The sequence below is a fragment of the Streptomyces sp. NPDC050548 genome (assembly GCF_044457385.1).
Taxonomy (GTDB): Bacteria; Actinomycetota; Actinomycetes; order Streptomycetales; family Streptomycetaceae; genus Streptomyces.
On the sequence record NZ_JBITGV010000017.1, the window covers coordinates 171,904 to 225,592 of the forward strand.

Sequence of the window (53,689 nt, forward strand, 5' to 3'; positions counted from 1 at the left end):
TGGTGCGCGGGCCGCTCACGCCGCCGCGCTGAACACGGGCGCCGCCGGCAGCGGTTGTACCGGAATCGCGACGGTGGCCGGTGCGGTCCGGTCGGCGAAGACGAACAGGCGCAGGACCAGGAAGCGGCCGATGCCGGCGAGGGCCGAGGCGCCGAGGTAGACGATCTGTTCGGTGAGCATGGTGGGGGAGGCCTGGACGGTGTGGAGGACGAGGATCGCGGCGGACGTGGCCGCGTAGGCCGCCGTCGCGGAACCCGCCGACTGCCAGTGCTCGCGCAGCCCGGGACGGCGTCCCGTGCCGAAGGTGAACAGGGCGTGCAGTTCGGTGCAGAGGACGGTCGACGCGACCGTGATCAGCGCGTTCGCCGCGGCCCAGGGCATCAGCGCGGCGAGCAGCGGCACCGCCAGGCTGGACAGCACCCCGACCCCGCCCCCGCACACCACGAACCGGACGAAGGATGCGAACGGGCCGGGAGCGGTTGTCATGGGATTTCCCTCCGTACGGCGGCCGTTCGACCTGCGCCGGTCCTTCTGACCGGCTGAGATCAACGATGCCGTCGTACGGCTGCGGGCACGATGAAGCACTCTCCCGAACCGTTGGTGGAGCCCGCTACACCAACGGGGTCGGGCTTACCCCCCGCTCCGACTTCCTGTCCTGCTCCCCGTGACTCTCCGTCACTCCCCGTCCTTCTCCCTGTCCCGCGCGCGGAGTTCCTCGATATAGCCCTGCGCCAGCGTCGACACCGCTGCCGGTACCGAGGCCACGCGGACGCGGCGGCGGTCGGTGGGGTCGGGGACGCGGGTGATGAAACCGGCGCGTTCCAGACGGTTGAGGATCCCGGTCACCGCGCCCGTCGTGACATGGGCGTGCTCCGCCAGGTCGCCTGCCGTGCCGTCGCCGTCCTGGTCACCTGGGCGCTCCACCTCAACGGCTGGGGCAAGCCGCCCGGGCGGCGGGACCGGGCGCAGTGGGGGATGCGGGTGCGGGACCCGTGGGCGAGGGCCGGGCACGCCGGGTGTGTCGGATGCCGGCTGGCGGGGCGGGGACGGCCGGCGGAGGGGCGTACGGAGGGGCACGCGGAGGAGTCCCGGCAGCCCGTTCCGGTCGGCGAAACCGCAGGCTGAGGCCGTTGTCAGTGGCGCCCTCTAATCTCGTGAGCGATGGCACAGACATCACAGGCACCACGGACGTGGAAGTGCTCGGGACTCCGATGGACGGCAGGCGGTCCCGAGTTGAGGTGGGACGGCGGGCGCGGGAGCCCGCTGCCCCGCGGGAAGCGGGTGGCCTTCGAGGTCGCGGAAGGGGGCGGGCGGACATGCGTGGGAGCACGGGGGCACACCTGCCCGCTGCGTGCGGCCGTGCCGGAGCGGAGCACGGGTGCGCGGTGCGAGGAGTGCGCGCGGCTGGACCGGGCGCACTCGGTGGCCGCGGACACCATCGCGGACGACCCGCGGCCGTACCACGTATATCTGGCCTGGTTCGGCCCCGGCCTGCTCAAGGTCGGCATCACCGCCGAAGAACGCGGCTCCGCGCGACTCCTTGAGCAGGGCGCCGTCTGCTTCAGCTGGCTGGGCCTCGGCCCACTGATGGCGGCACGGCGTTCGGAGGAGCTGCTGCGCGCCGCACTCCGGGTACCGGACCGGATTCCCTACGGCGAGAAGCGCGCCGTCCGCTCCGCGCTGCCGGGCTCGGCGGCGGAGCGCGCGGCCGAGATCGCCGAGCTGCACGCCCGGGCCCTCGCGCTGCGCGAATGGCCGGAGTCGCTCCACCGCGAGCCGTACCGACCGGTGGACCACGTCGACGCGTTCGGCCTCACGGACCTCCCGGCCGCAGTCGGCGAGGTGAGCGGGCTGGTCGCGGGCGGGGTGGTGAGCGGCGAGGTGCTCGCGGCGGCGGGACCGGATCTCCATCTCGCCACCGGGCGCGGCGTGGTCGTGCTGGACACACGGCTGATGACGGGGTGGGAGCTGATCCCGGCCGGGGGTGAGACGGTTGAATTCACCGTGCCGGTAAGGGAGTTCAAGAAGCCGGTGGTCGATCTCCAGGACGGGTTGTGGTGATGGGGTGATCGGCGTCCGAGCGAGTTCCCGCGCCGCCGCCGCCCTGCCGACATCGCGGAGCCGAGAGGCCTCGGTCGTCACCGAGGCCCCTCGTGCCCGTCGGCCGTTGGGTCACCCGGTCCAGGGTCCGGCGTCCCGGATGCTCTTGACGCTGCCGTAGTCCTTGAAGCTGTCCTTCGTGCCGGCCAGGTACGGAGCGGTGTATTCGCCACCGCCGTGGGTCCAGGTGATGTCGATCCACTCGGTCCGGTCGCACGTGTTGTGGAAGTACACGGTGGTGGTGACGTCGCCGTCGGCCCACGACCAGTTGAAGCAGCCGGCCGTGCCCGTGTGCTTGCTCATGGGTTGCATGTCGACTGCCGACGCCGGCGTCGCCGTGCCGCCGATCGCGATGAGCGCGGCGGCGCCTGCCAGTGCCACACCGAGCTTGCTGCGCATGGGGATCGAACCTCCTGGGCGGGGCCGCGGGACAGCCTGTCTCCGCGGCGGTTGATGAGGGGCGGGGAGGCTGCCGAGTGGGTGGTCGATCTCCGTGGGCGACAAACTTGCCAGGAACCTGCCAAATCTACCGCCGACTGTGCACCACATTTTTTTCGTCTCTCCCCGTTTCGTGCTGATCTCTGGAGTCTGTCCGGCAGGGTGGTCAGCCCTGTTCAATGCGTATGACGACTCTGATCATCAGGCCCGAGTCTCGTAGCGCGGCCGAAAGCCTGTCAATCCGGTTTCGATCAAGGTTGTGGCAAGCCGGTCCACAGGTTCGCCCCGACCGTGCGGGCGGTCCGAGGACGCCGGGCAGGGTGAAGGGCGAGCACGGCGACGGGTTCGGGAAAGGGGCGTGACCGACGTGGAGAGCGAGTTCATGACCGAGGCAGAGTCGGTGCGGAGGTTCTGGCGACGGCTCGGGCTCCCCGGTCTCGTCGACGTGCACACCCACTTCATGCCCGAGCGGGTGCTGCGCAAGGTCTGGGGATACTTCGACGCGCTCGGGCCCTCGACCGGCGGAGCGCTGGAGTGGCCGATCACCTACCGGAAGGAGGAGGACGAACGGGTCGCGCTGATAAGGGAGTTCGGAGTACGCGCTTTCACCGCCATGCTCTACCCGCACAAGCCCGGCATGGCCCGCTGGCTCAACGGCTGGGCCGTCGACTTCGCCGCCCGCACCCCCGACTGTCTGCACACCTCGACTCTCTTCCCGGAAGCGGGAGTTGAGGACTACGTCCGGGAGGCGCTGGACTCCGGCGCGCGGGTCTTCAAGGCGCATGTGCAGGTCGGGGCGTACGACCCGGCCGACGAACTCCTCGATCCCGCCTGGGGGTTGCTCGCCGAGTCCGGGACACCGGTCGTGATCCACTGCGGATCGGGACCCGCCCCCGGCAAGCACACCGGACCCGAGCCGATCGGCCGGGTGCTGGCCGGACATCCGCGGCTGCGGCTGGTCGTCGCGCACATGGGGATGACGGAGTACGAGGACTTCCTCGACCTCGCCGAGCGGTACGAGGAGGTGCGGCTGGACACGACGATGGCGTTCACGGACTTCAGCGAACGCCTCGCCCCCTTCCCGCCCCGCGCTCTCCCCCGGCTGGCCACCCTGGGAAACCGCGTTCTACTCGGCAGCGACTTCCCGAACATCCCGTATCCGTACCTGCACCAGCTGCACGCCCTGGAGCGACTGGGCCTCGGGGACGACTGGCTGCGGGCCGTGTGCCACGACAACGGGGCGGAGCTGTTCGGGCTGGGCGCCGCACTGTGAGGGAGAGAAGGAGGTTGGGGGGATACAGCGGAGACCGAGGCGGCACGGGCGGAACGCACAGGTCCGCCGGAACGGTGTGCGGGACGGGATAAGTCCCGGGCAAGAGATTCCAAGGTGTTCCCTGAGAGGCCCCTGTGTGTTTCTCAGGAAAATCACAGACTCTAGAAAGCGTGCTCTAAGAGGACCACGACAACGTGTCCACCATGACCACGACCTCGCCCCAGGGGCGCACCGAACTGCTGAGGCCGGACGGGAGCCCCGTCCGAGTGCTTGTGGTGGACGACGAGCTGTCGATCACCGAGCTGCTGTCCATGGCCCTTCGTTATGAAGGCTGGCAGATCCGCAGCGCGGGTGACGGGACCGGCGCGATCCAGACCGCGCGCGAGTTCCGGCCCGACGCCGTCGTCCTCGACATGATGCTGCCCGACATGGACGGTCTGACCGTCCTGGGCCGGCTGCGCCGTGAGCTGCCGGACGTTCCGGTGCTGTTCCTCACCGCGAAGGACGCGGTGGAGGACAGGATCGCGGGTCTCACCGCCGGCGGCGACGACTACGTCACCAAGCCCTTCAGCCTCGAAGAGGTCGTGGCCCGGCTGCGCGGGCTGATCCGCCGCTCCGGTGCGGCGGACCGCCGTTCGGACTCCGTGCTGGTCGTGGGTGACCTCACCCTCGACGAGGACAGCCACGAGGTGTCGCGGGCCGGTGAGGGCATCCACCTCACCGCCACCGAGTTTGAGCTGTTGCGCTTCCTGATGCGTAATCCCCGTCGTGTACTCAGCAAGGCACAGATCCTCGACCGTGTGTGGTCGTACGACTTCGGTGGGCAGGCCAATGTGGTCGAGCTCTACATCTCGTACCTCCGCCGGAAGATCGACGCGGGACGTGAGCCGATGATCCACACTCGACGCGGTGCCGGTTACCTGATCAAGCCCGCGGCCTCATGAGCGGGCGACGACGGCCGCGTGCGCAGAAGAAGCGAGCGGGTAAGCCGCGCACCCTGCGGACCCGGCTCGTCGTCGCGTCCGTGACGCTGATCGCGGTGGTGTGTGCGGTGATCGGTACGGTGACGACGATCGCCCTGCAGGATCACCTGTACACGCAGCTCGACGGCAAGGTGGACGACGCGGCCAGGCGTGCGGTCGGCAATCGCCTGGACGGCAAGCCGGGCGAAACGCCGGGTGGCAAGACGGGCGACGCGCCGCCGAAGGACACCACGCCCGCGAGCGCCAAGGCCGCCAAGTTCGCCAACCAGCCCCCGACGCAGCCCGACACCATCGCCGCGTACGTGCAGAAGGGCAAGATAGTCAGCGCCGCCATCGCCGAGCAGAAGCGCGATAGCAACGGCGCCTTCGGCGGCATGACCGCCGGCACCCTCAACACCGCGCAGAAGGCGGCCATCGCCTCCGTGGCGAAGGACCACAGGAATCACTCGGTGGACATCCCGGGCCTCGGGGAGTACCGCGTCCAGTACGCCACGAACGAGGACAGCGGCGACGCGTTCTACATCGCCCTGCCGACCGCCGAGGTCACCAACACCATCAGCACCCTGATCCTCGTCGAGGTCAGCGTCACCGCCGCGGGCCTCGTGGCCGCGGCCATCGCCGGCTACGTCCTCGTAGGTGTCGCCACCCGCCCCCTCCGCCGCGTCGCCGCGACCGCCACCCGCGTATCCGAACTGCCCCTGCACACGGGCGAGGTGACCCTGAACGAACGGGTCCCCGAGTCCGAGACCGACCCGCACACCGAGGTCGGCCAGGTCGGTGCCGCGCTCAACCGGATGCTCGACCATGTGCACGGCGCCCTGCACGCGAGACAGCAGAGCGAGATGCGGGTACGGCAGTTCGTCGCGGACGCCAGTCATGAGCTGCGGACGCCCCTCGCCTCCATCCGGGGCTATGCGGAGCTGACCCGTCGCGGGCGCGAACAGACCGGCCCGGACACCAAGCACGCCCTCGGGAGAATCGAGTCCGAGGCGGGCCGTATGACCCTCCTCGTCGAGGATCTGCTGCTGCTCGCCCGGCTCGACGCGGGCAGACCGCTCCAGTTCGACCAGACCGACCTGATCCCGCTCGTCGTGGACACCATCAGCGACTCGCGCGCGGCCGGCATGGGCCACAACTGGCGGCTCGACCTGCCCGACGAACCGGCCCTCGTGTCGGCGGACGCGGCCCGTATCCAACAGGTCCTCGTGAACCTGCTCGGCAACGCCCGCAAGCACACCCCGCCCGGTACGACGATCACCGCACGCGTGCAGCGGCGCGGGCCGTGGATGTGCGTGGACGTCGAGGACAACGGCCAGGGCATCCCGCCGGATTTGCTGCCGCACGTCTTCGAACGGTTCGCGCGCGGCGACTCGGCGCGTTCCCGCTCCACCGGGTCGACCGGTCTGGGCCTCGCCATCGTGCAGGCGGTCGCGACCGCGCACGGCGGTGCCGTCACCGTGGACAGCGTTCCCGGACGCACTGTGTTCACCGTGCATCTGCCCGCGCTTGCACCGGCTGTGCCCATGCCCGCCCCCGAAACGAATTGGCAATCGCACTCACAGGCACAGCACAGTGCCACCACATGGGTGCAACAGGGCGCTTGAGGAGAGTCGGTTCATGCGAACCGACTCTTCTCCCGGCACCCTGCCGGCGCGGGAGCACCTCCCGGCCGGAGACGCCGGTACGCCTGTCCTGGACGTAGTGATCCCCGTCTACAACGAGGAGAAGGACCTCCAGCCATGTGTGCTCAGACTGCACGAGCACCTCAAGCGCACGTTCCCGTACGCGTTCCGCATCACCATCGCGGACAACGCGTCGATCGACACCACTCCTCAGGTGGCGGCGCGGCTGGAGTCGGAAATACCCGAGGTGAAGTCCTTCCGCCTGGAGCAGAAGGGGCGCGGTCGAGCACTGCGCACCGTCTGGTCCGCCTCGGACGCCCCGATCCTCGCCTACATGGACGTCGATCTCTCCACCGACCTCAACGCGCTGCTCCCCCTGGTGGCGCCGCTGATCTCGGGTCACTCCGACCTGGCGATCGGTTCCCGGCTGGCCCGCTCGTCGCGTGTCGTGCGTGGCGCCAAGCGCGAGTTCATCAGCCGGACCTACAACCTGATCCTGCGCGGCTCGCTGCAGGCCCGTTTCTCGGACGCCCAGTGCGGGTTCAAGGCGATCCGGCGTGATGTGGCCCAGGCGCTGCTGCCGCTCGTCGAGGACACCGGCTGGTTCTTCGACACCGAGATGCTGGTGCTGGCCGAACGGGCCGGACTGCGCATCCACGAGGTGCCGGTCGACTGGGTCGACGACCCGAACTCGACCGTCCACATCGTGAAGACGGCGACCGAGGACCTGAAGGGAGTGTGGCGCGTGGGCAAGGCCCTGGCCTCCGGTTCGCTGCCGCTCGACCGTGTCACGCGCCCCTTCGGCGACGACCCGCGCGACCGTGACATCAAGGACGTGCCCAAGGGCCTGGCCCGCCAGCTCGTCGGATTCTGTGTCGTGGGCGGTCTCTCCACCCTCTTCTACCTGGTGCTCTACAGCGCCTTCCGGCAGTTCTGCGGCTCGCAGATCGCCAACGCGCTCGCGCTGCTGGTCTCGGCGGTCGCCAACACGGCCGCCAACCGCAGACTGACCTTCGGGGTCCGCGGCCGGGGCGGCGCCGTCCGCCACCAGGCCCAGGGCCTGGTCGTCTTCGCCATCGGCCTCGCGCTGACCAGCGGCTCCCTCGCGGCGCTGAACGCGGCCAGCAGCAACCCGGGGCACTCCACCGAACTCGCGGTCCTGGTGGCCGCCAACCTCGCCGCGACCGTCCTGCGCTTCCTGCTCTTCCGCGCCTGGGTCTTCCCGGACCACGGCGACAGCACCGACGAGTCGACGCTCGTGGCCCTCAACTCCCCTTCGTCGCCCACCTATTCGACGGCGGGGACGGCCCCCCAGCACACGCAGCACACTCAGCACGCACAGCACCACGGTGCCTACGGCCCGTTGCCCCACCGGCAGCCCCAGCCCCAGCAGGGAGCGCCGTACGACACCACCACCCAGTTCCGCGCCGGTGAAGCCGCGGACGGCACCTGGAGGGACGCGACGATGCAGTTGCAGCCGGTGCGTCCCCACGACACCGATCCGAGGGACCCCCGATGACCACCGAAACCGATCAGACGACCTATCCGGGAGGAGGCGGCCCCTCGTCCTGGGGGGCGCCGACCGGTGACACCGGTGCCAGAGACACGGCCGTGCACGAACCGGTGGCGCCCTCGGACCCCCTGGCCCCCCAGGCCGGTGAGCCCAAGCAGCCGCTCGGGCGCCGCCTGTGGCGCGGCCGGCCCGAGGACCCGCGCTGGGTGCGCCCCGCCTTCTGGGGCATGCTCCTGGCGACCGGCCTGCTCTACCTCTACAACCTGAGCGCGTCCGGCTACTCCAACTCCTTCTACTCGGCGGCGGTCCAGGCCGGCAGCAAGAGCTGGAAGGCGATGCTGTTCGGCTCGCTGGACGCGGGCAACGCGATCACCGTCGACAAGCCCTCGGCGTTCCTGTGGCCGATGGAGATCTCGGTCCGCATCTTCGGCCTCAACTCGTGGGCGATCCTGGTCCCCGAGGTCCTCATGGGCGTCGGCACGGTCGCCGTCGTCTACGCGGCGGTCCGCCGCCGGCACAGCCCCGAGGCCGGTCTGATCGCGGGCGCCGTGCTGGCGCTCACCCCGGTCGCCGCGCTGATGTTCCGCTTCAACAACCCCGACGCGGCACTGGCGTTGCTGATGTCGGTGGCCTGCTACCTCGTCGTCCGGGCCCTGGAGGACGGCCGTACGAAGTGGCTGGTGTGGGCCGGAGTCGCGATCGGCTTCGCGTTCCTGTCGAAGACGCTCCAGGCCTTCCTGATCCTGCCGCCGCTGGCCATCGTCTACGCGGTGTGCGCGCCGGTGAGCGTGAAGAAGAGGTTCGCCCAACTGGGCCTGGCCACCGGCGCGTTGGTCGTCGCGGCCGGCTGGTGGGTCGCGCTCGTCGAGCTGTGGCCGGCCTCCTCGCGCCCCTACATCGGCGGCTCGCAGAACAACAGCTTCCTTGAACTGACCTTCGGCTACAACGGGTTCGGCCGCCTCAGCGGCGACGAGACCGGTAGTGTCGGAGGCGGCGGTGGCGGCACCGGCACCGGTATGTGGGGTGCCACCGGCTGGAACCGCATGTTCAACTCCGAGATCGGCAGCCAGATCTCCTGGCTGCTGCCCGCCGCGCTGATCCTCCTGGTCGCGGGCCTGGTGGCCACGCGCAAGCTCAACCGCACGTCGGTCAGGCGCAGTTCGCTCCTGGTCTGGGGCGGCTCGCTGGTGACGACGCTGCTCGTCTTCAGCTACATGGCGGGCATCTTCCACCAGTACTACACGGTCGCCCTCGCCCCCTACATCGCGGCCGTGATCGGCATCGGCGCGGGTTCCCTCTGGGAGCGGCGCGGCGAGATCTGGGCGTCGATCACCCTCGCGGCGGCGGTAGTTGCCGCAGGCGTGTGGGGTTACGTCCTCCTCAACCGCACCCCCGACTACCTGCCCTGGCTCAAGTGGCTGGTCCTCCTCGGCTCCCTCGCCGGCGCGCTCGGCCTGATCTTCGTCGCGAAGATCGGCCGCCAACTCGCCCTCGCGGCGGTCGGTTTGAGCATCGTGGCGGGCCTGGCCGGCCCGGCGGCGTACACCATGTCGACGGTCAACTCGGCGCACACCGGCTCCATCCCGACAGCCGGTCCGGCCGGCGCGAGCATGATGGGCGGCGGCGGTCCCGGCGGCGGCCGAGGCGGCTTCGGCGGCGGCAACCGCACCGGCGGCACGGGCACGATGCCCGGCCAGCAGGGCGGCGGCACCACCCAGAACCAGGGCGGCGGCTTCCCGGGCGGCGGCACGGGCACGATGCCCGGCGGCGGTACCGGTACGGCACCCGGCGGCGGTACGGGCACCACGCCCGGCGGCGGCACCCAGAACCAGGGCGGCGGCTTCGGCGGCCAGACCGGCGACGGTGGTGGCATGGGCGGCGGTGGCGTCGGCGGCCTGCTCAACGGCGCGACGGTCACCTCGGCGGCCAAGAAGCTGCTCCAGACGGACGCGAGCAAGTACACCTGGGTCGCCGCGTCCATCGGCTCCCAGAACGCAGCGAGCTACCAGCTCGCCACCGGCGACCCGGTGATGGCGATCGGCGGCTTCAACGGCACCGACCCGTCGCCGACGCTGGCCCAGTTCCAGAAGTACGTGGCGGACGGCAAGATCCACTACTTCATCTCGGGCGGCACCGGCATGGGCGGCAGCAGCACCGGCAGCTCCTCGCAGATCACCTCGTGGGTCGAGAAGAACTACAAGAAGGTGACGGTCGGTTCGGCCACCTTCTACGACCTGACGCAGAAGACGAGCAGCTGACGGTTCGGGGCTGAGCAGGGGCGGTGACCACACGGTCACCGCCCCTCCTTCATATCTCCGTTGTACGCCGTACAGGAACTGTTCTACGGTGTATGGCATGTCGACCTCCCCAGCCCTCCAGGGCCACTCCCAGCGCTGGATCGTCCTCGGAGTCATCTGTCTCGCGCAGCTCACCGTGCTGCTCGACAACACCGTCCTGAACGTCGCGATCCCCTCGCTCACCCGCGAACTCGACGCGAGCACCGCGGACATCCAGTGGATGATCAACGCGTACTCGCTCGTACAGTCGGGGCTCCTGCTGACCGCGGGCAGCGCGGCAGACCGCTACGGCCGTAAGAAAATGCTGATCACGGGACTCGTGCTGTTCGGCGTCGGCTCGCTGATCGCCGGACTGGCCGACTCCACAGGGCAGTTGATCGTCGCGCGGGCCGGGATGGGGGTCGGCGGGGCGCTGCTCATCACCACCACCCTCGCCGTCGTGATGCAGATCTTCACCCCCGAGGAACAGCCGAAGGCGATCGGCATCTGGGCCGCCGTCAACGCCCTCGGCTTCGCGACCGGCCCGCTCATCGGCGGCTTCATGCTCAACCACTTCTGGTGGGGCGCGATCTTCATGATCAACCTCCCGGTAGCCGCACTGGCGTTGGCCGCGGCGGTGGCCCTGGTCCCCGAGTCCAAGAGTCCGCGCGGCGACCGCCCCGACCTCCTCGGCGCCCTGCTCTCCACGGTCGGCATGGCCGCGCTGGTCTACGCGATCATCTCCGGCCCCGCGCACGGCTGGACGTCGGACCGGGTGCTGCTCACGGCGGTGGTGGCGCTCGTGGTCCTCGCCGCGTTCGCGTACTGGGAGAACCGTGTCCCGTACCCCATGCTCGACCTCGACTTCTTCCGCGACCGCCGCTTCACGGGCGCGGTCACCGGAGTCGTGCTCATCACCTTCGGCATGGCCGGCTCCCTCTTCCTCCTCACCCAGCACCTCCAATTCGTCCTCGGCTACGGCCCGTTGGAGGCCGGCGTGCGGACGGCGCCGCTCGCTCTGGCGATCGTCGCGCTCAACTTCTCGGGGCTGGCGGCGAAGTGGACGGCGAAACTCGGCGCTCCGCAGGCCATCGCGCTGGGCATGGTGCTGATGTCTGCGGGGCTGGCGTCGATCGCGGTGGTCGCGTCCGGTGGGTACGCGGGGACGCTGGCGGGGCTGTTGCTGATCGGGGTGGGGGCGGCGCTCGCGAATCCGGCGATGGCTCATGCGATCATGAGTGCGATTCCGCCGGAGAAGGCGGGGGTCGGTGCGGGCGTGAACGGAACGCTGGGGGAGTTCGGGAACGGGTTGGGCGTTGCCGTTCTCGGGGCGGTGCTGAGTTCGCGGTTCGCGGCGGGCTCCTTGCCGGAGGGGCTGGCCGGGGCTTCTTCCGCCGAGGAGAGGAGAAGGGTGACCGATTCCTTCTCTTCCGCGCTGGAGGTCAGTCAGTTGGTGGGGGCGGTCGCTGTCTTGACCGGGGGCTTGCTTGCGGCTGCGTTGTTGTGGCGGGCGGAGCGGGCAGACTCGGGGGTGGTGGTCGCCCGGTAGCTCGGGTGGCGGGGTGTGTTGGCGGCTGCGGGTGCGTTGTGGCTGGTCGCGCCCACGCGGCGGAGCCGCAAATGTCACAGCCTCGCGCCCCTGGATACTGGCCTGGAACTGAAATGCTGAGGTAGGTGCGTCATGGCCAAGACAAGCCCGTCGTCCGGGCGTTCCGCGCGTAGCAGTGTCTGGCTGGAGACCCGGACGCGCCGGAGTGGACGTGGGGGCGGACAGCCCTCCGGTCTTGATCGTGACCGCATCACCCTCGCCACCGTACGACTCCTCGACGCCGAAGGACTCGCCAAGTTCTCCATGCGGCGGCTGGCCACCGAGCTGAACGTGACGGCGATGTCCGTCTACTGGTACGTCGACACGAAGGACGATCTTCTCGAACTCGCCCTGGACGCCGTCTTCGGTGAGCTGTCACTGCCCGATCCGGAGGCCGACGGCGCGGACTGGCGGGACCAACTCCGCATGCTGGCAACGGCGTACCGGGGCCTGCTGGTACGGCACCCGTGGCTGTCGCCGCTCGCCGGGACGTATCTCAACATCGGACCGAACAACCTGTCCTTCTCCCGAGTCGTGCAGCGCGTGATCCGGCGCACGGGACTGCCGGACCACGGGCTGACGGGCGCCATCTCGGCCGTCTTCCAGTTCGTCTACGGCTACGGCACGATCGAGGGCCACTTCTTCGCCCGGGTCGCCGACGCCGGCATGACCCCCGACGACTACTTCCGGGACGTCATGACGACGTTCGACGGGGCCCCGACGACCGCCGAGATCGTCGAGGAGTCCAAGAAACTCATGGCGGCCCGGGGCGGCGACACGGTCGCGGAGATGATGGAACGGGACTTCACCTTCGCCCTGGACCTGCTGGTGGCGGGCATCGAGGCGATGGTGAAGCGGGGTTGAGCACGGGCAGACCCTTTCAACCCGGGCCGGCACCATCAGCCCGTCCGGCGTTTGAGGACGAGGCCCCTTCAGGGCCGATGGGGGTCTGGGGGCGGAGCCCCCAGCACCACCTCAGCTCTCGACGAGCCGCGCCGGAAAACCGCCGGTGGCGACCGGCCCCCACCGCTCCGGCGTGACCCGGATGATCGACTTGCCCTGCTTCAGCATCGCCGCGCGGTACTCGTCCCAGTCCGGGTGCTCGCCCGCGATGTTGCGGTAGTACTCGACGAGCGGCTCCACGGACTCCGGGGGGTCGATGACCTCGGCCGTGCCGTCGATCTGGACCCACGGGTCGTTCCACTCGTCGCTCAGGACGACGAGGCTGACCCGCGGGTCCCGCTTGGCGTTGCGGGTCTTGGCGCGCTCGGGGTAGGTGGAGACGACGATCCGCCCGGAGTCGTCGACCCCGCAGGTCAGCGGCGAGGCCTGGGGGCTGCCGTCGGCCCGCCGGGTCAGCAGCAGGGCGCGGTGGCGGGGTCGTACGAAGTCGAGCAACTCGTCCAGGGAGACGGTGGTGTTGGTCGCGATGTTCGGTGCCATACCGCCACCCTAGGCGCACGGCACCGCGTCACGCCTGAGGCAGCGACTCCCCTTGCACCGCCTGGATGTCCAGTTCGACCTTGAGGGTCGTGCCGATCGCGGCGATGCCCGCCTGGACGACCTGGTTGTAGTTCATCGCGAAGTCCTCGCGGCGCAGTTCCGTGGTCGCGCGGAACGCGGCCCGCGTGCCGCCCCAGGGGTCGGCGCCGGTGCCGAGGTAGGCGAGGTCGAGGTCGACGGGGCGTACGACACCGTGGAGGGTGAGTTCGCCGTGCACCGTCCAGCGGTCGGAACCCGCCGGGGACAGGCCCGTGGAGCGGTAGGTGATCTCCGGGTAGCGGTCCACGTCCAGGAAGTCCGCGGACCGCAAGTGCGTGTCCCGCATGCCGTTGCCCGTGTCGATGGACGTGGCCCGGATGACCGCCTCCACGCGGGACTTGGCGATGTCGTCGGGCGCGATCTCGACCGTCGCCGCGAAGTCGGTGAAACGGCCGCGCACGCTGGAGATGCCCAGGTGCTGGGCGACCGCGCCGACCGTGGAGTGCGCGGGGTCGACGGTCCAGGGGCCGGGCGGCGGGAGTTCGGTGCCGCCCTGGCGGGCCAGGGTGACCGTGCCGACCTCGGCCCGGCCTCCCCCAGAGGGGGGACCCCCAGCGGTGACGATCGCGGTGGCGGCGGCGGGCGCGTAGCCGACGGCGGTCACGATCACCGTGTACGGCCCGGGGGCCATGGGGTTCGGGTCCCGCACCGCCCCCTCCGCGTCCGCCTCGGCCCGCAGCACCTGCGCGCCGGTCGGGTCGGTCACCGTGACGACCGCGTGCGACACGGCCCATCCGTCGCGGGTACGGATCTTCGCGGTCAGTCCCATGTGTCTTGCAACTCCTCGCCGTACAGCCCTGCAAAGGGGGCCGGTCCGCGCAACGCGCCTCCGCTCGGGACGCGTTGCGCGGACCGGGGTATCAACTACTCGCCGGGGTGGGCGAGTTCGATGTCGTGGCCGTCGGTTCCGCGGCCGTTCAGGGTGACGGCGGTGGCGACCGGCGGGTAGCCCGTCGCGATCACCGTGTACTCGCCGCCGCTCAGGTCGGTGAAGGCGTACGCCCCGTCCGAACCGGTGGTGGCGGTGCCGACCACGTTGCCCGCCGCGTCCACGAGGGTCACCCGGGCGTCGGCCAGCGGGCCGTGCGGGGCGCGGACCACGCCGAGGACCTGGGCGCCGGAGTCGAGGTCGATCTCGACCCGGGTGACGCCGGTGCCACCGACCTCGACGGGCAGCGCGCGCGGCCGGTACCCGTCGGCGTTCACCGCGACGGTCACCGCCCCCGGCACCAGCTCGGCGAACGCGAACTCGCCCTGCTCACCGGTGGTTCCGGTGGACAGCAGATCTCCGCGCACATCGGTCACGATCACCATCGCGTCCTTGACCGGCTGACCCGAATCGGCCGCCCGGACAAGGCCGTTGAGGCCGCTGGTACCGCTGAGGAGAACGTCGTAGGAGACCGGGTCGCTGCCGTTGACGACGACCGTGGAGGCCTGCGGCTGGAAGCCGTCGGCGGAGGCGATCAGGACGTACGAGCCGACGCTCGGCGCGTCCAGCGCGTAGGAGCCGTCCGCCTGGGTGACCGAGCGGCCCAACTGGCGTCCCCCGAGGGAGATCAGGGTGACGGCGGCCTGCGGGACGGGCGCGCTCTCGGCGCCGCGGACGAAGCCGCGGACGGGAATTCCACCGGACGCGGGGACGGACATGGCTGTGGTCACGGGTGCGGTCTCCTCCTGCGTCTCGGAAGTGGCGGCCCAGCTGGGGATCTTCTCCTCGGCCGGCGCGGGAATCTCGGCCGCGTCCAGCACGCCCACGGCCTCCTCGGCGGCCTGCGCAAGCCCGCCCGTCGTCCGCAGCGGGACCTCCTTGATGAACATCACGACGACGAACGCGATGAGGGCGAACGGGGCCGCGTAGAGGAACACGTCGGCGATGCCGTGGCCGTAGGCGCTCTCCAGCCAGGTGCGGACCGTGCTCGGGAGGGCGTCCATGTCGGGGAGGGCGCTGCTGCCGACGGCCTTCGCGGCGGCGGCCTGCGACTGCGGGTCGAGCGAGGCGACGGTGTCCTTGGCGTAGTGCGTGATCCGGCCCGACATGACCGAGCCGAGCACACCGACGCCGACCGCGCCGCCGAGCGAGCGGAAGAAGCTCACCGTGGAGGAGGCGGCGCCGAGATCCTTCGGGGTGACCTGGTTCTGCGTGGAGAGGACCAGGTTCTGCATCATCGTGCCGACCCCGATGCCCAACATGGCCATGTAGATGGACAGTTCCCAGTACGGGGTGTCGTAGCGCATCAGACCGAGCAGGCCCAGGCCCGCGGTGAGGAAGAGGCCGCCGGCCACCAGCCAGCCCTTCCAGCGGCCGGTCCTGGTGATGAAGCGGCCGGAGACCATCGACGCGACGAACAGGCCGCCGATCATCGGGATCGTCATGACACCGGACATCGTCGGGGACTTGTCGCGGGCGAGCTGGAAGTACTGGGAGAAGAAGACCGTGCCGGAGTACATGCCGACGCCGACGAACAGCGAGGCCAGCGAGGCGAGGGACACCGTGCGGTTGCGGAACAGGCGCAGCGGGATGATCGGCTCGCTCGCCCGGGTCTCGGTGAACACGAACAGCAGCGCCAGCACGAACGTGCCGCCCACCATCGTGTACGTCTGCCACGACAGCCAGTCGTACTTGTCGTCGGCGAAGGTCACCCAGACCAGCAGCAGCGAGGCCGCGGCGGTGATGAAGAAGGCGCCGGCCCAGTCGACCTTGACCTTCCGCTTGGTGACCGGGAGGTTCAGCGTCTTCTGCAGGACGATCAGCGCGATCAGCGCGAAGGGGATGCCGACGAACAGGCAGTAGCGCCAGCCGAGCCACGAGGTGTCGGTGATCACCCCGCCGAGCAGCGGACCGCCGACGGTCGCGACGGCGAAGGTGGCGCCGGTGTAGCCGGAGTACCGGCCGCGCTCGCGCGGGGCGATCATCGCCGCCATCACGACCTGGACGAGGGCGGACAGGCCGCCGGCGCCGAGGCCCTGGATGACACGGGCGCCGATCAGCATCGCCGGGTTCTGCGCGAGGCCGGCGACGACCGAGCCGATGATGTAGATGACCAGGGATATCTGGACCAGGGCCTTCTTGCTGACCAGGTCCGCCATCTTGCCCCACAGCGGCACCGAGGCCGTCATGGAGAGCAGGGCCGCGGTGACGACCCAGGTGTAGGCCTCCTGGCCGCCGCCCAGGCTGCCGATGATGGTCGGCAGAGCGTTGGTGACGATCGTCGAGGAGATGATCGCGGCGAACAGACCGAGCAGCAGCCCGGAGAGCGCCTCCATGATCTGCCGGTGCGTCATCGGAGAGCCGTCGGGGGCCGCGGGGGATCCCCCTCCGTGCTTGGCGTGAGCCCGCACACCGGCTGGTGTGGTCGTTGCCATGGGCTTCCTTTTCTTCCGTGCTTATGCGGGTGTACGGGTGGTGTGTTCGAGTTCGGGGTGGGGGGAGTGGGGGGAACGGGGGGTTTCGACGGGAGGGGGCTGGGCCGTGTGCGTACTACGGCAGTCGCCGAAGTCGGCGCGGAGCCGGGCCATCAGCCGGATCAGCTGTCCGACCTCGTCGTCGCTCCAGCCGCTCAGCCGGTCGGCGAGCAACTGGGCGGTGCGCCGGGACAGTTCGTCGAGCCGGACCTGGCCACTGGGGGTGAGGCGCAGGATGCGGGAGCGCTTGTCCGAGGGGTCGGCGGACCGTTCGATCCAGCCGCGGTCGGCGACGTGCGCGACATGACGGCTGGTCACGGACATGTCGACGGCGAGCAGCTCGGCGAGCCTGCTCATGCGCATGGCGCCGTGCCGGCCGAGCAGGGTCAGTACGGCCGCGGAGCCGCTGGGGCAGTCGGACGGCAGGATCCGTCCCAGCTCCCTGCGTACGGCGCCGAAGGCACTGAACTGACGCATCAGCTCCTCGTACTGCGTCCGCTCGGCCATCACACCTCCCCTGCCCTCCATGGTCACGTTCGTTGCTTGGGGCAACCATAAGAGAGGTTGGTTGCTACAGGCAAATAAAACGGGATGGGTGTGGCATAAAAAGTTGGCAAAGGCAAGCATTTCTGACCGTAAACCCACAGGTGGGAACGGCTGCGCGAAGCCCCGCACTTGGGTGTCCCCCGGGGATTCGCTAGTGTCTCGGCCCATGGCAAACAACACCCAGGGCCCCGAGGGCAACTACGACCCCGCCGGCAGCACCCAGATGTTCCGTGCCTTCGTCGACGAGACCCCCCAGGGCGGCCGCCAGCAGCAGGCCGCCGCTCCCGCCGGACCGCGTATCGGCCTGATCGTCGGCGTCGTCGTCGCCGTGCTGGTCGTGGCGGCGGTGGTGTACCTGGCGATGATGTAGCGCCGACCGCGCGATTCAGGCGGCTACCGGGCCGGCTCCACGGGGTACCGGTAGACCGTCGACTCCCGCGCCCGGAAGCCCAGCCGCTCGTACAGGCGGTTGGCGGCGGTGCGGTCGGGGCGTGAGGTGAGATCAACGGTGCGGGCGCCGGACTCCCGGGCGATCCGCAGCGCTTCGTCGGTCAGCAGGGCGGCGATTCCGTGGCCTCGGGCCGCGGTGTCGCTCCGCTGGGGGAAGCCGTCATCTGTCGTTGGTTGGCTGCGGCGCCGTTGTGGCTGGGCGCGCAGTTCCCCGCGCCCCTTTGGGGCGCTTCCTTGCGCCACTTCACAGAGACGTCCCGTGTCTCGATGTGCATCCTCAGCGGAACGCGTCGACGCACGCGGCCGGGGTCTTGTCCTTGTGCGCGCCAGCCTGTTGATGTGCGTCCCGAACGTCACCGTGTCCGAACACACCGCCGTACCCCCGGAGTTGCCGCCCGCGTAGGCGGGCGGTGTGGGGCAGACGACGGCCGCCGACGCACCCAGCGGGGCGCCTCGGCGGCCAGTTGTCCGTGTGGGACGACGCGTCGGGTCGTGGAGAGTGGCTGACGCTTCGTCACGTAGGAACCCTTGGCGGCGGGTTCAAGGGGGGTTCAGTCGGAGATCAGGCCCTCGCGCAGGGTGGACAGGGTGCGGGTGAGGAGGCGGGAGACGTGCATCTGGGAGATGCCGACCTCCTCGCCGATCTGTGACTGGGTCATGTTGGCGAAGAAGCGCAGCATGATGATCCGGCGCTCGCGGGGCGGGAGTTTGGCCAGGAGGGGCTTCAACGACTCTCGGTACTCCACGCCCTCCAGGGCCGTGTCCTCGTAGCCGAGGCGGTCCGCGAGGGAGCCCTCGCCGCCGTCGTCCTCGGGGGCCGGGGAGTCGAGCGAGGAGGCCGTGTAGGCGTTGCCGACCGCGAGGCCGTCGACGACGTCCTCCTCGGACACGCCCAGGACCGCGGCGAGTTCGGGGACCGTCGGCGACCGGTCCAGCTTCTGGGAGAGCTCGTCGCTGGCCTTGGTGAGGGCCAGCCGCAGCTCCTGGAGGCGACGCGGGACGCGCACCGACCACGACGTGTCGCGGAAGAAGCGCTTGATCTCGCCCACGACGGTCGGCATCGCGAACGTCGGGAACTCCACCCCGCGTTCGCAGTCGAACCGGTCGATCGCCTTGATCAGGCCGATCGTGCCGACCTGGACGATGTCCTCCATCGGCTCGTTGCGGGAGCGGAAACGCGCGGCGGCGTAACGCACCAGCGGGAGATTGAGCTCGATGAGGGTGTCCCTGACGTAACCGCGCTCGGGGCTGTTCTCGTCGAGTGCGGCGAGCCGCAGGAAGAGGGAGCGGGACAGGGTGCGGGTGTCGATGGCTCCCGTGGTCGGGAGGGCCGGGGCCGGTACGGCGGGTACGGCCTCCAGGACCGTAACGGCGTCGAGTGCGGGCTCAGCCTCGCTCTTGGTGAGCGTGAGCACCTTCGAGCTGCCCTGGTCTGCGGACATGCCACCCCCTTTGGGTCGCGGGACGGTCGCGGCGATCGCCCCCGTCTGGGGAGCGGTGCCTTCACCTGAATACCGGAGCCTGGGCCACGGCAAACGCGCTTCCGGCAGAATGTCACATGTCGGCAACACGCTGTAGTGACATGTCGACTTGTCTGTTACGAAACAGCCCTGGAAAAAGGGGGTCTGACGGTTTTTCAGCGCAGAACTGGCGGGAACCGCCCCAGTGAGTGATTCGTTCGTACCGGTGACAGTTCGCCAGCGCTTTCGGTTGTGCCTCTACGCCTCTACGCCTCTACGCCTCGATGCGGTTCGCGGAGCGCAGCCGCTGGAAGCTGCGCGCGAGGAGCCGTGAGACATGCATCTGGGAGACGCCGAGTTCCGCGCTGATCTGCGACTGGGTGAGATTGCTGTAGTAGCGCAGGAGCAGGATCCGCTGTTCGCGCTCGGGGAGTTGGACGAGCAGGTGCCGGACGAGGTCGCGGTGTTCCACGCCGTCCAGGGCCGGGTCCTCGTAGCCGAGCCGGTCCAGCAGGCCGGGCAGTCCGTCGCCCTCCTGGGCGGCCTCCAGGGAGGTCGCGTGGTACGAGCGGCCCGCCTCGATGCAGGACAGCACCTCGTCCTCGCCGATGCGCAGCCGCTCGGCGATCTCCGCGGTGCTCGGAGTGCGCCCGAAGGCGGTCGTCAGGTCCTCGGTCGCCGCGTTGACCTGCACCCACAACTCGTGCAGCCGGCGCGGGACATGGACCGTGCGAACGTTGTCACGGAAGTAGCGCTTGATCTCACCGATGACGGTCGGCATCGCGAACGTCGGGAACTGCACGCCCCGGTCCGGGTCGAAGCGGTCGATGGCGTTGATCAGACCGATGGTGCCGACCTGGACGACGTCCTCCATGGGCTCGTTGCGGGAGCGGAAGCGGGCGGCGGCGTAGCGCACGAGCGGGAGATTGGCCTCGATGAGCGCCCCGCGCACCCGGTTGTGCTCCGGCGTACCCGGCTGGAGCCCCTTGAGCTGGCCGAACAGCACCTGGGTGAGGGCCCGGGTGTCGGCACCGCGGCTGCGCGGCGGAGCGGCTGCCGCCGGGGGCTGGGCGGGAGCCTCTTCCTGAGGCGGCGCTGTACTGGCCGACACGGTCAACGCCACACCTCTTCAATAGGTCAACTCATCCGTCAAAAGCGGTCATAGCATCACAAGACATGTGCACTGTGTGCAAGCACCGACTAATACCTTGTTAGGCCGTGTTGACGGGCAAGTTGGGGCATTGGGTGCGAGAGAGCCCCCCGCCGTCATGGCGGGGGGCTCTCTCGGCGGTGCGTTCAGATCTCGTAGTCGGCGATCACCCAGGTGGCGAACTCGCGCCACAGCACGACGCCCGCCTGGTGCGCGGGGTGCTCGATGTACCGCTTCAGGGCGTCGGCGTCGTCGACCGACGAGTTGATCGCGAAGTCGTAGGCGATGGGGCGGTCGCTGATGTTCCAGCCCAGCTCCCAGGAGCGCAGTTCCTCGATCAGGTCGCCGAGCGGGCGGAACGCCTCGACGCCCGCCACCACCCGCGGGTCGTCGCGCTGGACGCCCTCGTTGAGCTTGAAGAGGACGAGGTGGCGGATCATCTGCACGCTCCCGGGTGGTCGGCTACTGCGCCCCGTCGGCCAGCCAGGTCATGAAGTCGCCGATGGCCTTCGCGGCGTCCGATATGCCTTCGAAGCCTATCTGGACGTAGTCGGCCGCCTTGGACGGGTCCGTGATGATCACGTACGACGCGAAGACCACGAGCACATAGACGGCGATCTTCTTCGCGTTCACCGCCATCGCGGCCTCCCCTGTGACTTCGTGCCCGTGGGCCCCCTGTTGCCGGCGGTGAGTGTAACCTTCACGGCCGTTTTTTGGATCAATCAGGGATCAACGACCCCCAGGTGAAGGGCTGTTGCCCCGAGCCGCCCGCCGAAATCCGGGAATCCTCACCGAAGGTGGCTGTGCGACTACATCCTGTCTCCATGGATGAAGGGTTTGTGGCGCTCGTGGCCGCCGGGGTCGGGCTCGTCGGGGCGGTCGGGGGCGCCGCCATCGGGGGCCTGGCCGCGACCAGGGGAGCGCGTATCGGGGCGGAGACGGCGGCGAGGGCGACCGCCAGGCAGGTCCAGGACCAGGCGGTCACCGACCACGGCCACTGGCTTCGCGGGCAGGTTCTGGAAGCGTGCCGGGCTTTCCTGTCGGCCTACGTCTCGTACGCCATCCATGCGTCGAACATGACGCGGGCGATCGAGCGGGAACTCCGGGAACTCATGGGTGAGCTGGGGGGAGCGTGCGGGCAGGCCGTGACCGACTTCAGGAACGCCTATTTCCAGGTGCGGCTGGTCGCGGCGGAGGACGTCCGGCAGTGCGCGCAGGAGCTGAAGCGGCTCGTCGAGGAGCACAGGGAGTGCGTCGACGCCTGGCTCGACGCGTTTCTCGGCATGGACGGTTCGGCGGTGGCCGCCGCGCGGGCCGAGGAAGAGCTGCTGCGGGGGAGGCTCGCTCGTCTGCACACCGAGTTCATGGAGACGGCGTGGCTCTCCATGTCGCGCCATCCGGCCCCGGCGGCCGACTGAGACGGAAACCGGGACGGAACGTGCCGAAGGGCCGGTCCCCATCGGGGCCGACCCTTCAACCATCTGCGGTAGCGGAGGGATTTGAACCCTCGGTGACTTGCGCCACACTCGCTTTCGAGGCGAGCTCCTTCGGCCGCTCGGACACGCTACCGAGAGAGACCTTACAACAAGGTGGGGTGTGGTTTGAAATCGGTAATCGAGGCCTGCCACCGAAGCTGCTAGCGGTCCCGGAAGAACTCCGTGAGCAGGTGCGCGCACTCCTCCGCGAGCACGCCCTCGATCACCTCGGGGCGGTGGTTGAGCCGCCGGTCGCGTACGACGTCGAAGAGCGAGCCGGCCGCGCCGGCCTTCTCGTCGCGGGCGCCGTAGACGACCCGGTCGACCCGGGACTGCACGAGTGCTCCCGCGCACATCGTGCAGGGTTCGAGGGTGACGACGAGGGTGCAGCCGGACAGCCGCCACTCACCGAGGTGCGCGGCGGCCCTCCGGATCGCGAGGACCTCGGCGTGCGCCGTCGGATCGCCGGTGGCCTCGCGTTCGTTGTGGCCGGTGGCGAGCACGGTCGTACCGTCCGGGGACAGTACGACCGCGCCGACCGGGACGTCGCCGCCCCGGGCGGCCGCTCCGGCCTCGTCCAGGGCGAACCGCATCGCGGCCCGCCAGCGGTCGCGTACCGGGTCCCAAGGCCCTTCTGTGCGTGCTGCGGTCAGCGGACGGTCTCCAGGACCTCCGAGGCCCCCAGGGCCTCGGCGATGGAGCTCAGCGCGTCGTCGGCGTCGAGGAGGCGCAGCTCCTTCTCGCCGACGCCCAGGTCGTCGAGGATCTGGCTGTCCCCGACCGGGCTGTGCGGAACGGCCTCGGCCGAGGTGCCGTCCTCGTCGTCGTCCTCGGAGTCACCGTCCTCGGTGCCGTCGAGGTCGAGGGAGTCCAGATCGACGACATCGTCGTCGTCCGGATCCCTGCCGAGCAGCTCGTCCGTGAGCAGGATCTCGCCGTACGAGCTGCGGGCTGCCGCAGCTGCGTCCGAGACGTAGATCCGGGGGTCGTCCTCGCCGTCGATGCGGACGACGCCGAACCAGGCGTCCTCCTGCTCGATGAGCACCAGCACCGTGTCGTCCTCGGGCGAGGCTTCACGGGCCAGTTCGGCCAGATCCGACAGGCTCTCGACATCGTCGAGCTCTGTGTCGCTCGCTTCCCACCCGTCTTCGGTGCGCGCGAGCAGTGCGGCGAAGTACACCGTGACTCTCCCACTGGTCTTAGGCGTGCCGGTTGGGGGTCCCCCCGGCGGAGGTTGCGGGCGGGGAGAGCTCGTGCTCCGAGCCCCACCCACTCGGAATCGTGGCAGAAACAAGGCGTTCAGGGGACGTCTTCGGCTCCCTGTGTCCGCCCGTGTTTGATCGACCACCAGCGGGATCGTACGCGGCGATCGCCGTGCGCACGCACCGGGTTGGCCTTACAAGGTCCTGTGAGACAGGCCTCAATCACCAGCGGAAGGTTCGCATTCGCATGGCGTGGCGCAGCCGGGCGGCCTTGGCGCGGCGGGGCTGGACGCGGTCGCGCAGCTCACGGGCCTCGGTCAGTTCGCGCAGGAACTGTGCCCGGCGCCGTCTGCGTTCGGCATCGGTCTCCCGGCTCTCGTGCTGTGCCGGGTCCTCGTGGGACTCACGGTCAGGCATCGGCTCACCACCCCGGTCCGTCCCTCCCACTTTCCCCCGGACGGGCGGTTTGATGCCAGTGAGGGCGGAATCGCCCCCGCTCCGGCCGCCGTCGGGGCCGTTCGGAGCGGGGCCGCGGCAGCCGCGGGGCCCGGCTACTGTTGTGGACATGCGTCTCCACGTCGTCGACCACCCCCTGGTCGCCCACAAGCTCACCACGCTGCGCGACCAGCGCACCGACTCCGCGACCTTCCGCCGCCTGGCCGACGAGCTGGTCACCCTGCTCGCCTACGAGGCCACGCGCGACGTGCGCACCGAACAGGTCGACATCACGACGCCGGTCGCCCCGACCACGGGCGTCAAGCTGTCCTACCCGCGCCCGCTGGTGGTGCCGATCCTGCGGGCCGGCCTCGGCATGCTGGACGGCATGGTCCGCCTGCTGCCCTCGGCCGAGGTCGGCTTCATGGGCATGGTGCGCAACGAGGAGACGCTCCAGGCCTCCACGTACGCCACGCGCATGCCGGAGGACCTCTCGGGCCGTCAGGTGTACGTCCTGGACCCGATGCTGGCCACCGGCGGCACGCTCGTCGCGGCGATCCGCGAGCTGATCAAGCGCGGCGCGGACGACGTGACGGCCGTGGTGCTGCTCGCCGCCCCCGAGGGCGTCGAGGTCATGGAGCGCGAGCTGGCGGGCACCCCGGTGACGGTCGTGACGGCCTCGGTCGACGAGCGCCTGAACGAGCACGGCTACATCGTCCCGGGCCTGGGCGACGCCGGCGACCGGCTGTACGGCGCGGCCGAGTAAAACCCGCTCAACACCCGATTCCCGTACGGCTCTTACCTGCCGTGGGGCTCACGGGCCCTACGAGCAGGCCTTCGGCGAGGCGCTGGCCGTCGGTGCCGGTCCGCTCAGCGCGGCCAGCGCCTTGTCGGCCGCGGCCTTCGCCGTGAGGTCCTTGAAGGCGGTGCCGATGATCAGGTCGACGGCGTTGCCCTTGCGGGTGGCCTCGGTGCGGCGCTCGGCGCCGGTGAGCTGGGTGGCAAGGACGGGCAGCGAGGTGTCGAGGGAGGCGGCGGGGCCGAGCAGTATGCCGGTGCCCTTGACCTTCTTGTCGAACTGCGCGGTCGCGTTGCCCACGTCCCCGATCTTGAAGCCGCGCTTCTTGAGTTCGTCGGCGGTCGACTTGGCGAGGCCGCTGCGGGGCGTGGCGTTGTAGACGTTCACGGTGATCTGGGCGGGCTTCGGTACGGCGGCGGTCGCGGTGGTGCTCGCAGAGGGGCTCACCTTGGACGCGCAGTCGGCCTTGGGACCGGCCGCCGAGGCCTGCTTGCCGCCACCGGTGAAGACGTCGATGAGCTGCAACGTGCCCCACCCGCCCACACCCAGTACGGCGACGGACGCGACCACCATGAGGACGAGCCGCCCGCGGCGCCGCGGGCGGCGCATGCGCGGGTATTTGTCCCCCGTGATCCGGTACTGGCCGCCCATGCCTGGGGGAGTCAGCATGCTCATGAGCGCAGCGTAGTGCGCCCGGGCGACGATGCCTACTAGATGATCATTCGACAGCGCCGAGACCAACCCGAAAGGGTCAACGCCCTACCGGCGGGAGCGTTCAGTCGAGTTCGAGCACGCGCGCGTGGAGTACCTGTCGCTGCTGCAGCGCGGCGCGGACCGCGCGGTGCAGGCCGTCCTCCAGGTACAGGTCGCCCTGCCACTTCACGACGTGCGCGAAGAGGTCGCCGTAGAAGGTCGAGTCTTCGGCGAGGAGGGTTTCCAGGTCGAGCTGGCCCTTGGTCGTCACCAGCTGATCGAGGCGGACCGGGCGCGGCGCGACATCCGCCCACTGCCGGGTGCTTTCCCGGCCGTGGTCGGGGTACGGCCGGCCGTTTCCGATGCGCTTGAAGATCACACGGAAAGCCTACCGGTCATGACGTTCCGGGCGCAGCCATGGAGACGGAGTGCGACGCTGGAAAAGATGCCGCAAAGCCGGGCAAAAAGGGAACCGAGGGCTGATATGAGTGACAGCGAGACGATCGCCGCCGGGTACGCCTTCACAGGACCTGCACTCGATCTGGGCCCGTTCGCGTGGATGGTGAGCTGCTGCGACGCTTGACATACCACCCGATCGGGGGGAGGCAGCATGTTCACCAGAACACGGACGGGACTCGCCACGCTGGCTGTGGCCGGCGCGGTGCTCCTACCAGTGGCCACGGCGGCTCCAGCGGACGCGGCGAGCTGCGCGCATCACACGGTCGGCACCTGCCACGCCGACTCCCCGCACCCGCGAGGGGCCACGGCTCAGTGCCGGGACGGTACGTACTCGTACAGCAAGCATTTCTCCGGCACGTGCTCTCGCCACCACGGGGTGAAGTACTGGTACCGGTGAAAGGCGAGGGCCCCGCCGGAGACGAACCGACGGGGCCCGGGCTGTCCGGTTCGGCCCGGTACGTTAAGGGGTCGGCTCCTTCTCGACCACCGGAGCACTCGCGGCGTTCGCCTTCACGGACTCTATGCCGTGCATGCACGACGCCTTGCTCTCGTACGCCTCACCCACGGCGATGATCTCGCCGTTACCCGCCTTGAGCCGGAACCGGTACTTGTCTGCCTTGTCCTTGTAGACCTCGAACTTGCCTGCCATGGCATGCCGCCTCTCGGATGTGCCCCCTAAAGCGACGCTAAGCCGCAGTCCTGGACAGCGCAGCTTGGGAGAGTCTGTAGGGGGAGGGCTGCGTTCTCTTTTCAACGGGAGACGCCCCCGGCGATGTCCTGGCCCAGCTCGGCAACCGCGTCCAGCACGCGCTGCGCGCCTTCACCCCCGTCGCCGTCACCCGCCTCCGCGCCCCCGAGTCCCTGATGGGCCCGATCGACGCGGCGACCCTCGACCAGGCGGTCAAGTCCTCGTCCCTCTACGGCCGTTACGCACAGGCTGTGGACAGAGAGTCGGCGTACGAGAAGCTGGCGGCGGAGCCGCAGAAACCCGAGGAAGCAGCCGCGAAGGCTTCTCCGAAAGGGGCCAAGGAGGACGAGTCGATGGTCCAACAGGTCGTCGGCAGCGGCATGTTCAAGTCCCTGGCGCGTTCCGTCGGCACCCAGATCGGCCGCGAGATCACCCGCTCACTGTTCGGCACGGCCCGGCGGAAGAGGTAGCGCTCCGCGGGAAGCCGGAAGGGTGGCGAGCGCTGTCGGTCGGCTGCGGCGCCGTCGTGGCTGGTCGCGGGGGGGGGGGGGGGGGGGGGGGGGGGGGGGGGGCGGGGGGGGGGCGGGGGCGGGGGGGCGGGGGGCGGGGGCGGGGGGGGGGGGGGGGGCCCCCCCCCCGGGGGGGGGCGCCCCCCCCGCGGCCGATTCGTCTGACCTGCTCAGCGCTCCTGTTCCTTCGGGGCCTGTTGGGGTTCGGGCCGGCGGACGTCCGGCTTGGGCGCGTTGCGTACGGCCTCCGCGCGCAGCAGGGCGCGCAGGACCGTGTACGGGTCGATGGGCATGGCTGTGTTCCTCGCGTCGCACTGACTTGACTGACCTGGCTCGGGGCGGTCGGTCCGTCAGCAGCGCAGGACCACCGTGCGCTGGGCACGCAGGGTGTACGACGGCCCGTGCGGCGCGGGGAGAGGACGGCTCTCGGGTTCGTGCGACGCCGGGGCGGGTGCGGGGCGCAGGGGTGCGGTGGGCCGGTGGACGGCGGGGGAGAAGGGCCGTAGGGCGGCGGTGGCCGTGTCGAGGACGTCGTACTCGATGGTCGTCTCGACGGAGGACGCGACGGGCGTCGCGCGCGTCTCGGCGTGGGTGCCCGGCACCAGGAGGGCGAGCAGCAGCACGAGCGCCCGCAGCCAGGCACGGCTGCGGGGGAGGCTGCGTGCGGTGCTCACGGGGGTCAATCTGCCCTGTGGAGCTACGGCGTTCATCGCGTCCGGAGCGAGATACGCCCGCATGGAGCAGGGGTGCCGGTCACAGGGAGGTCGGTACTCGCTTGGCCCGGCTCCGCATCCGGATGCCCGTGATGATCTCGACGACGCCGACCGCGACCAGCCAGATGCCGCCGACGAGGGTGAGGACGGCGACCGAGCGGAACGGCGAGTCGATGAGGACGATGCCGGCGATGAACGTGACGATCCCGAGGAAGATCTGCCAGCCGCGCGCGGGCATGTTCTTGTCGGAGGCGGCGGCCAGGGTCTGGGTGATGCCCCGGATCAGCCAGCCGATGCCGATCCACAGGGCGAGCAGCAGGATCGACTGCATCGGGCCGCGGAAACAGAACAGGCCCAGCACGATCGACAGCGCGCCGCTGATGAACGCCAGCACGCGCAGCGAGGTCGCCCTGTGGGTGCCGAACGCGGAGACCAGCTGGAAGACGCCGCTGATCAGCAGGTAGATGCCGAAGAGGATGCCGGCCGCGAAGAGCGACGCGCCCGGCCACACCAGGACCAGGACGCCCAGGACCAGCGACGCGATGCCGGTGAGCAGGACGACCTGCCAGGCGGCCTTGGACAGGGCGTGCAGGGGACCTTCGAGATCCGGTTCCCCGTACCGCTCGTCGTGCGGGGGCCGCGGTGCGTGGGCGCGGCGGTCGTCGAACTCCGGGCCCCTGGGGGAGCCGCTCGGTGCCTCGGTCATGGTCCATGTTCTGACCGGGGCCGCGCGGCCCGCCACCGGGACGGGCCGTCCGGCTGACGCGGTTACTTGCCGCCCGCGGCCTTCGCCGCCTTGGCCGCCGCCTTCATCTCCTGCTTGTGCGCGCGGACCTTGGCCAGCGACTCGGGCCCGGTGATGTCGGCGACGGAACGGTAGGACTCGGGCTCGCCGTACGCACCGGCGGCCTCCCGCCAGCCCTTCGGCGTGACGCCGAGCTGCTTGCCGAGCAGGGCCAGGAAGATCTGCGCCTTCTGCTTCCCGAACCCGGGCAGCGCCTCAAGCCGCTTCAGCAGCTCGGCACCGGTGCCGACACCGTCCCAGACGGCGCTCGCGTCCCCGTCGTAGTGCTCGACGAGGTACTGGCACAGCTGCTGGATCCGCTTGGCCATGGACCCCGGGTACCGATGCACGGCCGGCTTCTCGGAGAGGAGCGCGGCGAAGGCCTCGGGGTCACGGGCGGCGATGTCGTCCGCGTCCAGATCGGTGGCCCCGAGCCGGTCGGCGATCGTTCGCGGCCCCTTGAACGCCCACTCCATCGGCACCTGCTGGTCGAGCAGCATCCCGACCAGCGCGGCGAGCGGGGATCGGCCGAGGAGCTCGTCGGCCTCGGGGTCCTGGGCGAGGTGAAGGGTGACGTCCATGGGTCGATTCTGGCGCGTCCGGGCGGTGGATGCCCGCTGGTACGACGGGGTCGTTGTGGCACGGGCAGAGCGCCATTTCCATAAAAGTCAACCGCATTTTGAAACGGATTGCCGAGAGCAGTGGATTCCGGAGAAATCAATGGCTTTTCGCGATTGGATTCCGTCGCGTGATGCGTGATATTCGTTTGTGCCACACAGTCGACCGCCACCATTCCCGTGCGGAGGGATCACGCCGTGCACCAGCAATTACCCGGCGACTTATGGCGTATCGACCGTCGCTGCACCAACTGCGACGCCGCCCGGCAGCTCGCACCGGACCTGGTCGCCGAGGTCGCCGGACGCTCCTCGGTCATCCGCCAGCCGCGCACCGACGCGGAGGAAAAGGCGCTGCACGCCGCCGCGTTCGCGTGCCACACCCGATCGATCCGGCACGGCGCGCGGGCCCCGCACCCGGCGCTCGACCCCTTCCCGCTGCGGCTCGCGGAGCACGTGTACCTGTGCGGGCACAATGCGCCGCGCACCGCCGGCGCGAATTCCTATCTGCTGCGCCGACCGGCCGGAAACCTGATGATGATCGACACACCGCGCTGGAGTTCCGCCCTGGCCGCGAAATACGCGGCGCTCGGCCCGATCACCGATGTGCTGCTCACCCATCGCGACCATGCCGCGCACGGCCGCGAATACGCCGACCGGTTCGGCGCCCGCCTCTGGATCCACGAAGGGGACCTGGCCGCCGCGCCGGACGCGGACCGTGTGCTCCGAGGCACCCGGCCGATCGGGATCGCCGACGGAGTGACCGCGCACCCGCTGCCCGGACACACCGAGGGCAGCGTGCTGTATCTCGCCGACGACACCTACTGCTTCAGCGGCGACAGCTTCTACTGGTCCCGGTCCGACGGCGATCTCGCCGTCGCCGAGTCCGTCACCTGGTTCTCCATCACGGAACTGGCCGCGTCGCTGGCCCGGACGGCACCGCTGGTGCGCTTCGGGTTCCTGCTGCCGGGCCACGGCGACCGCAAGCAGCTGCCCGCCGACGACTTCACCCACCGCATGCACGCCCTGGCCGCCCGCACCGAGCAACTCCCGCCCCGGCCCGTCGACTTCACCGCCCTGCGCTGGTGACCCACTCCGCCCCGCACCGAGGAGCAGCCGTGCCGATCCTTGCCCCGGCGTCGTCCACATCGCCACGTCCAAGAGCACCAACGCCTTCCTGATCGACGGCGACGACGGCCTGACCCTCGTCGACGTCGGCGGTGCCAAGGCCGTGGACCTGTTGCTGCGCACGATCACGGAGTCGGGGCGGGACCCTGCCGACCTGAACCGGATCGTGCTCACCCACGCACACCCGGACCATGTGCAGGGCGCACCCGCACTGCGCGAGCGCACCGGTGCCCGCGTGCTGATCCATGCCGCCGACGCCTCGTGGCTGGCCGCCGGGCGGGTGCCTGAGGACGGTCGGTCCAGCCCGGCGGCCCGGCGCTACGACCGGCTTCCGGCCGCGCACTGGACGCCGTTCGAACCCGATGCCACGGTCGAGGACGGTGAACTCATCGCCGGTTCCGGCGGGTTGCGCGTGGTGCACACGCCGGGCCATTCCCCCGGCCACATCGCGTTGCTGCACGAACCCACCCGCACGGTGCTGGTCGGCGACGCGGTGTTCCACACGGGCCGCCTGGGCTACGGGCCCGCCACCTTCGCCGCCGACCCCGCCGCCCGCGCGACCGGCGCCGCCCGGATACCCCCCGATGTCACCGCGGTCGGCTTCGGTCACGGCGCCCCGCTGTCCGGAGCGGAGGTGGAAGCGTTCCGGGCCTTTCTGGCCAAGCAGCGCTGATCAGGGTGGCGCGGCCGGCCACGGCTCTCGCGGCGGCCCGCCTCAGGACGCCCGCCAGTACCCCAGCGCGTGCACCCGCTCCCGCCGTACGCCCAACTCCTTGCGGACGTACGACGACAGCGCCCGGGTCGTCGTCGTGTCGCAGGTGATCCAGACGTAGGGGTCGGGGGTGGTCTTGAGGAGGTCGGGGAGTTCCGTGCGGATCCGCTCGGTCAGTCGGCCCCTGGGGAGTGCGCGGATCTCGTGGTGGTCCGGGGCGGTGCGGAGGGGGAGTCCGTCGGGCTCGCCCTCGAACCAGATCGTCGCCGGGACCGTCGAACCCACCGCTCCCAGGAGGGAGTTGACGGCCGGGACGGATGCCGGGTCGGCGGCGACGAAGAGGTGGGAGGGGGCCGGGTCGGGGGCCTCGAAGCCCGTGCCCTGGACCGTCGCCTCGATCGTGTCGCCGGGCTCGGCCGACCGTGCCCAGTCGCTCGCGCGGCCCTCGTGCAGGGCGAATTCGAGGCCGAACGTGCCGGCCGCCGGGTCGGGATCGACCAGGGTGTACGCCCGCTGGTGCGGTTTGCCCGCGTTGTCGAACCAGAGCCGGACCCACATCGTCGGGTGGACGCCGGTCGCCGCGAGCATGCCGCCGTCGGTGAGGCGGAGGCGGCGATAGCGCGGGGTGACGTCCTCGGCCCTCGTCACGGTGAACTCGAAGTCCTTGGCGCGCAGCAGCCGGAGAACCGCGCCCTCCCATCCGCGCCCCTGTGCCATCGACTCTTCACCCTTCGCGTACGCTTTCCCCACCGATTTCTTAGGCAAGGCTAACCTTAATAACAGCCTCGGGGCAGGGAAGCAGAGGGTTCACAGGGTGACGACCGAGATCCACCGCGATGCCGGGATCCACCGCAATGGCGGGATCTACCGAGATGCCTGGGGAATCCCCCACCTCCGCGCCGGCAGCGCCGACGAACTCGCCCGCACCCAGGGCCGCGTCACCGCCCACGACCGCGCCTGGCAACTGGAGACCGAACGGCATCGCGCGCAGGGCACCTCGGCCGCCTTCCTCGGCATCGCCGCCCTGCCCTGGGACCTCTTCGCCCGCCGCGCCCGCCTCGACGACACCGCGAGACGCTGCTTCGCCGCGCTGGAGCGGCGGGACCCGGAGACCGCGCGCTGGGTGCGGTCGTACGTCGACGGCGTCAACGGGGGGCTGGGAGAAGGGACTTCGGCTCCCGAGTTCGTCAATGCGGGCCTCGCGCCCGGTCGTTGGGAGCCCTGGACCCCGCTCGGGGTCTGGCTCGCCACGCACATCCTCTTCGCCGGGTTCCCGGCCAAGCTCTGGCGCGAGGAGGCGATACGGCACCTCGGGCCGGACGCCGTCGGCCTGTTCGCCACCGACGGACCCGGCACCTCCGGCAGCAACGGCTGGCTGGTGAGCGGGGCACGGAGCGCGACCGGTCTGCCCGTCCTCGCCGGTGACCCGCACCGCTTCATCGAGGACCCCGGCGTCTACCAGCAAGTCCACCTCTCCTGCCGGGAGTTCGACGTGGTCGGCCTCGCCGTGCCGGGCGTCCCCGGCATCGCCCACTTCGGCCACACCGGCACGGTCGCCTGGGCCATCACCAACGCGATGGCCGACTACCAGGACCTCTACCGGGAGCGCCTGCGCCGCACCGGCGCCGGAGTCGAAGCCCTCGGCCCGGACGGGAGTTGGCGGCGCGCGGCCCGGCACACGGAGACCGTCGAGGTGGCGGGCGAGGCACCCGTCGAGGTCGAGGTCATCGAGACCGAACGCGGACCGGTCGTCATCGGCGGGCCTGAGGGCCTGGACGGCGGAGTCACCGCGCCGCCCGGCACCCCGCCCCTCGCCGTCAGCCTCCGCTATCCGCCCCGTGTCACCGAGGACCTCGGCTTCACCACCCTGCTCCCCCTCCTCCGCGCCCGCCAAGTCGCCGACGTGGACCGGGCGTTCGACGGCTGGGCCGAGCCCGTCAACGTCGTCCAGGCCGCCGACACCCAGGGCGGACTGCTGCACCGGGTGGCCGGAAAGGTCCCGCTCCGCGCCGAGGCCAACCGCACCCGACTCGTCCCCGCCTGGGAACCCGGCCACGAATGGCACGGCTGGCACGAGCCGCCCCGCACCGAACCGTCCCCCGACGGCATCGCGGTCATGGCCAACCAACGCGGCCCGGCCACCCCCCTCGGCGTCGAGTTCGCCCCGCCCCACCGCGCCGACCGCATCACCGCGCTCCTCGCCGAGCGCGCGCACTGGTCCGCCGCCGACATGCCGGCGATCCATATGGACACCCAACTTGGCTCCGTCACCCCCCTGTTGGAACACCTGGCCGCACTCACCGACCTCACCCCCGATGCCGCCGCACTCCGCGACCGGCTGCTGACCTGGGACCGCCGCATGGACGCCGACAGCACGGACGCCGCCGCCTACGCGGCCGTGCGCGGCGCGGTCGTACGACGGCTCGCGGCCCACCCGGCGTTCGCCGCGCTGGTCGAGCCGCCCGCCTACCCGGAGGTGTTCCAACCGTGGCTCGCGCTGCTCCCGCGCGTGGGCTTCGCGCTCGAACACCTGCTGCGCGCACGGGAGTTGTACGGCATCGATCGGTCGGAGGCTGTACGGGCGGCGGTCGAGGAAGTCGCCGCCTCACCCCTCAGCACCTGCTGGGGCGACACCCACCGCCTGACCCCCTGGCGGGCGCTCGCAGGCACCCCGACTCCCGGTCCTGGCCTGTCCGGTGACCACGACTGTGTGCTGTGCACCTCCTCCGTGCCCGGGCTCACCGACCTGAGCGCGCGCGGCCCGGCGGCCCGCTTCGTGTGGGACCTGGCCCGGCGGGAGGACAGCCTGTGGGTGGTGCCGCTGGGCGCGTCGGGGCTGCCCGGCTCGCCGCACCACCACGACCAACTCCCCTTGTGGCTCAAGGGAGATCTGGTCCCGGTGGTCACCGACTTCAGCCGCCTCGAACCCGTACCCGAACCCGACACCCCCACCCGCCAACCGGTCCACGAACAGCACGTCGACGGCTTCGGCACCGTCCGTGTCCTGCCCCTTGACCCGGCGGCCGACGCCGAGGTGATCCACCGCTGGGTCAGCGAGGAACGCGCCGCGTTCTGGGGCATGAACGGCCTCACCCGGGCCCAAGTCGCCGAGGTCTACGCCCACATGGAGACTCTCGACACCCACCACGCGTACCTGGTGCTCAGGGACGACGAACCGGTCGCGCTCCTCCAGACCTACGAGCCCGCGGCCGACCGCGTCGGCGACTGCTACGCCGTAGCACCCGGAGACATCGGCATCCACCTCCTCCTCGCCCCCGCCGGACCGGACGGTGCCCGCCCCGGCTGGTCGGCGGCGCTGATGGACGTCCTCGCCGCGTACGTCCTGCTCGGTCCGGACCGGCGTCGGATCGTGGTCGATCCGGACGTGCGCAACGAGAAGGCGATCGCGCGCTTCCTTCGGCAGGGCTTCCTGGCGGGCCCGCGGGTGGTGCTCCCGGAGATCGACATCCCGGACGTGTTCCTGCCCGAAACCCACGCCCAACTGGCGTTTCTCCCTCGTGAGGTGGCCTTCCCGTAGCCTGCCGGGGTGACCCCAGAAGACCTCGTCGCCCACTACGACCTGGAGCCGATCCCCCGCGAGGGCGGCCTGTTCCGCCGTACCTGGGCGGGCCCGGAACGGTCCGACGGCCGCCCCGAGGGCACCGCGATAGTCGCCCTCCTCGCCGCCCCGGACTTCTCCGCGCTGCACCGGCTGCCCAGCGACGAGGTCTGGCACTTCTACCTCGGCGACCCGCTCGAACTCCTGCTCCTCGCCCCCGACGGCACCTCCCGCACGGCGCTCCTCGGCCCGGACGTCCTGCACGGCCAGCATCTCCAGCTCACCGTGCCGGCCGGCACCTGGATGGGGGCGCGGGCCGTGGCCGACGGCGCGTGGACGTTCTTCGGCTGCACGATGGCGCCCGGCTTCACCTACGACGGCTACGAGCACGGCGACGCCGCCGAGCTGACCGCCCGCTATCCGGCCGAGGCCGCCCGTATCGCCGGGCTGTGCCGCCCGTGAGCGGCCTGCTGGCGGGCCAGGTCGCCCTGGTCACGGGCGCGGGCGGCGGCATCGGCCGGGGGATCGCCCTGCGGTTCGCCGAGGAGGGGGCGGCGGCGGTCGCGGTCCACTGTCGTACGGCCGTCGAGGCGGCGAGTGAAGTGGCGGCGCGGGTACGGGAGTTGGGCGCCGAGTCCGTCGTACTGCAGGCCGATCTGACCGACGAGGACGACTGCCGGGCGCTGGTCCGCGCGGCGGCGGAGTTCGGCGGTGGGCGGCTGACGACGCTGGTCAACAACGCGGGCGTACAGCCGACGCAGCCGCTGGACGGGATGACGGCGGCGGAGTGGCGGGCGGTCGTCGACACGAATCTGACGAGCGTGTTCGCGTGCACGCAGGCGGCGGTGGAGGTCATGCGGGAGCAGGGCGCCGGCTCCGTGACACACATCGCGTCCATCGAGGCGAGCGCCCCGGCGCCGCTGCACGCGCACTACTCCGCGTCCAAGGCGGCCGTGGTGATGCACGCGCGGTCGGCGGCCCTGGAGTACGGCCCGTACGGCATCCGCGTCAACACGGTCTCGCCCGGCCTGATCGACCGGGAGGGACTGGGGGAGGCCTGGCCGGAGGGCGTGCGGAGGTGGCGGGAGGCGGCGCCGACCGGGCGGCTGGGGCGCCCTGAGGACGTGGGTGACGCGTGCGTGTTCCTGGCATCCCCCCTCGCCTCCTGGATCACCGGGCACGACCTGGTCGTGGACGGCGGAGTCTCGGCCCGGCCCCCATGGTGAGCGAAGGGAACGGTTCTTCCGTACCTAACCCGAGGCCTGCAAGTCCGAAGACGGAGATATGACGTGCGCCGACGACGGAATGAGGGACAGCGTTTTGGACGCGACGGAGTCAACGGCGACTACCGAGGCAGTCGGCGCCGAGGAGTTCAAGGGCTGGTGCTGCTGGGCACCGTGCTGGTCCTGCTCCTCCTCGGCAGCGCGGGCACCGCGTCCGCGCACGCCGCCCTCGAATCCACCGCCCCCGCCGACGGAAGCGTCCTCAAGTCGGCCCCCCGCACGCTCACCCTCACCTTCTCCGAGTCCGTCGCCCTCCTCGACGACTCCTTCCGCGTCTACGACCCCGACAACAGGCGGGTGAAGACGAGTTCCGCGCACCACGCGAAGGACGCCGGTGACACGGCGAGCGTGACCCTCCCGGCCAAGCTCGGCACCGGCACCTTCACGGTCGCCTGGCGTGTGGTCTCGGCCGACAGTCACCCCGTCTCGGGCGCCTTCACCTTCTCCGTCGGCAAACCCTCCGCCACCACCACCCCGATCAGCACGGCCCCGGACGAGGAGCCGTTGACGGGCAGCCTGTACGACATAGTCCGCTACTTCGCCTACATAGCCGCCGCCCTCCTCATCGGCACGGCCACCTTCATGGCCCTGTGCCGCCCCCCGAACCCCACGGTCCTCAACAAGCCGATCCTCACGGGCTGGTGGACCCTCCTGGCGTCGACCCTGGCCCTCCTGATCCTGCGCGCCCCCTACGAAGCGGGCACGGGCCTGGCCGCGGCCTTCGACCCCTCCGCTCTCCCCCGCACGCTCACCACCCGCCCGGGTCAGGCCCTGGCGGCCCGCCTGCTCCTCCTCGCCGCAACGGCCTTCTTCCTCCTACGACTCCGGGGGCGGGACCGGTTCGGACGGGTCGCCCTGGGGACGGGCGCCGCCCTGTCCGTCGGCCTGGCCCTGACCTGGGCGTCGGCGGAACACGCGTCCGCCGGCATCCAGGTACCGGTGGCGATGACCTCGGCGGTCCTGCACCTGCTCGCGATGTCGGTCTGGCTGGGCGGCCTGACAGCCCTGCTCACCGTCCTCTACCGGTCGCCCGACCTCGACGCGGCCCCGGTCGCCCGCTTCTCCCGCCTCGCCTTCGTCTCGGTCACCGTCCTGGTCGTCACCGGCGTCTACCAGTCCTGGCGCGGCCTCGGCTCCTGGAACGCCCTGACCGGAACGTCGTACGGCCGCATCCTGCTCGTGAAACTCGGCGCGGTGGTCCTGCTGCTCGTGGCGGCGGGCTGGTCGCGCCAGTGGACGGCACGGCTGGCGGGAGCGGAAGTGCCGCTCCAGGTACCGGAGTTGGTGAAGACCGGAGCAGAGGGGACGTCGTCCTCCACCGGCCAGGGTGAAGGTACGGGCCTCCCGGACCCCGGAGCCGGTGACGGTTCCCCGGACGGATACCGCCGCGGCCTGCGCCGCTCGGTCCTGCTCGAAGTCGCCGTCGGCGTCACGGTGTTGGTGATCACCACCCTGCTGACCAACACCCTGCCGGGCAGGGCGGCGGCGGAGGCCCAGCAGACGGCGACCCCGGCCGGCATCCCCGCGGCCTCCGTCACCATGGTCCCCTTCCGCGTCGGCAACGCCGGCGGCAAGGTACAGATCACCCTCGACCCCGGCCGCGTCGGCCTGAACTCGGTCGAGGCGGTCGTCTACGGCCCCGACGGCGGCTTCGCCACGGTCCCCGAACTCCGCCTCTCCTTCACCCTCCCGGCCCAGAAGATCGGCCCCCTCGACGCCGACATCAAGGACGAGGGCGGCTATTGGGGCACCAACTCCCTCAACATCCCCATCGCCGGCACCTGGACGATGAAGGTGACCGTCAGGACGTCGGACATCGACCAGGTGAGCGTGGAGCGGCAGGTACGGATCGTGCGGTAGCAGGGCACGGCTTCTCAGCCGAGGAGCCCGTGCCGCTCCACCCACCCCGATATCGCCCCGGCGATCACCTCCGGCCGGTCCTCCGGTGTGTGGTGGCCGGCCACCGTGTCGGAGTGCTCGATCTCCAGGGCCGCGATGTTCGCGGCGCACCAGGCGACGATGTCCGAGGTCGTCATCGTCCCCGCCCCGGGGGCGAACGTCAGCAGCAACTTGGGCACGTCCGGGCTGGACGTCAGCCAGTGGTCGTACGCCTCGATCCTGGTCACGACGTCGGCGGGTTCGCCGTCCAGTGGCATCGAGCGGGCCCAGCGCAGGAGGGGGCGGCGGCTTTCGCGGGTCGGGTACGGCTCTCGGTAGACCGCGAGGTCGGCCGGTGCGAGCGGGGTCGTGGTGGAGGCGGGCAGGGCCTGTTCGATGAAGGCGTTCTCGTCGAGGAGCATGGCCTCGCCGACGCCGTCCGTCTTGATCGCGCGGAACAGCTCCCGGCCGCCCTCGGGGAACTCCTCCCAGGTCATCGGCTTGACGATGGTCTCGGTGAACGCGATGCCCCGCACCCGGTCCGGATGGCGCGCGGCCCGGTCGAAGGCCAGGGCACCGCCCCAGTCGTGTCCCACCAGCACCGCGTCCCGCAGCCCGAGCGCGTCGAACCAGGCGTCCAGATAGCGGGCCTGGTCGGCGAAGTCGTAGGAGACGGCCGGCTTGCCCGACTCGCCCATGCCGATGAGGTCGGGGGCCAGCAGGCGCCCGGACGTCATGCCCGGCAGGACGTTCCGCCACAGGTGGGACGAGGTCGGGTTGCCGTGCAGGAAGACGATCGGCGCTCCGGTGCCCGACTCCCGGTGCGTCATGGTCGAGTCGAGGACGTGCGTCGCGTGAACCGTCGTCGCCGTCATCGGAACGCCGCCGCGTTGCGCTCCGCCCACGCCGCGAACGTGCCCGGCGCCCGCCCCAACACCCGCTCCACATCAGGGCTCACCAGCCGCTCCTCCTCGGTCGGCTCGCCCAGGATCGCCAGCGTGCCCTCGACCACGGGCAGTGGCATGAAGCGCGCCATCAGGTCGTACGCCTCCGCGCGGGTCTGCTCCGTGAAGGTCACCGGTTCGCCCAGTGCCGCCGCTATCGCCGCCGCCCGCGCGCGGGGTGTCGTAAGAGCCGGACCGGTCAGGGTGTAGGTCGCGCCCACGTGCCCGTCCTCGCGCAGGACGGTCGCGGCGACCGCCGCCACGTCGTCGGGGTCAACGAACGGCAGGCCCACGTCCTCGAAGGGTGCCGCCGCCATGCGCCGGGCCCGGATCGACTCGGCCCAGGCGAACGCGTTGCTGTCCAGCCCGCCCGGCCGCAGGATCGTCCAGTCGAGCCCCGACTCCCTTACGGCCGCCTCGAATTGGCGGGGAAGCGCGTACACCTCCGGTCGCGTCCCCGCGCCCTGCGAGGACACCAGCACCACCTTGCGGACACCGGCCGCCTTCGCCACGTCCAGGACGTCGTACGGCCGCTCGCCCGCCGCCAGCAGGAACAGCGCCTCCGCGCCCTCGAACGCGCCCCGCAGGGTCTCCGGTTCGGCCAGGTCGGCGGCCACCGTCCCCGGCCCGCCGATGTTCCGGGCCAGCGCCGTCACCGGGACCCCGTCCTCCGTGAGCAACCGCACCAGCGTCCGCCCCACGTTCCCGGTCGCACCCGTCACCACGATCATCTCGATACCCCCGTCGCCGTATGCGCGTGTGAGTTAGTTGGCTGACTGACTCCGTCGGGAGTGACGCTAGCACGATCACCCTGCCCGTTGTCTATAGTTAGTCGGATGACTGACTCAAAGGATTCCCGGCCCGCCCGGTCCGCCGCCGTCGGCAAGCGGCAGCGGCTGACCACCGCCACCGCCCGGGTCCTGCACGAGCAGGGCGTGGAGCGCACGACCATCGCCGACATCGCCCGCGCCGCCGACGTCCCGACGGGCAATGTCTACTACTACTTCAAGACCAAGGACGAGCTGATCGAGGCGGCCCTCTCCGAGCACACGGGCAACCTCGCGACCCTGACCGCACGGCTCGACCGGCTCCCCGACCCGCGCGAACGACTCAAGGCCCTCATCGGCGGCTGGGTCGACCAGAAGGACATGGCCGCCCGCCACGGCTGCCCCATGGGCACCCTCGCCGTAGAGCTGGACAAGCGGTACGAGGACGGTCTCGATCTTGCCGCGGGGCAGGTCATACGGGGGTTGGTGGACTGGGTGGAGGAGCAGTACCGGCAGCTCGGCGCGGCCGACCCCGCGGGGCTCGCGCTCACCCTCGTCGCGGCCTACCAGGGCATGTCGTTGCTCTCCAACGCCCTGCGCGACCCGGAGATCATGACCCGTGAAGGGGCCCGGCTCATACGGGAGTTGGATGCCCTGGTCGTGGCCTGAGGGCCTCGGGGGAACCCCTACCGCTGTCCCCGGATGCGCTGCGCGACCTCGCTGTTCTCGGTCTCCCACCAGGGGCGGACGAGTTCAGGACCCTCCGTCGATGCCACGGCCTCCGTGGGCGTGACCCGCTCCAGTTCCGTGTCCAGCCGCCGGTCCAGCGCCACCGTCTCGGCGCGTTCCGTGCGCGCCCACTGGACCAGGATCGCCAGCAGGAAGGGGATCGCGACCAGTTCCGCGAGGCCGACCATCGCGCCGCCGCCGAGCTGCTGGTCGTGCTGGACGTCCGGGGCCCAGGACGGGGAGTGGGCGAGGTACCAGCCCCCGGCGATCAGCGTGCCGTGGGTCATCACCACGATGCCGGGCACCGCGTCGATGATCCCGTCGACGAACACCAGCGCCGCCCGCACCGGATGCGTGCACCAGGCGGGCAGCGCCTCCTCACGGGTGAGCACGGGCAGCACGAACAGGCTCCCGGCGAGCAGCAGTTGGAGGTACAGGAGCTGGTGCAGCCAGTTGTTCGCCAACGCCGTTTCGAAGTACGGCGTGAAGTAGATCGTCAGTTCCGTCGTCAGGACGAGGACCGTGCTGACGAGGGGGAAGGTGAGCAGCCGGAGCACGCGTCCGGTCATGGCTCCCTGCGTCCGTGCCGCCGCGCGTTCCGGCAGGGCGCGCAGAGCCAGCCGCAGCGGATCGCCGAGGGCCAGGCCGAGCGGGGCGATCAGGTCCAGGAGGACGTTCTGGACGGCGGCCGGCCAGAACAGCACGCGGTCGTACACGGCCAGCGCGGACATCGTGGCGACCACGATCGTGCCGAGGCCGAACACCGCGAACGCGGCGGTCCGTGCCACCGGCCAGCTCTCGCCCCGGCGACGCAGCCGCAGGACGCCCCAGCCGTACAGGCCGCCGAGGAGTACGACGACCAGCAGCGCGGGGACGTCCGCCTGCCAGGAGGAGAACAGCCGTCCCACGGTGAGCTGTGGCGGGTTCTCCATCGCGATCTACCTCCACCCACGCCTGCCGGACCTGCCGCAGCACTCTATGCCGCCGAGTGCCGCGGCCAGGACCCGCCCCCGTGGTCGGCCGGAGCTACATCGACTGGCGCATGATCCAGTCCCGGATGCCGGGGATCGTGTACGCGACCTGCCAGGTGGCCATGTGCGCACTGGTCGTCGAGCCGGTCGGTACGACCGTGCCGGCCTCGAACGCGGCGAAGTTCACCGGCGTCCGCTGCGCCTTCATGCTGCGCACGTCGGCCGCGAACTCGGCGGCGGTGGACTGCCCGTCCCACAGCGCGGTGCTGACCTGCGTGCCCTGCTCCTGGATGACCGCGGTGATCGCCTGCTCGCCGGGGTAGGCCTTGGTGTCGTCGGCGGAGACGAGGATCCACAGGTCCTTCTTCGCCAGCGGCGCGGCTTGCGCCTCGGGCCACTGCCCGGCGACGATGAACGCCGCCGCGAACAGGTCCGGGTACTTGATGTTCAGGCCGAGCGACATCATCGCGCCCATCGACTGACCGGTCGTGTAGCGGCGCTTGCGGTCGATGCTGTACTGCTGCGTCACGGACTCGACGAGGTTGGCGGTGGCATCGAAGAGCGTCGACGGCAGGTAGTCGTCGTCGATCACGACGGAGCCGTACTCGGGCGCGAGCACGAAGGCCTCGTGCCGGGCCTGGTCCTCCGGGCTCGCCCAGCACACCGCGCCCAGACCCTGCACCAGCGGACCCTCGGTCGCGACGTTGACCACGCTCGCGTCGTGCATGAACAGCACCAGCGGGTAGCTCTTGCGCGGGTTGTAGTCCTTGGGGACGAACAGGTTGTAGTTCAGGGTCTGACCGGTCGCGGGGTCGGCGAAGGTGAACTGCTGGAAGTCGTCGACGATCAGGTTCTTCACCGCGTCGGTGGTCAGCGCCGTGCTGCTCGCGGGGTACTGCGTGCCGTGGGCCGTTGTCACCGTGCCGGCCTGCGTGAGCGTGGCCTTCGCGGCGACGATGGTGCCGCCGGGCGTGGTGTCGCCGACCTTCGGGCCGCCCGCCCCGACCCCGCCGCCGGAGTCGCCCGTGCCGGTCCCGGTACCGCCGGTGGGCGGGGTGCCGCCGCCCTGCTGCGTCACCCACAGCGCCGCCGCCGTGTCGTCCGGGGACAGCTCGACGATGACGTAGCGGCCGTAGCGCGCCCGGTCGGCGAGGTCGGCGGAGCGGTTCGTGTAGACCTTGGTCACGGTGCGATCGGTGACCGTGAACGTCGAGGTCGAGAGCGTCCGCGCGTCGATCTCTCTGTCGTACTCGACCGCCACCGCGACGAGCTTCTGCCCGGCTCCGAAGACCTGGGTGATGGCCGTGAGGCCCTTCACATGGTCTCCGTCCGAACCGGCCGCACCGGTCGCGGCCGTCGTCCCGCTCGCCTCCTGCGCGGAGCTGGGGGACGCGCCGGCGAACACCACCAGGGCCCCCGCCGTCGCGGTCGCGGTACCGGCCATGAACCTACGCCTGTCCATGAAGGTGAGCTCCTTCGATCGAGGTTGTCAGGGCTGCCGGGCGCCACTGTCCTGCCTCAATCTGTGAAGCGACAGGCGAAACAAGAAGCGTTTTCACAGGGGACGCAGAAGTTCCCTGGTCGTCCCGGTGAATTCGCTTCGCGCAACCTTAGTTGGCGCGGGTTATCGCGCCACAATTATTGACCCGCATTCGCCCGATTCGGCGGCGGCGAAAATTCGACGACGAAAACAGGCCGTATTCAGAGCGAACTCAGAGGGACTGGTCCATGACCCACTCCCGGATGCCGGGAATCGTGTAGGCGACGTGCCAGGTGGCCATGTGCGCGCTGGTCGTCGAGCCCTTCGGCACGACCGTGCCGGTCTTGAACGCGGCGTAGTTGACCGGCGCCTTCTGCGCCTTGAGGCTCCGTACGTCGGCGGCGAACTGCGCGCCCGTGGACCGCCCGTCCCATACCGCGGTCGCCACGGCCGTGCCCTGCTCCTTGACGACCTTGGTGATGGCGTTCTCGCCGGAGTAGGACTTGTCGTCGTCCTGCGAGACGACGATCCAGAGTTTCTTTTTCGCCAACGGCTTCGCCTGGTCGGACGGCCACTGCCCGGCGACTACGAAAGACGCCCCGAACAGTTCCGGATACTTGATGTTCAGCCCCAGCGTCATCATCGCGCCCATCGACTGACCGGTGGCGTAGAGCCGTTTCTCGTCGAGGCTGTACTTCTTCGTGAGCGCCTGCACGAGATGCGCGGTGGTGTCGAAGAGCGGCGACGGTTTATAGGTGTCGTCGATCACGACGGAGTCGTACTCGGGCGCGAGCACGAAGGCCTCGTGCCGGGCCTGGTCCTCGGGGCTGGCCCAGCACACCGCGCCGAGCCCCTGCACCAGCGGACCCTGTGTCGCCACGTTGACCACGCTCGCGTCGTGCATGAACAGCACCAGCGGGTAGCGCTTGTGCGGGTCGTAGCCCTTGGGGACGAACAGGTTGTACTTCAGGGTCTTCTTCGTCACCGGGTCGGTGAAGGCGAACTGCCGGAAGTCGTCCACGATCAGGTTCTTCACCGCGCCCGTGGTCACCTTCGTGGCGCTCGCGGGGTAGCGGCTGCCGGAGGTCGTGGTCACGGTGCCGGTCTGGGTGACGGTCGCCTTCGCGGCGACGATGGTCCCGCCCGGCGTGCTGTCCCCGACCTTCGGACCGCCTCCGCCGGGGGCCGCGCTGGAGGAACCGGTCGGCGAGGTACCGGTGGGCGAGGAACCGGACGCGCTGCCGCCGCCCTGCTGGGTCACCCACAACGCCGCCGCCTTGTCGTCCGGCGACAGCTCGACGACGACGTAACGCCCGTCCCCGCCCCGCTCGGCGAGGTCGGCGGACCGGTTCGCGTAGACCTTCGTGACGGTCCGCCCGGTGACCTTGAACGTCGACGTCGACAGGGCCGAACCGGTGATGTCGGCGTCGTACTCGACCGCCACCGCGATGAGCTTCTGCCCGTCGCCGTAGACCTTGGTGATCGCGGTGGCGCCCCGGATGTGCCCGCCGGCCGGAGCCGTCGCGCTCACGGCCTCGCCCTCGGCCCGCGCCGTGCAACCGGCCGTTCCGCCGAGCACGGCCAGGGCGCCGACGGCACCGGACCCCACGATGAACCTGCGCCTGTCCACCACGACGGACTCCTTCGGTGAGCTGCGTTCCGCTCCCACCTCAACCCGGCCCGGGGCACCCCGCAACGGCAGATCAGCCGCTGATCAGGAACTCCGCACACCGCTCGCCGATCATCACGGTCGGCGCATGCGTGTTGCCCGACGGCACCGCCGGCATGACCGAGGCGTCCGCGACCCGCAGCCCCGGCACCCCGTGCACCCGCAGCAGCGGATCGACGACCGCGTCCGGGCCGGTGCCCATCCGGCAGGTCCCGACCTGGTGGTGATAACTGGCCAGGTTCCGCTTCACATAGGCGGCGATCTCGTCGTCCGTCACCACATCCGGCCCGGGCGCGATCTCCCGCGCCCGCCACTCGCCGAGCGCCTTCTGCTCCCCGATCTCCCGCGACTGCTTCACCGCCGTCACCATCGCCCGCAGGTCGTACGGCTCCTCGAAGTACCGCGGATCGAGCGCGGGCGCCTCGGCCGGGTCGGCGGACCGCAGCCACAGCCGCCCGCGGCTCAGCGTCCGGATCGTGCCCGGCGCGACGGTGTAGCCGTGGCCCTCCTCCGGCACGTCCTGTCCTACGACGGGCAGCGGCACGTGGGACATCACCGGCTGCAGGTCGGGGGCGGCGAGCGCGGGATCGGTCTTCGCGAAGTACTGTGCCTCGATCTTGTTGGACGTGCCCGCGGGCACCGGCCGCGCCGACTCGTACACCACCGGCGCGAGCGCGTGATCGTGCAGATTGGCCCCGACGCCCGGCAGATCGGCGACGACCCCGATGCCGAGGGCCCGCAGTTCGTCGGCGGGCCCGATTCCGCTGAGCAGCAGCAACTGCGCCGAGCCGATCGTTCCGCCGGACAGCACGACATCGCCCGCACACCGTACGGCGACGGTCCGGCCGTCCTCGACGACCTCGACCCCGGTCGCGCGCCCGCCCTCGACGAGCACCCGGACCACCGGCGCACCGGTCAGCACGGTCAACTGCGGGCTGTCCAGCACGGGTTGGACGAACGCCGTCCACGCGCTGACCCGCCGCCCGTCGCGCACATTGAGATGGAGGAGATTGACCCCGAGGATCTCCTCGCCGTTGCAGTCGTCGTTGTACGGGATCCCGTACTGCTCGCACGCCTCCACGAACGCCACGGAGACCGGGTTCGGGGAGTGGTTGCGGGTGACCGGCAGCGGCCCGCCCGACCCGTGGTACTCCGAGGGCCCGTCCTCGAAGTCCTCCGAGCGCTTGAAGTACGGCAGGACCTCGTCGTACGACCACCCGGTGGCTCCGTACCGGGCCGCCCAGTCGTCGTAGTCCGAGCGGTGGCCGCGGACGTGGATCATCGCGTTGATGGCGCTGGTCCCGCCGACGACCTTGCCGCGTGGCCAGAACACCCTTGTGCCGTCGGCGTGTTGCTGGGGTTCGGTGAGGTAGGCGTAGTCCTCGGGCGAGGTCCACAGCTCCCACATGCGGTCCGGGTCGTGGAGGGCCGGGTTGTCGTCCTGGCCGCCGGCCTCGATCAGGAGGACGCTGCGGCCCGCGTCCACCAGCCGGCGCGCGACGACACAGCCGGCCGAACCGGCGCCCACGACGATGTGGTCGTAGGTCTTCCGCGTGTTCTTCCGCGTGTTCTTCGGTGTGTTCTTCGGTGTGGCTTCCATGGCCGAAGGGTGCGGCCTCGGAAGGCGTCCCGGCTTTCGTGGCGGTGCACGGGCAGTTGCCCGGCTGAGCACGGTCACCCGGTCGTCGTCGCCGCGCGGGCCTCGCTCGGGCTCATGCCGTACGCCGTCCGGAAGGCGTGGCTGAAATGGGCCGGGCCAGGGAAGCCCCAGCGGCTGCCGATCGCGGCGACCGGGAGATGGGCCAGGGCCGGGTCGGCGAGGTCGCGGCGGCAGTGCGCGAGCCGGTGTTCGCGGATCCAGCCGGAGACGGTGTACCCGTGCTCGGCGAGGAGTTTGTAGAGGTAGCGGCGGGAGACGTGGTGCGCGGACGCGATCCGGTCCGGGCCCAACTCCGGGTCGTGGAGGCGCTGTTCCATGTAGGCGAGGATGCGCCGAGTGAGCACTTCGCGCCCGTCGTCGGTTTCTCGCGTCCGGTCCGCGCCGGTGTGTTCCGCGAGGAGGGTGCCGACCAGATCGGCCACGCTCTCGGCGAGCCGGGGAGTGCCGAGCGACTCCAACTCGTCGACCTGGCACGCCAGTCCGTACAGGAAGGGGCGTACGACCGTGCCGAGCCCGTCCCGGCACGACACCGAGACCGCCGTCACGCGCGCCAACTCCCGTTCCGGCAGCCGCAACATGGCCCGCGGGAACATCAGGGCCAGACTGCGGCCGGGCCGGTCGGTGTCGAGGGTGTACGGCCTGCGGGTGTCGTAGACCGCCAACTCGCCCGGTTTCAGCTCGGCTTGGTGATCACCTTGGGTGAGGACGCAGTGCCCGGTCAGCTGGAGGCTGACCTTGACATGGTCGGACGCGTCCGAGTTCGCCGGGCGCCGGGTACGGGCCGTGTGCGGCGGAGTGGCCACGACGGACACCCGCACCTCACCGACCCGCGCGATCCTCAACTGCGCGTGGAAATCGGGCCCTTCATGCGGCACGATCTCCAGCGGCACGAAGGTGCGGCTGACGATCTCGCGCCAGAACTCCAGCCGCGTCGCGGAGTTCTCCGCACGAGGCGTCGTGATCGAGGACATCCGCGGCTCCCCTCACCGCTCCGGCACCGGGCGAGAGGAGTGTAAGTCAGCAGGTCGGCCCTGTCTCCGGTCGTGCCGCTACGACGATCGTGCCGCCATGACAGTCGTGCCGCTACGACGGTGCGCGCAGGGCGTCCACCGGTTCCATGCGGGCGGCGCGCAGTGAGGGGTAGAGGCCGGCGAGGAGTCCGACGAGGGCGCCGGCGAGCGGGGCGCCGAGCGCGAGGCGTAGGTCGAGCACCGGCGTCCACTCCTTGACCACGGCCACGCACACCACGACCGCGATGCCCAGGGCCGCGCCCACAACTCCCCCCAGCAGCCCGATGGTTGTCGACTCCAGCAGGAACTGCCCGGCCACCTGCCGCCGGGACGCGCCCAGCGAGCGCCGCAGCCCGATCTCGCCGACGCGTTCCATCACCGTCACCAGCGTCACATTGGCGATGCCGATCGCACCGACGACGAGGGAGACCAGCCCGAGGACGAGGAACAGGCTGTTGGTGTCGTTCTGGACTCCGGCCCGCGCCTTGGACAGGTCCGGCGGTGCCTCGACGGAGAGCGAGTCCTGGTGCCCGGGCGCCAGCGCGATCGGTGCCTGCCGTGCCACCTGCTTCGCCGCGCCGAGCGCGGTGTCGACCAGCACCCGGGTGATGTCCGTCAGCCCGATCCGGTCGGCCGCGGTGGTCGGCGGCACCAACACGGCCGTGGACAGCCGCTGTTCGCGCCGGATCCCGCCGAGGATGCCGATCACGGTGTACGACTGCCCCTTGAAGAAGACCGCCGGCGCGTCCTCCACCCGCTTGATGCCGAGCAGCTTCGCCGCCTGGTCGCCGAGCACCACCACATGGTCGTGCCGGGCGATGTCCCCGGAGTCGTAGAACCGTCCCGCCGTCATCGCCCCGTGCACAGCGGCCGGCAGACCCGCCGAGGCGGCGAGCACGGCGAGGGTCTGGCCGGACATGTCGCCGGGCGCGGTCACGTCGTTGGACCGCACCAGCACGCTGTCCGTCGCGTCCGAGTCGGCGAGCGCCGCCACCGCGACCACACCCGCCAGCCTCCGTACGGCGTCGGTCCCCGACCACGGCACCAGCGGCCCGGCGTCCTCCTCCCCGGGCAGCGGCGCCGGCACGGTCACGGTCACCGATGTCGCGGTGAGGGCGTCGAACCGGCCGACGATCTGGTTGCCCGCGGTGGACGCCACCCCGATGGTGATGACGAGCGTGGTGATGCCGAGGACCGTACCGAGCGTGGTGAGCGCGGACCGCACCGGCCGGGCGAGCACCCCCGCGAGAGCCTCCGTCCACAGGTCCCGCGGATCCATCCAAGGCCGCTCGACCAGCCCTTTTCCTTCTCTTCTCCCTGTCACCGGTCCTCCGTCGTGAGGCGCCCGTCGGTGATGCGGACCCTGCGGCCCGCCCGCCGGCTGACCGCGTCGTCATGGGTGATCACGACCAGGGTCATCCCCTGGGCGCACAGGTCGTCGAAGAGTTCCAGCACGGAGAGCGTGTTCTCGGTGTCCAGGTTCCCGGTCGGCTCGTCGCAGAGCAGCAGCGCCGGATCGCTGAGCAACGCCCGTGCGATGGCGACCCGTTGACGCTCACCACCGGACAGCCGGTCGGGCCGGAAACCCACCCGGTGCCCCAACCCCACCTGTTCCAGCGCCAGATGGGCCCGCGCGAGCCGCCCGCCGCGCCCACGTCCGGCACGCGGCCTGCGGTACGTCTCGGCCAGCATGACGTTCTCGTCGACCGTCCGGTACGGCAGCAGATGGAAGGACTGGAACACGAACCCGATCCGGCTCCCGCGCAACGAGGTCCGCTCCAGATCCCCGAGCCCGGTGGTCTCCACCCCGTCCAGCAGATACGACCCCGCCGTGGGCCGGTCCAGCAGCCCGAGCGTGTTGAGCAGCGTCGACTTCCCGGAACCGGACGGCCCGACGATGGCCAGGTGTTCACCGCGCCGCACCGTCAAGTGCACGTCGCGCAGGGCGTACACGGGCGGCTCGGAGGGGAATGTCCGCTCCACGCCGGTGAGTTGGATGACGGTGTCGAGCATGCTCTCGACCACGGTGTCGGTCACTCGCCCACCACCACCCTCTCGCCCGCCGTCAACGTGCCCCCGGCGGGCTCGACCTCGACGATCCCGGCGGCGGAGAGCCCGACGGTGACATGGACGTCGGTCACGGTGTCGCCGTGGGCGACCTGGACCCTGGCCAGCCCGTCGGACGAGGTGTGGATCGCGGCCATCGGCACGGTCAGCACCTTGCCGTCCGAGGCGCCCACCTTGATGGTCACCTTCACGGCGGCCCCGGCCTCACCGGCGAGCGGCCCGGGCTCCGGGACGGTGATGCGCACCTGGACTGCGGCGGTCGAGTCGGAGCCGGCGGCCGAGTCGGTCTCGCCGGTGGCGGAGGGGGCCGTGGCGGAGGAGTCCGCGCCCGACGACGAATCGGAACCAGAACCAGAACCATCCGCTACGACGTCCACCGTGCCGGTCGCCGACTTGCCGTCCGCCGTGGTCAGTTGGGCCGTCATCCCGTGCCGCAGGAGCTGTGCGTCCGTGCCGGGGACGGCCGCCTGCACCACCACGTCGGAACTGGTCACCGTACCGATCTGGCCGGACGGGGCGTCGCCCGTCTTCACGCTCACCTTGTCCAGCCGCGCGGGCAGCTTCGGCAGGAACACGACCTCGCCGGCCGGGACCTTCGTGCCGTAGGAGGCCTTGAAACCGCTGAGCGCGTCGTTCGCCAGATCCAGCGCCTTCTGGGCGGACTTGACCTGGATCTCGTGGACCTGCTGGTCGGTGCTGGACTGAGGGCTGGGGGAGGCGGAACCGGTGCTGGGGGAGGCGCTGTTGGTGGTGAGAAGCGCCTCCTGCGCTGCGGAGACGGCCTGTTCGAGCGAGCCGAGCTGCTGCTGGTCGGAGGGGCTCGGCTCCTGGGCGTCGTACCCCTTGCTCTTGTACCAGGCGGCGACCGCGCCGGCGGTGCCCTGCCCGTACGTCCCGCTGATCGATCCGGGGTCGAACCCGAGCCGCCGCAGGGCTTTCTGAAGCTGTGTCACATCGTCGCCGGAACTTCCGGGCCCCAAGGCGCGGTACATCGGCACGGAGCCGCCGAGCGCGAACACCGGACGGCCGTTGACCGTCATCAGTACGTCGCCCTCCTTGATCTTCGTACCGGCGACCGGCGCCTTGGTGACCCGCTGCTCGGTGCCGTCGCCGTCCGTACTGGCGGACGTCCCCGTGCCGACCGGCCCGGCCAGCGAGAGCGGCCGCGGCGAGGCGAACTCGACGGACCCGGTCGCCACCACACTCGCGGTGAGCGACTGCCGGACGACCGCCACCGTCACCGGCCCGGCCTTCGGCGCCGTGTGCGCGGCGGCGGCGTCCGCGGGCGACTGCACCTGCGTACCGGCGAACCACCCACCCGCCCCGACCAGCACCACGGCTCCCACGACGACCCCAAGTCGCCTACGACCGCTGCCGATCCGGCTCGTACCCTCTCCCTCCGGGCGGCTCATCCGTTCTCCCCGTAGTACGGCTTGGCCTTCTCCTTGGGGAAGTACGCGGCGCGGAACTTCTTGCCGCAGTCCAGGTCCTTCAAGGCGATGTCGATGTCCTTGTCGAGGAGGGGCAGCGCGGTCTCCCTGCTCATCGACATGAAGTTCTCCGGCAGCTTCCGGGAGATGTCGAGGCGCACCATGTCGACCATGCCGGTCGGCTGGGTGGTGGAGACGGGGATGCCCTGTCCGGTCAGGCAGGTCGCGAACTGCTGGGCGAACTGCACGAGTTGGGTGTCTCCGTTGAGCGCGAGGCCGTTGGCGTGGTTCGCTTCGTCGCGGGCCTTCTCCGCCTTCTTCTCGGCCGCCGCGCTGAGCGCCGGCCCGTGCGCCGCGACCCGCCCGGCCTCCGAGCAGCCGCCGAGCTTCTCGTCGGCCTTGCTCTTCGCCGGAGGACCGCTCAGCGCGATGTCGTACGCCTTCTTCTGGGCGTCGGTCAGCCCGTCCTCGTCGTGGTCCACGGGTGTGGTCCGCTTGGCCTGCGCGGCCTTGCTGAAGGGGACGTTCGGGTCGTTCGGGTAGACGGCGCCGGCGTAGTACCCGAAGCCGTACTTCTGCCGGAACTTCTTCGCCCGCGCGTAGTCCTCCCCGTCGACCGCCGCGAGCGGATCGACCGCCGCCGAGGTCCGCACGTACGGGGTGTAGGTGAAGCCCTGCTTCTTCATGCAGACCGCGATGGCGTTCTCTTCGATGTACTGCTGCTTGGTCGCCTCGTCCACGCCGTCGGGGACGGTGAGTTGTACGGCTCCGTCGGCCGTGGTGGTGGTACCGGATCCGCCGGAACCGCCTGAACTCCCGCTCGACGCGCTCGACTTGGCGCTCCCGCTCCCGCCGCCACCGCAGGCGGCGAGCAGGGGCAGGAGGCCGACGGCCAGTGCGGTGATCACGGGGCCGCGTATGCCGGGCGCGCTGAATTTGGGCATGCTCATGCCATCCTCGTTGTCAGGGTTGATCAAGATGTGTGTCGTGGGTGCGGTGCGTCAGCTCAGCCGCCGGTCTCCTCGACGGCGTCGAAGATGCGCGGGTCGGTGGCCACTTGGAGCAGGGGAGTGTCCGTCCAGGGACGGCCGCGCCGCCCGCTGTCGGGGGCCTCGTCGAGCGAGCCCGCGATCACCTGAACCGTCCATCCGCCCGAGGTCAGGTAACTGACCCCGGTCGCCCAGGAGTTCTCGTTGCGGGGGCCGCTCGGCCTGGGCAGTCCCATGTCGGACACGTAGTAGAGCAGCACGCTGCCCGAACCGCGCCTGGTCAGGCTGCACTTGTAGATCAGGCCGTTCCACGGAGAGGCGAGCACGCGTCCGGTGCTGTTCAGGCAGGCCTGCGCCGGGTGGGCGTACGACGGGTCCACGGCGGTCCGACTGAGGCCCACATAGAGGTCGGCGGTGTTCCCGTCGGCGGTGGTCACCCGGAAGTACCGTCCGGGCCGCAGGGGTCGGCTCGGATTCCCGACCTTGATCGCCGTGCCGTCGCCTCCGCGCAGGATCGACCGCAGCAGCTCCAGCGACGGATACCAGACCGTCGGTTCCGCCGCGGGCAGCGTCGGCGCGCTCTGCGGCCGGGGCGCGAGCAGCGTGTGCCCGCCGACCGCGAGCACGCCCGCCATGACGGCGGCGCTCACGGTCGCCCCGACCCGCCGCCGCCGCCGACGCAGCCGCGTGCCGCGCACGACCGCGCCCGGCACGAGGTCCGGCATGGGCGGCTCGGGTCCCGAGCCCAACTCACCGAACACGTCGATCAGTTGGGACTCGTACGAGAACCGGTCGAACTGGTCATCGCCCTTCCCGCCCATGCTCACCACTCCGCCCGCAGATAGTCGGTGCCGGTGCCGGTGCCGGTGTCCGTGTCTGTCGTGGTCCCGGTCCCCTTCCCCGTAGCCCCGGTCCCGGGGTTCTTGCCGAACTCGGGGTCCTTGCCGGACTCGGCCAGGATGCGCCGGAGCGTGCCCAGCCCCCGGGAGGTCTGGCTCTTCACCGTGCCGACGCTGCACCCCAGCGCCGCCGCGGTGGCCTCCACGCTCTGGTCCTCCCAGAACCGCAGCACCAGCACCGCCCGCCCGCGCGGCGGCAACTGCCGCAGAGCGTCCAGCAGCGTCAGCCGCAGATCCGGATCCGAGACCGGGGCCACCACGTCCTCCGGGGGCGCCCCCGTCCCCGTCCCCGCCCGCTCCCACCACCGGCGCCGCCGGGTCTCGTCGATGAAGGTCCGGTACAGCACCCGCCGGGCGTAGCCGTCCGGCGACTCCAACTGCCGTACCCGACGCCACACCGCGTACAGCTTCGCCAACGCCGTCTGCGTCAGGTCCTCGGCCAAGTGCCAGTCCCCGCACAGCAGATGGGCCGAACGGCGCAGGTGTGCCTGCCGGCTGCGCGCGAAGTCGTCGAAGTCCAGCCCGTTTTCGACGACACCACCGGCATCGGAGACGTCCTGCCCGACCGGCGTCCGGATCACAGGCCACCTCCGCCCGGCACCGGCAGGGTGCGCGGTGAGAAGTACTTCATGCTTATCGAACGGGTATACAGGGGCGGGAGGTTGTCGCCTCCCGAGAAAATTCCTCAACGGGGTGGTTGCAGTGGTGGAGCGTTCATCGAGTGGGGTCGCGTTGCCGGCGGAGGTGAGTTACCGCATGACGATGTGGCAACGGACAGCGCCGGCCCTGCCGGCGGTCTTCGCCACAACGGTCCTCTTCATCAACATCAGGACCGGCATGCCCCGCCCCGGCGGACTGCTTGGCCTGGCGACATTCTGGATCCTCCTGCTGACGGTGAAGACCGTGTTCCCGCCCCGCTTCGGCATCACCCTCACCCCGTCGGCGGCCGTGGTCCACAACCTGCGCCGCCGCACCATCCCCTGGTCCGACGTCCGAGGCATCCACACCGAATCGATCCGCCGCACCACGACGATCGTCCTCTACGAGGCGAACGGCCGCTTCACCCGCCTACGGGCACCCAGCACCGGATTCCACGGCCGGGACCGCCACTTCGAGGAGAAGTTCCACGTCATAGAAAACTGGTGGCTGACCCACCGGGGCCCCGACTGGAGCCCGGTCTCGGCCCCACCGGCCCGGAACCAGGTCACCCCTCCCGCCTGACCGCCGTCGGCAGGGCCCCGACACGCTGGTGAGCATCACCCGCCGTGCGGGCGGGCCGTGCGGATGAGCGTCTCGGCTTCGGACGAGCGGCCGGCCAGCTGACCGGCGGTGCGTATCTGTTCGTCGGTCATACCCCGCCGCACCATCTGGACCGCCTCGTGGAGCCCGTCCCCGTAGCCCCTGCCTCCGTCGCCTTTGTCGAGCATCGCCAGGAACCACCGCACGGCCTGGACCGGGTCCGGCACCGTACCCAGGCCGTCGCGGTACCGGCACCCGGCGGCGAACATCGAACCGGCGTGACCCCGCTCAGCGGCATACACGTACCAGCTCAGCGCCTCGGCGTCCGCATCGACGGAGGCGAGCCTGTCGCCGAGCACGGCGGCGGCCTCGGTCACGCCCCCGGCGACGGCCTGACGCAGCAGCCGCAGACACTGGTCGTGGTCCCTGGCCCGGACATCGCCCGTGATGTGCATGCCCGCCAGGTTGAAAGCGGCGTACGCGTCGCCGGCCTTCGCAGCCGCCGTAAAAAGGTCCTCGGCCCGTCGGCCGTCCGGCTCGACTCCGCGCCCGGTGCGATAC

The 53,689-nt window shown here is 70.7% G+C and carries 56 protein-coding genes, 1 tRNA gene and 4 pseudogenes (2 of these 61 running past the window's edge); 23 read left to right on the forward strand and 38 right to left on the reverse strand.

What is annotated here, in order from left to right; all coding sequences use genetic code 11:
- Positions 1 to 32, forward strand: partial view of a phosphotransferase family protein gene (locus tag ACIBJH_RS37220; RefSeq protein WP_399121364.1) — the final stretch only. It extends 859 nt beyond the left edge of the window; the window shows 32 of its 891 coding nt (coding positions 860–891); the start codon falls outside the window, past its left edge; it ends in the stop codon at positions 30 to 32.
- Here the strand turns inward: ACIBJH_RS37220 and ACIBJH_RS37225 are convergent.
- Positions 16 to 486 carry a hypothetical protein gene (locus tag ACIBJH_RS37225; RefSeq protein ID WP_399121365.1) on the reverse strand — a complete coding sequence of 157 codons (471 nt, stop codon included), beginning with the start codon at positions 484 to 486 and terminating at the stop codon, positions 16 to 18. The genes ACIBJH_RS37220 and ACIBJH_RS37225 overlap by 17 nt on opposite strands.
- 189 nt (positions 487 to 675) lie before the next feature.
- A pseudogene (locus ACIBJH_RS37230) lies at positions 676 to 891 on the reverse strand (MarR family transcriptional regulator); the annotation flags it as partial.
- Between ACIBJH_RS37230 and ACIBJH_RS37235 the strand changes: the two are divergent.
- Positions 892 to 1,125, forward strand: a pseudogene (locus ACIBJH_RS37235) (HGxxPAAW family protein); the annotation flags it as partial. It abuts the pseudogene before it with no gap.
- Positions 1,126 to 1,161: 36 nt separating this feature from the next.
- Positions 1,162 to 2,061 carry a DUF2797 domain-containing protein gene (locus ACIBJH_RS37240; protein ID WP_399121366.1) on the forward strand — a complete coding sequence of 300 codons (900 nt, stop codon included), beginning with the start codon at positions 1,162 to 1,164 and terminating at the stop codon, positions 2,059 to 2,061.
- A 111-nt stretch (positions 2,062 to 2,172) separates the two neighbouring features.
- Here ACIBJH_RS37240 and ACIBJH_RS37245 read toward each other — a convergent pair whose 3' ends face one another.
- Positions 2,173 to 2,499 carry a hypothetical protein gene (locus ACIBJH_RS37245; RefSeq protein WP_399121367.1) on the reverse strand — a complete coding sequence of 109 codons (327 nt, stop codon included), beginning with the start codon at positions 2,497 to 2,499 and terminating at the stop codon, positions 2,173 to 2,175.
- Positions 2,500 to 2,920: 421 nt separating this feature from the next.
- Between ACIBJH_RS37245 and ACIBJH_RS37250 the strand changes: the two genes are divergently transcribed.
- The 7 genes from ACIBJH_RS37250 to ACIBJH_RS37280 all read left to right on the forward strand — a co-directional run bounded on the left by ACIBJH_RS37250 (position 2,921) and on the right by ACIBJH_RS37280 (position 12,657).
- A complete protein-coding gene (locus ACIBJH_RS37250) occupies positions 2,921 to 3,811 on the forward strand; it encodes an amidohydrolase family protein (RefSeq protein WP_399121418.1) in 891 nt (296 codons plus the stop codon).
- Positions 3,812 to 4,014: 203 nt separating this feature from the next.
- Positions 4,015 to 4,755 carry a response regulator transcription factor gene (locus tag ACIBJH_RS37255; protein WP_026179246.1) on the forward strand — a complete coding sequence of 247 codons (741 nt, stop codon included), beginning with the start codon at positions 4,015 to 4,017 and terminating at the stop codon, positions 4,753 to 4,755.
- The gene (locus tag ACIBJH_RS37260; RefSeq protein WP_399121368.1) at positions 4,752 to 6,398 is read left to right on the forward strand and encodes an ATP-binding protein; all 1,647 of its coding nucleotides are present in this window, start codon (positions 4,752 to 4,754) and stop codon (positions 6,396 to 6,398) included. Before ACIBJH_RS37255 ends, ACIBJH_RS37260 begins: the two co-directional genes overlap by 4 nt.
- Positions 6,399 to 6,411: 13 nt before the next feature.
- On the forward strand, positions 6,412 to 7,935 hold the full coding sequence (locus tag ACIBJH_RS37265) for a glycosyltransferase (protein WP_399121369.1): 1,524 nt from the start codon (positions 6,412 to 6,414) through the stop codon (positions 7,933 to 7,935).
- Entirely contained in the window at positions 7,932 to 10,187 is a 2,256-nt protein-coding gene (locus ACIBJH_RS37270) for an ArnT family glycosyltransferase (RefSeq protein ID WP_399121370.1), read from the forward strand. The genes ACIBJH_RS37265 and ACIBJH_RS37270 overlap by 4 nt, the downstream gene beginning before the upstream one ends.
- A gap of 97 nt (positions 10,188 to 10,284) precedes the next feature.
- Complete coding sequence (locus ACIBJH_RS37275; protein WP_399121371.1) at positions 10,285 to 11,754, forward strand: MFS transporter; 1,470 nt, start codon at positions 10,285 to 10,287, stop codon at positions 11,752 to 11,754.
- A 132-nt stretch (positions 11,755 to 11,886) separates the two neighbouring features.
- Positions 11,887 to 12,657 carry a TetR/AcrR family transcriptional regulator gene (locus ACIBJH_RS37280; protein WP_399121372.1) on the forward strand — a complete coding sequence of 257 codons (771 nt, stop codon included), beginning with the start codon at positions 11,887 to 11,889 and terminating at the stop codon, positions 12,655 to 12,657.
- A gap of 111 nt (positions 12,658 to 12,768) precedes the next feature.
- Here the strand turns inward: ACIBJH_RS37280 and ACIBJH_RS37285 are convergent, their stop codons facing one another.
- The 4 genes from ACIBJH_RS37285 to ACIBJH_RS37300 form a co-directional block, all read right to left on the reverse strand.
- Complete coding sequence (locus ACIBJH_RS37285) at positions 12,769 to 13,236, reverse strand: PPOX class F420-dependent oxidoreductase (protein WP_399121373.1); 468 nt, start codon at positions 13,234 to 13,236, stop codon at positions 12,769 to 12,771.
- A 28-nt stretch (positions 13,237 to 13,264) separates the two neighbouring features.
- Positions 13,265 to 14,104, reverse strand: coding sequence for a YceI family protein (locus tag ACIBJH_RS37290; RefSeq protein WP_399121374.1), 840 nt, complete (start codon positions 14,102 to 14,104; stop codon positions 13,265 to 13,267).
- A 95-nt stretch (positions 14,105 to 14,199) separates the two neighbouring features.
- On the reverse strand, positions 14,200 to 16,698 hold the full coding sequence (locus tag ACIBJH_RS37295) for an MFS transporter (protein ID WP_399121375.1): 2,499 nt from the start codon (positions 16,696 to 16,698) through the stop codon (positions 14,200 to 14,202).
- Positions 16,699 to 16,719: 21 nt separating this feature from the next.
- The gene (locus tag ACIBJH_RS37300) at positions 16,720 to 17,244 is read right to left on the reverse strand and encodes a MarR family winged helix-turn-helix transcriptional regulator (RefSeq protein ID WP_399121376.1); all 525 of its coding nucleotides are present in this window, start codon (positions 17,242 to 17,244) and stop codon (positions 16,720 to 16,722) included.
- A 205-nt stretch (positions 17,245 to 17,449) separates the two neighbouring features.
- On the opposite strand from ACIBJH_RS37300, the gene ACIBJH_RS37305 reads away from it, so the two are divergent.
- Positions 17,450 to 17,653, forward strand: a complete 204-nt coding sequence (locus ACIBJH_RS37305; RefSeq protein ID WP_262060892.1) for a hypothetical protein — start codon at positions 17,450 to 17,452, stop codon at positions 17,651 to 17,653.
- Positions 17,654 to 17,676: 23 nt separating this feature from the next.
- Here ACIBJH_RS37305 and ACIBJH_RS37310 read toward each other — a convergent pair.
- The 5 genes and pseudogenes from ACIBJH_RS37310 to ACIBJH_RS37330 form a co-directional block, all read right to left on the reverse strand.
- Positions 17,677 to 17,874, reverse strand: a pseudogene (locus ACIBJH_RS37310) (GNAT family N-acetyltransferase); the annotation flags it as partial.
- A gap of 410 nt (positions 17,875 to 18,284) precedes the next feature.
- The gene (locus ACIBJH_RS37315) at positions 18,285 to 19,175 is read right to left on the reverse strand and encodes an RNA polymerase sigma factor SigF (protein WP_019073292.1); all 891 of its coding nucleotides are present in this window, start codon (positions 19,173 to 19,175) and stop codon (positions 18,285 to 18,287) included.
- Between the two features lie 292 nt (positions 19,176 to 19,467).
- Positions 19,468 to 20,316 (reverse strand): RNA polymerase sigma factor SigF, encoded by an 849-nt coding sequence (locus tag ACIBJH_RS37320; RefSeq protein ID WP_200715920.1) that lies wholly within the window; start codon positions 20,314 to 20,316, stop codon positions 19,468 to 19,470.
- Between the two features lie 173 nt (positions 20,317 to 20,489).
- Complete coding sequence (locus ACIBJH_RS37325) at positions 20,490 to 20,783, reverse strand: Dabb family protein (protein WP_399121377.1); 294 nt, start codon at positions 20,781 to 20,783, stop codon at positions 20,490 to 20,492.
- Between the two features lie 22 nt (positions 20,784 to 20,805).
- Positions 20,806 to 20,982, reverse strand: coding sequence for a hypothetical protein (locus tag ACIBJH_RS37330; RefSeq protein ID WP_399121378.1), 177 nt, complete (start codon positions 20,980 to 20,982; stop codon positions 20,806 to 20,808).
- A 185-nt stretch (positions 20,983 to 21,167) separates the two neighbouring features.
- On the opposite strand from ACIBJH_RS37330, the gene ACIBJH_RS37335 reads away from it, so the two are divergent.
- Positions 21,168 to 21,761: a hypothetical protein gene (locus ACIBJH_RS37335; protein ID WP_399121379.1), complete on the forward strand. Its 594-nt coding sequence runs from the start codon at positions 21,168 to 21,170 to the stop codon at positions 21,759 to 21,761.
- A 66-nt stretch (positions 21,762 to 21,827) separates the two neighbouring features.
- Here the strand turns inward: ACIBJH_RS37335 and ACIBJH_RS37340 are convergent.
- From ACIBJH_RS37340 to ACIBJH_RS37355, 4 genes are all read right to left on the reverse strand, one after another.
- Positions 21,828 to 21,912 (reverse strand) — tRNA-Ser (locus ACIBJH_RS37340).
- A 67-nt stretch (positions 21,913 to 21,979) separates the two neighbouring features.
- Positions 21,980 to 22,411, reverse strand: a complete 432-nt coding sequence (tadA, locus tag ACIBJH_RS37345) for a tRNA adenosine(34) deaminase TadA (protein WP_399121380.1) — start codon at positions 22,409 to 22,411, stop codon at positions 21,980 to 21,982.
- 56 nt (positions 22,412 to 22,467) lie between these two features.
- Complete coding sequence (locus ACIBJH_RS37350; RefSeq protein WP_399121381.1) at positions 22,468 to 22,998, reverse strand: hypothetical protein; 531 nt, start codon at positions 22,996 to 22,998, stop codon at positions 22,468 to 22,470.
- Positions 22,999 to 23,242: 244 nt separating this feature from the next.
- Positions 23,243 to 23,437, reverse strand: coding sequence for a hypothetical protein (locus ACIBJH_RS37355; protein ID WP_399121382.1), 195 nt, complete (start codon positions 23,435 to 23,437; stop codon positions 23,243 to 23,245).
- A gap of 148 nt (positions 23,438 to 23,585) precedes the next feature.
- Here ACIBJH_RS37355 and upp point away from each other — a divergent pair, with 148 nt between their 5' ends.
- On the forward strand, positions 23,586 to 24,221 hold the full coding sequence (upp, locus tag ACIBJH_RS37360; protein ID WP_200715914.1) for a uracil phosphoribosyltransferase: 636 nt from the start codon (positions 23,586 to 23,588) through the stop codon (positions 24,219 to 24,221).
- 57 nt (positions 24,222 to 24,278) lie between these two features.
- Here the strand turns inward: upp and ACIBJH_RS37365 are convergent, their stop codons facing one another.
- Both ACIBJH_RS37365 and ACIBJH_RS37370 read right to left on the reverse strand, forming a co-directional pair.
- Positions 24,279 to 24,905, reverse strand: a complete 627-nt coding sequence (locus tag ACIBJH_RS37365) for a LytR C-terminal domain-containing protein (RefSeq protein ID WP_399121419.1) — start codon at positions 24,903 to 24,905, stop codon at positions 24,279 to 24,281.
- Positions 24,906 to 25,029: 124 nt separating this feature from the next.
- A complete protein-coding gene (locus ACIBJH_RS37370; protein WP_003999914.1) occupies positions 25,030 to 25,326 on the reverse strand; it encodes a type II toxin-antitoxin system VapB family antitoxin in 297 nt (98 codons plus the stop codon).
- 231 nt (positions 25,327 to 25,557) lie between these two features.
- Here ACIBJH_RS37370 and ACIBJH_RS37375 point away from each other — a divergent pair, with 231 nt between their 5' ends.
- Positions 25,558 to 25,803, forward strand: a complete 246-nt coding sequence (locus ACIBJH_RS37375; protein WP_399121383.1) for a DUF3761 domain-containing protein — start codon at positions 25,558 to 25,560, stop codon at positions 25,801 to 25,803.
- Between the two features lie 63 nt (positions 25,804 to 25,866).
- Here the strand turns inward: ACIBJH_RS37375 and ACIBJH_RS37380 are convergent, their stop codons facing one another.
- Positions 25,867 to 26,055: a YegP family protein gene (locus ACIBJH_RS37380; RefSeq protein WP_399121384.1), complete on the reverse strand. Its 189-nt coding sequence runs from the start codon at positions 26,053 to 26,055 to the stop codon at positions 25,867 to 25,869.
- A 110-nt stretch (positions 26,056 to 26,165) separates the two neighbouring features.
- Here ACIBJH_RS37380 and ACIBJH_RS37385 point away from each other — a divergent pair.
- Positions 26,166 to 26,564 (forward strand): annotated as a pseudogene (locus ACIBJH_RS37385) (helicase HerA-like domain-containing protein); the annotation flags it as partial.
- A gap of 209 nt (positions 26,565 to 26,773) precedes the next feature.
- Here the strand turns inward: ACIBJH_RS37385 and ACIBJH_RS37390 are convergent.
- The 4 genes from ACIBJH_RS37390 to ACIBJH_RS37405 all read right to left on the reverse strand — a co-directional run bounded on the left by ACIBJH_RS37390 (position 26,774) and on the right by ACIBJH_RS37405 (position 28,681).
- Positions 26,774 to 26,896, reverse strand: coding sequence for a hypothetical protein (locus ACIBJH_RS37390; RefSeq protein WP_399121385.1), 123 nt, complete (start codon positions 26,894 to 26,896; stop codon positions 26,774 to 26,776).
- Positions 26,897 to 26,953: 57 nt separating this feature from the next.
- Entirely contained in the window at positions 26,954 to 27,277 is a 324-nt protein-coding gene (locus ACIBJH_RS37395) for a hypothetical protein (RefSeq protein ID WP_399121386.1), read from the reverse strand.
- 79 nt (positions 27,278 to 27,356) lie between these two features.
- Positions 27,357 to 28,022, reverse strand: a complete 666-nt coding sequence (locus ACIBJH_RS37400) for an HdeD family acid-resistance protein (protein WP_399121387.1) — start codon at positions 28,020 to 28,022, stop codon at positions 27,357 to 27,359.
- 62 nt (positions 28,023 to 28,084) lie between these two features.
- Positions 28,085 to 28,681, reverse strand: coding sequence for an HhH-GPD-type base excision DNA repair protein (locus tag ACIBJH_RS37405; RefSeq protein ID WP_399121388.1), 597 nt, complete (start codon positions 28,679 to 28,681; stop codon positions 28,085 to 28,087).
- 234 nt (positions 28,682 to 28,915) lie between these two features.
- Between ACIBJH_RS37405 and ACIBJH_RS37410 the strand changes: the two genes are divergently transcribed.
- Both ACIBJH_RS37410 and ACIBJH_RS37415 read left to right on the forward strand, forming a co-directional pair.
- On the forward strand, positions 28,916 to 29,803 hold the full coding sequence (locus ACIBJH_RS37410; RefSeq protein ID WP_399121389.1) for an MBL fold metallo-hydrolase: 888 nt from the start codon (positions 28,916 to 28,918) through the stop codon (positions 29,801 to 29,803).
- Between the two features lie 58 nt (positions 29,804 to 29,861).
- Positions 29,862 to 30,515, forward strand: a complete 654-nt coding sequence (locus tag ACIBJH_RS37415) for an MBL fold metallo-hydrolase (protein ID WP_399121420.1) — start codon at positions 29,862 to 29,864, stop codon at positions 30,513 to 30,515.
- 42 nt (positions 30,516 to 30,557) lie between these two features.
- Here ACIBJH_RS37415 and ACIBJH_RS37420 read toward each other — a convergent pair whose 3' ends face one another.
- On the reverse strand, positions 30,558 to 31,271 hold the full coding sequence (locus tag ACIBJH_RS37420; RefSeq protein ID WP_399121390.1) for a siderophore-interacting protein: 714 nt from the start codon (positions 31,269 to 31,271) through the stop codon (positions 30,558 to 30,560).
- Positions 31,272 to 31,368: 97 nt separating this feature from the next.
- Between ACIBJH_RS37420 and ACIBJH_RS37425 the strand changes: the two genes are divergently transcribed.
- The 4 genes from ACIBJH_RS37425 (at position 31,369) to ACIBJH_RS37440 (ending at position 37,256) form a co-directional block, all read left to right on the forward strand.
- Positions 31,369 to 34,092: a GNAT family N-acetyltransferase gene (locus ACIBJH_RS37425; RefSeq protein ID WP_399121391.1), complete on the forward strand. Its 2,724-nt coding sequence runs from the start codon at positions 31,369 to 31,371 to the stop codon at positions 34,090 to 34,092.
- 9 nt (positions 34,093 to 34,101) lie between these two features.
- Positions 34,102 to 34,575, forward strand: coding sequence for a cupin domain-containing protein (locus tag ACIBJH_RS37430; RefSeq protein WP_399121392.1), 474 nt, complete (start codon positions 34,102 to 34,104; stop codon positions 34,573 to 34,575).
- Positions 34,563 to 35,339 carry an SDR family NAD(P)-dependent oxidoreductase gene (locus ACIBJH_RS37435; RefSeq protein ID WP_399121393.1) on the forward strand — a complete coding sequence of 259 codons (777 nt, stop codon included), beginning with the start codon at positions 34,563 to 34,565 and terminating at the stop codon, positions 35,337 to 35,339. The genes ACIBJH_RS37430 and ACIBJH_RS37435 overlap by 13 nt, the downstream gene beginning before the upstream one ends.
- 156 nt (positions 35,340 to 35,495) lie before the next feature.
- Positions 35,496 to 37,256 carry a copper resistance CopC/CopD family protein gene (locus ACIBJH_RS37440; RefSeq protein WP_399121394.1) on the forward strand — a complete coding sequence of 587 codons (1,761 nt, stop codon included), beginning with the start codon at positions 35,496 to 35,498 and terminating at the stop codon, positions 37,254 to 37,256.
- Positions 37,257 to 37,270: 14 nt separating this feature from the next.
- Here the strand turns inward: ACIBJH_RS37440 and ACIBJH_RS37445 are convergent, their stop codons facing one another.
- Positions 37,271 to 38,149, reverse strand: coding sequence for a haloalkane dehalogenase (locus ACIBJH_RS37445; protein ID WP_399121421.1), 879 nt, complete (start codon positions 38,147 to 38,149; stop codon positions 37,271 to 37,273).
- On the reverse strand, positions 38,146 to 38,949 hold the full coding sequence (locus tag ACIBJH_RS37450; RefSeq protein WP_399121395.1) for an SDR family oxidoreductase: 804 nt from the start codon (positions 38,947 to 38,949) through the stop codon (positions 38,146 to 38,148). The genes ACIBJH_RS37445 and ACIBJH_RS37450 overlap by 4 nt, the downstream gene beginning before the upstream one ends.
- Before the next feature lie 105 nt (positions 38,950 to 39,054).
- On the opposite strand from ACIBJH_RS37450, the gene ACIBJH_RS37455 reads away from it, so the two are divergent.
- On the forward strand, positions 39,055 to 39,654 hold the full coding sequence (locus ACIBJH_RS37455) for a TetR/AcrR family transcriptional regulator (RefSeq protein ID WP_399121396.1): 600 nt from the start codon (positions 39,055 to 39,057) through the stop codon (positions 39,652 to 39,654).
- Between the two features lie 17 nt (positions 39,655 to 39,671).
- Here the strand turns inward: ACIBJH_RS37455 and ACIBJH_RS37460 are convergent, their stop codons facing one another.
- From ACIBJH_RS37460 to ACIBJH_RS37510, 11 genes are all read right to left on the reverse strand, one after another.
- Positions 39,672 to 40,646, reverse strand: a complete 975-nt coding sequence (locus ACIBJH_RS37460; protein ID WP_399121397.1) for a cytochrome c oxidase assembly protein — start codon at positions 40,644 to 40,646, stop codon at positions 39,672 to 39,674.
- Positions 40,647 to 40,740: 94 nt separating this feature from the next.
- Positions 40,741 to 42,147: an alpha/beta hydrolase-fold protein gene (locus tag ACIBJH_RS37465; protein WP_399121398.1), complete on the reverse strand. Its 1,407-nt coding sequence runs from the start codon at positions 42,145 to 42,147 to the stop codon at positions 40,741 to 40,743.
- A gap of 250 nt (positions 42,148 to 42,397) precedes the next feature.
- Positions 42,398 to 43,798, reverse strand: a complete 1,401-nt coding sequence (locus ACIBJH_RS37470) for an alpha/beta hydrolase-fold protein (protein WP_399121399.1) — start codon at positions 43,796 to 43,798, stop codon at positions 42,398 to 42,400.
- Positions 43,799 to 43,868: 70 nt separating this feature from the next.
- A complete protein-coding gene (locus ACIBJH_RS37475; protein ID WP_399121400.1) occupies positions 43,869 to 45,434 on the reverse strand; it encodes a GMC family oxidoreductase in 1,566 nt (521 codons plus the stop codon).
- A gap of 74 nt (positions 45,435 to 45,508) precedes the next feature.
- A complete protein-coding gene (locus tag ACIBJH_RS37480) occupies positions 45,509 to 46,465 on the reverse strand; it encodes a helix-turn-helix domain-containing protein (protein ID WP_399121401.1) in 957 nt (318 codons plus the stop codon).
- A 112-nt stretch (positions 46,466 to 46,577) separates the two neighbouring features.
- A complete protein-coding gene (locus ACIBJH_RS37485) occupies positions 46,578 to 47,783 on the reverse strand; it encodes an ABC transporter permease (protein WP_399121402.1) in 1,206 nt (401 codons plus the stop codon).
- Between the two features lie 41 nt (positions 47,784 to 47,824).
- Entirely contained in the window at positions 47,825 to 48,517 is a 693-nt protein-coding gene (locus ACIBJH_RS37490; RefSeq protein ID WP_399121422.1) for an ABC transporter ATP-binding protein, read from the reverse strand.
- A gap of 20 nt (positions 48,518 to 48,537) precedes the next feature.
- Positions 48,538 to 49,983, reverse strand: a complete 1,446-nt coding sequence (locus tag ACIBJH_RS37495; protein ID WP_399121403.1) for a peptidoglycan-binding protein — start codon at positions 49,981 to 49,983, stop codon at positions 48,538 to 48,540.
- Positions 49,980 to 50,951 carry a hypothetical protein gene (locus ACIBJH_RS37500; protein ID WP_399121404.1) on the reverse strand — a complete coding sequence of 324 codons (972 nt, stop codon included), beginning with the start codon at positions 50,949 to 50,951 and terminating at the stop codon, positions 49,980 to 49,982. Before ACIBJH_RS37500 ends, ACIBJH_RS37495 begins: the two co-directional genes overlap by 4 nt.
- A 56-nt stretch (positions 50,952 to 51,007) precedes the next feature.
- On the reverse strand, positions 51,008 to 51,811 hold the full coding sequence (locus ACIBJH_RS37505) for a hypothetical protein (RefSeq protein ID WP_399121405.1): 804 nt from the start codon (positions 51,809 to 51,811) through the stop codon (positions 51,008 to 51,010).
- Positions 51,812 to 51,813: 2 nt separating this feature from the next.
- Positions 51,814 to 52,470 (reverse strand): SigE family RNA polymerase sigma factor, encoded by a 657-nt coding sequence (locus tag ACIBJH_RS37510; RefSeq protein ID WP_399121406.1) that lies wholly within the window; start codon positions 52,468 to 52,470, stop codon positions 51,814 to 51,816.
- A 175-nt stretch (positions 52,471 to 52,645) separates the two neighbouring features.
- On the opposite strand from ACIBJH_RS37510, the gene ACIBJH_RS37515 reads away from it, so the two are divergent.
- Positions 52,646 to 53,110: a hypothetical protein gene (locus ACIBJH_RS37515; RefSeq protein ID WP_399121407.1), complete on the forward strand. Its 465-nt coding sequence runs from the start codon at positions 52,646 to 52,648 to the stop codon at positions 53,108 to 53,110.
- A 35-nt stretch (positions 53,111 to 53,145) separates the two neighbouring features.
- On the opposite strand, the gene ACIBJH_RS37520 is transcribed toward ACIBJH_RS37515, so the two are convergent.
- Positions 53,146 to 53,689, reverse strand: the 3' portion of a protein-coding gene (locus ACIBJH_RS37520) for a tetratricopeptide repeat protein (protein WP_399121408.1). 341 nt of this gene lie beyond the right edge of the window; 544 of the gene's 885 nt are visible here — the last part of the coding sequence; the start codon falls outside the window, past its right edge; it ends in the stop codon at positions 53,146 to 53,148.

Bases quoted from the DNA above. Each gene is read 5' to 3' on its own strand.
- ACIBJH_RS37420 (WP_399121390.1), bottom strand. From the start codon at position 31,271: ATGGCACAGGGGCGCGGATGGGAGGGCGCGGTTCTCCGGCTGCTGCGC.
- ACIBJH_RS37270 (WP_399121370.1), top strand. From the start codon at position 7,932: ATGACCACCGAAACCGATCAGACGACCTATCCGGGAGGAGGCGGCCCC.
- ACIBJH_RS37285 (WP_399121373.1), bottom strand. From the start codon at position 13,236: ATGGCACCGAACATCGCGACCAACACCACCGTCTCCCTGGACGAGTTG.
- ACIBJH_RS37225 (WP_399121365.1), bottom strand. From the start codon at position 486: ATGACAACCGCTCCCGGCCCGTTCGCATCCTTCGTCCGGTTCGTGGTG.
- ACIBJH_RS37305 (WP_262060892.1), top strand. From the start codon at position 17,450: ATGGCAAACAACACCCAGGGCCCCGAGGGCAACTACGACCCCGCCGGC.
- ACIBJH_RS37280 (WP_399121372.1), top strand. From the start codon at position 11,887: ATGGCCAAGACAAGCCCGTCGTCCGGGCGTTCCGCGCGTAGCAGTGTC.
- ACIBJH_RS37245 (WP_399121367.1), bottom strand. From the start codon at position 2,499: ATGCGCAGCAAGCTCGGTGTGGCACTGGCAGGCGCCGCCGCGCTCATC.
- ACIBJH_RS37380 (WP_399121384.1), bottom strand. From the start codon at position 26,055: ATGGCAGGCAAGTTCGAGGTCTACAAGGACAAGGCAGACAAGTACCGG.
- ACIBJH_RS37515 (WP_399121407.1), top strand. From the start codon at position 52,646: ATGACGATGTGGCAACGGACAGCGCCGGCCCTGCCGGCGGTCTTCGCC.
- ACIBJH_RS37485 (WP_399121402.1), bottom strand. From the start codon at position 47,783: ATGGATCCGCGGGACCTGTGGACGGAGGCTCTCGCGGGGGTGCTCGCC.
- ACIBJH_RS37455 (WP_399121396.1), top strand. From the start codon at position 39,055: ATGACTGACTCAAAGGATTCCCGGCCCGCCCGGTCCGCCGCCGTCGGC.
- ACIBJH_RS37240 (WP_399121366.1), top strand. From the start codon at position 1,162: ATGGCACAGACATCACAGGCACCACGGACGTGGAAGTGCTCGGGACTC.
- ACIBJH_RS37480 (WP_399121401.1), bottom strand. From the start codon at position 46,465: ATGTCCTCGATCACGACGCCTCGTGCGGAGAACTCCGCGACGCGGCTG.
- ACIBJH_RS37450 (WP_399121395.1), bottom strand. From the start codon at position 38,949: ATGATCGTGGTGACGGGTGCGACCGGGAACGTGGGGCGGACGCTGGTG.
- ACIBJH_RS37390 (WP_399121385.1), bottom strand. From the start codon at position 26,896: ATGCCCATCGACCCGTACACGGTCCTGCGCGCCCTGCTGCGCGCGGAG.
- ACIBJH_RS37475 (WP_399121400.1), bottom strand. From the start codon at position 45,434: ATGGAAGCCACACCGAAGAACACACCGAAGAACACGCGGAAGAACACG.
- ACIBJH_RS37295 (WP_399121375.1), bottom strand. From the start codon at position 16,698: ATGGCAACGACCACACCAGCCGGTGTGCGGGCTCACGCCAAGCACGGA.
- ACIBJH_RS37325 (WP_399121377.1), bottom strand. From the start codon at position 20,783: ATGATCCGCCACCTCGTCCTCTTCAAGCTCAACGAGGGCGTCCAGCGC.
- ACIBJH_RS37355 (WP_399121382.1), bottom strand. From the start codon at position 23,437: ATGCCTGACCGTGAGTCCCACGAGGACCCGGCACAGCACGAGAGCCGG.
- ACIBJH_RS37465 (WP_399121398.1), bottom strand. From the start codon at position 42,147: ATGGACAGGCGTAGGTTCATGGCCGGTACCGCGACCGCGACGGCGGGG.
- ACIBJH_RS37445 (WP_399121421.1), bottom strand. From the start codon at position 38,149: ATGACGGCGACGACGGTTCACGCGACGCACGTCCTCGACTCGACCATG.
- ACIBJH_RS37315 (WP_019073292.1), bottom strand. From the start codon at position 19,175: ATGTCCGCAGACCAGGGCAGCTCGAAGGTGCTCACGCTCACCAAGAGC.
- ACIBJH_RS37275 (WP_399121371.1), top strand. From the start codon at position 10,285: ATGTCGACCTCCCCAGCCCTCCAGGGCCACTCCCAGCGCTGGATCGTC.
- ACIBJH_RS37460 (WP_399121397.1), bottom strand. From the start codon at position 40,646: ATGGAGAACCCGCCACAGCTCACCGTGGGACGGCTGTTCTCCTCCTGG.
- ACIBJH_RS37365 (WP_399121419.1), bottom strand. From the start codon at position 24,905: ATGGGCGGCCAGTACCGGATCACGGGGGACAAATACCCGCGCATGCGC.
- ACIBJH_RS37290 (WP_399121374.1), bottom strand. From the start codon at position 14,104: ATGGGACTGACCGCGAAGATCCGTACCCGCGACGGATGGGCCGTGTCG.
- ACIBJH_RS37300 (WP_399121376.1), bottom strand. From the start codon at position 17,244: ATGGCCGAGCGGACGCAGTACGAGGAGCTGATGCGTCAGTTCAGTGCC.
- upp (WP_200715914.1), top strand. From the start codon at position 23,586: ATGCGTCTCCACGTCGTCGACCACCCCCTGGTCGCCCACAAGCTCACC.
- ACIBJH_RS37335 (WP_399121379.1), top strand. From the start codon at position 21,168: ATGGATGAAGGGTTTGTGGCGCTCGTGGCCGCCGGGGTCGGGCTCGTC.
- ACIBJH_RS37505 (WP_399121405.1), bottom strand. From the start codon at position 51,811: ATGGGCGGGAAGGGCGATGACCAGTTCGACCGGTTCTCGTACGAGTCC.
- ACIBJH_RS37330 (WP_399121378.1), bottom strand. From the start codon at position 20,982: ATGGCGGTGAACGCGAAGAAGATCGCCGTCTATGTGCTCGTGGTCTTC.
- ACIBJH_RS37375 (WP_399121383.1), top strand. From the start codon at position 25,558: ATGTTCACCAGAACACGGACGGGACTCGCCACGCTGGCTGTGGCCGGC.
- ACIBJH_RS37490 (WP_399121422.1), bottom strand. From the start codon at position 48,517: ATGCTCGACACCGTCATCCAACTCACCGGCGTGGAGCGGACATTCCCC.
- ACIBJH_RS37255 (WP_026179246.1), top strand. From the start codon at position 4,015: ATGACCACGACCTCGCCCCAGGGGCGCACCGAACTGCTGAGGCCGGAC.
- ACIBJH_RS37500 (WP_399121404.1), bottom strand. From the start codon at position 50,951: ATGAGCATGCCCAAATTCAGCGCGCCCGGCATACGCGGCCCCGTGATC.
- ACIBJH_RS37265 (WP_399121369.1), top strand. From the start codon at position 6,412: ATGCGAACCGACTCTTCTCCCGGCACCCTGCCGGCGCGGGAGCACCTC.
- ACIBJH_RS37250 (WP_399121418.1), top strand. From the start codon at position 2,921: ATGACCGAGGCAGAGTCGGTGCGGAGGTTCTGGCGACGGCTCGGGCTC.
- ACIBJH_RS37400 (WP_399121387.1), bottom strand. From the start codon at position 28,022: ATGACCGAGGCACCGAGCGGCTCCCCCAGGGGCCCGGAGTTCGACGAC.
- ACIBJH_RS37260 (WP_399121368.1), top strand. From the start codon at position 4,752: ATGAGCGGGCGACGACGGCCGCGTGCGCAGAAGAAGCGAGCGGGTAAG.
- ACIBJH_RS37405 (WP_399121388.1), bottom strand. From the start codon at position 28,681: ATGGACGTCACCCTTCACCTCGCCCAGGACCCCGAGGCCGACGAGCTC.
- tadA (WP_399121380.1), bottom strand. From the start codon at position 22,411: ATGCGGTTCGCCCTGGACGAGGCCGGAGCGGCCGCCCGGGGCGGCGAC.
- ACIBJH_RS37495 (WP_399121403.1), bottom strand. From the start codon at position 49,983: ATGAGCCGCCCGGAGGGAGAGGGTACGAGCCGGATCGGCAGCGGTCGT.